The organism is Actinophytocola sp., from assembly GCF_050699915.1.
Lineage (GTDB): Bacteria > Actinomycetota > Actinomycetes > Mycobacteriales > Pseudonocardiaceae > Actinophytocola.
In genome coordinates this window covers 1-48,799 of sequence record NZ_JBOHGA010000021.1, presented here as the reverse complement: position 1 = coordinate 48,799, position 48,799 = coordinate 1, and the positions used below count along the sequence as shown (strand labels likewise).

At 72.4% G+C, this 48,799-nt stretch carries 47 protein-coding genes and 1 pseudogene; 17 read left to right on the top strand and 31 right to left on the bottom strand.

Annotation, left to right across the window (positions count from 1 at the left end; translation table 11 throughout):
• The 3 genes from ACRDSK_RS06460 to mraZ all read right to left on the bottom strand — a co-directional run.
• Nucleotides 1-242, bottom strand: a 242-nt coding sequence (locus ACRDSK_RS06460; protein ID WP_431439013.1) for a hypothetical protein, incomplete at its 3' end; no start/stop codon positions are given.
• On the bottom strand, nt 239-1,201 hold the full coding sequence (rsmH, locus tag ACRDSK_RS06455) for a 16S rRNA (cytosine(1402)-N(4))-methyltransferase RsmH (protein WP_431439012.1): 963 nt from the start codon (nt 1,199-1,201) through the stop codon (nt 239-241). The genes rsmH and ACRDSK_RS06460, both read right to left, overlap by 4 nt.
• A 207-nt stretch (nt 1,202-1,408) precedes the next feature.
• Nucleotides 1,409-1,840, bottom strand: coding sequence for a division/cell wall cluster transcriptional repressor MraZ (gene mraZ / locus ACRDSK_RS06450; RefSeq protein WP_431439011.1), 432 nt, complete (start codon nt 1,838-1,840; stop codon nt 1,409-1,411).
• Nucleotides 1,841-2,335: 495 nt separating this feature from the next.
• On the opposite strand from mraZ, the gene ACRDSK_RS06445 reads away from it, so the two are divergent.
• Genes ACRDSK_RS06445 through ACRDSK_RS06435 form a run of 3 tightly spaced genes read left to right on the top strand, consistent with a single transcriptional unit; the run spans nt 2,336 to nt 7,222 of the window.
• Nucleotides 2,336-3,433 carry an AAA family ATPase gene (locus ACRDSK_RS06445; protein ID WP_431439010.1) on the top strand — a complete coding sequence of 366 codons (1,098 nt, stop codon included), beginning with the start codon at nt 2,336-2,338 and terminating at the stop codon, nt 3,431-3,433.
• 19 nt (nt 3,434-3,452) lie between these two features.
• The gene (locus tag ACRDSK_RS06440; RefSeq protein WP_431439016.1) at nt 3,453-4,739 is read left to right on the top strand and encodes a DUF58 domain-containing protein; all 1,287 of its coding nucleotides are present in this window, start codon (nt 3,453-3,455) and stop codon (nt 4,737-4,739) included.
• Nucleotides 4,736-7,222 (top strand): transglutaminaseTgpA domain-containing protein, encoded by a 2,487-nt coding sequence (locus ACRDSK_RS06435; protein WP_431439009.1) that lies wholly within the window; start codon nt 4,736-4,738, stop codon nt 7,220-7,222. The genes ACRDSK_RS06440 and ACRDSK_RS06435 overlap by 4 nt, the downstream gene beginning before the upstream one ends.
• A gap of 229 nt (nt 7,223-7,451) precedes the next feature.
• On the opposite strand, the gene ACRDSK_RS06430 is transcribed toward ACRDSK_RS06435, so the two are convergent.
• The gene (locus ACRDSK_RS06430) at nt 7,452-8,984 is read right to left on the bottom strand and encodes an aldehyde dehydrogenase family protein (RefSeq protein WP_431439008.1); all 1,533 of its coding nucleotides are present in this window, start codon (nt 8,982-8,984) and stop codon (nt 7,452-7,454) included.
• A 183-nt stretch (nt 8,985-9,167) separates the two neighbouring features.
• Nucleotides 9,168-9,572, bottom strand: coding sequence for a DUF3040 domain-containing protein (locus ACRDSK_RS06425; RefSeq protein ID WP_431439007.1), 405 nt, complete (start codon nt 9,570-9,572; stop codon nt 9,168-9,170).
• 220 nt (nt 9,573-9,792) lie between these two features.
• Between ACRDSK_RS06425 and ACRDSK_RS06420 the strand changes: the two genes are divergently transcribed.
• Entirely contained in the window at nt 9,793-10,794 is a 1,002-nt protein-coding gene (locus ACRDSK_RS06420) for a PHP domain-containing protein (protein ID WP_431439006.1), read from the top strand.
• Nucleotides 10,791-11,552 carry an SIR2 family NAD-dependent protein deacylase gene (locus ACRDSK_RS06415; RefSeq protein ID WP_431439005.1) on the top strand — a complete coding sequence of 254 codons (762 nt, stop codon included), beginning with the start codon at nt 10,791-10,793 and terminating at the stop codon, nt 11,550-11,552. Before ACRDSK_RS06420 ends, ACRDSK_RS06415 begins: the two co-directional genes overlap by 4 nt.
• Here the strand turns inward: ACRDSK_RS06415 and ACRDSK_RS06410 are convergent.
• Nucleotides 11,539-11,931 carry a hypothetical protein gene (locus ACRDSK_RS06410; RefSeq protein WP_431439004.1) on the bottom strand — a complete coding sequence of 131 codons (393 nt, stop codon included), beginning with the start codon at nt 11,929-11,931 and terminating at the stop codon, nt 11,539-11,541. The genes ACRDSK_RS06415 and ACRDSK_RS06410 overlap by 14 nt on opposite strands.
• Before the next feature lie 99 nt (nt 11,932-12,030).
• On the opposite strand from ACRDSK_RS06410, the gene ACRDSK_RS06405 reads away from it, so the two are divergent.
• Nucleotides 12,031-12,999, top strand: coding sequence for a peptidoglycan-binding domain-containing protein (locus tag ACRDSK_RS06405; protein ID WP_431439003.1), 969 nt, complete (start codon nt 12,031-12,033; stop codon nt 12,997-12,999).
• Nucleotides 13,000-13,017: 18 nt separating this feature from the next.
• On the opposite strand, the gene ACRDSK_RS06400 is transcribed toward ACRDSK_RS06405, so the two are convergent.
• Complete coding sequence (locus ACRDSK_RS06400; protein WP_431439002.1) at nt 13,018-14,325, bottom strand: DNA polymerase IV; 1,308 nt, start codon at nt 14,323-14,325, stop codon at nt 13,018-13,020.
• A 68-nt stretch (nt 14,326-14,393) separates the two neighbouring features.
• Entirely contained in the window at nt 14,394-15,116 is a 723-nt protein-coding gene (locus ACRDSK_RS06395; protein ID WP_431439001.1) for a class I SAM-dependent methyltransferase, read from the bottom strand.
• Nucleotides 15,117-15,150: 34 nt separating this feature from the next.
• On the opposite strand from ACRDSK_RS06395, the gene ACRDSK_RS06390 reads away from it, so the two are divergent.
• Entirely contained in the window at nt 15,151-16,074 is a 924-nt protein-coding gene (locus ACRDSK_RS06390) for a ParA family protein (protein ID WP_431439000.1), read from the top strand.
• Nucleotides 16,075-16,157: 83 nt separating this feature from the next.
• On the opposite strand, the gene ACRDSK_RS06385 is transcribed toward ACRDSK_RS06390, so the two are convergent.
• Together ACRDSK_RS06385 and ACRDSK_RS06380 are read right to left on the bottom strand one after the other, a co-directional pair.
• Nucleotides 16,158-16,496 carry a hypothetical protein gene (locus tag ACRDSK_RS06385; RefSeq protein WP_431438999.1) on the bottom strand — a complete coding sequence of 113 codons (339 nt, stop codon included), beginning with the start codon at nt 16,494-16,496 and terminating at the stop codon, nt 16,158-16,160.
• Nucleotides 16,497-16,992: 496 nt separating this feature from the next.
• Nucleotides 16,993-17,877: a hypothetical protein gene (locus ACRDSK_RS06380; RefSeq protein WP_431438998.1), complete on the bottom strand. Its 885-nt coding sequence runs from the start codon at nt 17,875-17,877 to the stop codon at nt 16,993-16,995.
• Between the two features lie 42 nt (nt 17,878-17,919).
• Between ACRDSK_RS06380 and ACRDSK_RS06375 the strand changes: the two genes are divergently transcribed.
• Nucleotides 17,920-18,927, top strand: a complete 1,008-nt coding sequence (locus ACRDSK_RS06375) for a quinone-dependent dihydroorotate dehydrogenase (protein ID WP_431438997.1) — start codon at nt 17,920-17,922, stop codon at nt 18,925-18,927.
• Here the strand turns inward: ACRDSK_RS06375 and pspM are convergent.
• The 9 genes from pspM to ACRDSK_RS06330 all read right to left on the bottom strand — a co-directional run bounded on the left by pspM (nt 18,924) and on the right by ACRDSK_RS06330 (nt 26,697).
• Nucleotides 18,924-19,775: a phage shock envelope stress response protein PspM gene (gene pspM, locus ACRDSK_RS06370; protein WP_431438996.1), complete on the bottom strand. Its 852-nt coding sequence runs from the start codon at nt 19,773-19,775 to the stop codon at nt 18,924-18,926. The two genes, ACRDSK_RS06375 and pspM, sit on opposite strands and share 4 nt — an antisense overlap.
• Before the next feature lie 49 nt (nt 19,776-19,824).
• Nucleotides 19,825-20,676, bottom strand: coding sequence for a PspA/IM30 family protein (locus ACRDSK_RS06365; protein ID WP_431438995.1), 852 nt, complete (start codon nt 20,674-20,676; stop codon nt 19,825-19,827).
• Nucleotides 20,677-20,832: 156 nt separating this feature from the next.
• Entirely contained in the window at nt 20,833-21,507 is a 675-nt protein-coding gene (locus ACRDSK_RS06360) for a hypothetical protein (protein ID WP_431438994.1), read from the bottom strand.
• A 49-nt stretch (nt 21,508-21,556) separates the two neighbouring features.
• On the bottom strand, nt 21,557-22,021 hold the full coding sequence (locus tag ACRDSK_RS06355) for a helix-turn-helix domain-containing protein (RefSeq protein ID WP_431438993.1): 465 nt from the start codon (nt 22,019-22,021) through the stop codon (nt 21,557-21,559).
• Between the two features lie 178 nt (nt 22,022-22,199).
• Entirely contained in the window at nt 22,200-22,718 is a 519-nt protein-coding gene (locus tag ACRDSK_RS06350; RefSeq protein ID WP_431438992.1) for a CinA family protein, read from the bottom strand.
• Nucleotides 22,711-23,310, bottom strand: coding sequence for a CDP-diacylglycerol--glycerol-3-phosphate 3-phosphatidyltransferase (gene pgsA / locus ACRDSK_RS06345; protein WP_431438991.1), 600 nt, complete (start codon nt 23,308-23,310; stop codon nt 22,711-22,713). The genes ACRDSK_RS06350 and pgsA overlap by 8 nt, the downstream gene beginning before the upstream one ends.
• Nucleotides 23,307-24,731: a 30S ribosomal protein S12 methylthiotransferase RimO gene (gene rimO / locus ACRDSK_RS06340; protein WP_431438990.1), complete on the bottom strand. Its 1,425-nt coding sequence runs from the start codon at nt 24,729-24,731 to the stop codon at nt 23,307-23,309. Before rimO ends, pgsA begins: the two co-directional genes overlap by 4 nt.
• 39 nt (nt 24,732-24,770) lie before the next feature.
• The gene (locus tag ACRDSK_RS06335) at nt 24,771-25,661 is read right to left on the bottom strand and encodes an intradiol ring-cleavage dioxygenase (RefSeq protein WP_431438989.1); all 891 of its coding nucleotides are present in this window, start codon (nt 25,659-25,661) and stop codon (nt 24,771-24,773) included.
• A gap of 73 nt (nt 25,662-25,734) precedes the next feature.
• Nucleotides 25,735-26,697 (bottom strand): iron-containing alcohol dehydrogenase, encoded by a 963-nt coding sequence (locus ACRDSK_RS06330; RefSeq protein ID WP_431438988.1) that lies wholly within the window; start codon nt 26,695-26,697, stop codon nt 25,735-25,737.
• Nucleotides 26,698-26,753: 56 nt separating this feature from the next.
• Between ACRDSK_RS06330 and ACRDSK_RS06325 the strand changes: the two genes are divergently transcribed.
• From ACRDSK_RS06325 to ACRDSK_RS06315, 3 genes are all read left to right on the top strand, one after another.
• Entirely contained in the window at nt 26,754-27,257 is a 504-nt protein-coding gene (locus tag ACRDSK_RS06325) for an amino-acid N-acetyltransferase (RefSeq protein ID WP_431439015.1), read from the top strand.
• A gap of 104 nt (nt 27,258-27,361) precedes the next feature.
• On the top strand, nt 27,362-27,805 hold the full coding sequence (locus tag ACRDSK_RS06320; protein ID WP_431438987.1) for a phospholipase: 444 nt from the start codon (nt 27,362-27,364) through the stop codon (nt 27,803-27,805).
• A 74-nt stretch (nt 27,806-27,879) separates the two neighbouring features.
• Nucleotides 27,880-28,338, top strand: a complete 459-nt coding sequence (locus ACRDSK_RS06315) for a phospholipase (protein ID WP_431438986.1) — start codon at nt 27,880-27,882, stop codon at nt 28,336-28,338.
• Between the two features lie 6 nt (nt 28,339-28,344).
• Here ACRDSK_RS06315 and ACRDSK_RS06310 read toward each other — a convergent pair whose 3' ends face one another.
• Nucleotides 28,345-30,849 (bottom strand): DNA translocase FtsK 4TM domain-containing protein, encoded by a 2,505-nt coding sequence (locus tag ACRDSK_RS06310; RefSeq protein WP_431438985.1) that lies wholly within the window; start codon nt 30,847-30,849, stop codon nt 28,345-28,347.
• A gap of 123 nt (nt 30,850-30,972) precedes the next feature.
• Here ACRDSK_RS06310 and ACRDSK_RS06305 point away from each other — a divergent pair, with 123 nt between their 5' ends.
• A complete protein-coding gene (locus ACRDSK_RS06305; protein ID WP_431438984.1) occupies nt 30,973-31,797 on the top strand; it encodes a lysophospholipid acyltransferase family protein in 825 nt (274 codons plus the stop codon).
• Here the strand turns inward: ACRDSK_RS06305 and ACRDSK_RS06300 are convergent.
• The gene (locus ACRDSK_RS06300; RefSeq protein ID WP_431438983.1) at nt 31,776-32,276 is read right to left on the bottom strand and encodes an Lrp/AsnC family transcriptional regulator; all 501 of its coding nucleotides are present in this window, start codon (nt 32,274-32,276) and stop codon (nt 31,776-31,778) included. The genes ACRDSK_RS06305 and ACRDSK_RS06300 overlap by 22 nt on opposite strands.
• Nucleotides 32,277-32,362: 86 nt before the next feature.
• Here ACRDSK_RS06300 and ACRDSK_RS06295 point away from each other — a divergent pair, with 86 nt between their 5' ends.
• Complete coding sequence (locus ACRDSK_RS06295) at nt 32,363-33,340, top strand: EamA family transporter (protein WP_431438982.1); 978 nt, start codon at nt 32,363-32,365, stop codon at nt 33,338-33,340.
• A 194-nt stretch (nt 33,341-33,534) separates the two neighbouring features.
• On the opposite strand, the gene ACRDSK_RS06290 is transcribed toward ACRDSK_RS06295, so the two are convergent.
• The 5 genes from ACRDSK_RS06290 to ACRDSK_RS06270 form a co-directional block, all read right to left on the bottom strand.
• On the bottom strand, nt 33,535-35,202 hold the full coding sequence (locus ACRDSK_RS06290) for a ribonuclease J (RefSeq protein WP_431439014.1): 1,668 nt from the start codon (nt 35,200-35,202) through the stop codon (nt 33,535-33,537).
• A gap of 11 nt (nt 35,203-35,213) precedes the next feature.
• A complete protein-coding gene (gene dapA / locus ACRDSK_RS06285; RefSeq protein ID WP_431438981.1) occupies nt 35,214-36,227 on the bottom strand; it encodes a 4-hydroxy-tetrahydrodipicolinate synthase in 1,014 nt (337 codons plus the stop codon).
• A gap of 31 nt (nt 36,228-36,258) precedes the next feature.
• Complete coding sequence (locus ACRDSK_RS06280; RefSeq protein WP_431438980.1) at nt 36,259-37,764, bottom strand: protein kinase domain-containing protein; 1,506 nt, start codon at nt 37,762-37,764, stop codon at nt 36,259-36,261.
• Nucleotides 37,765-37,841: 77 nt separating this feature from the next.
• Nucleotides 37,842-38,468 carry a TIGR03085 family metal-binding protein gene (locus ACRDSK_RS06275; protein ID WP_431438979.1) on the bottom strand — a complete coding sequence of 209 codons (627 nt, stop codon included), beginning with the start codon at nt 38,466-38,468 and terminating at the stop codon, nt 37,842-37,844.
• Nucleotides 38,469-38,496: 28 nt separating this feature from the next.
• Entirely contained in the window at nt 38,497-40,011 is a 1,515-nt protein-coding gene (locus ACRDSK_RS06270) for a serine/threonine-protein kinase (protein WP_431438978.1), read from the bottom strand.
• A gap of 33 nt (nt 40,012-40,044) precedes the next feature.
• On the opposite strand from ACRDSK_RS06270, the gene ACRDSK_RS06265 reads away from it, so the two are divergent.
• Nucleotides 40,045-41,070, top strand: a complete 1,026-nt coding sequence (locus ACRDSK_RS06265) for a DNA polymerase IV (RefSeq protein WP_431438977.1) — start codon at nt 40,045-40,047, stop codon at nt 41,068-41,070.
• On the opposite strand, the gene ACRDSK_RS06260 is transcribed toward ACRDSK_RS06265, so the two are convergent.
• Both ACRDSK_RS06260 and thyX read right to left on the bottom strand, forming a co-directional pair.
• On the bottom strand, nt 41,067-41,462 hold the full coding sequence (locus ACRDSK_RS06260; RefSeq protein WP_431438976.1) for an ACT domain-containing protein: 396 nt from the start codon (nt 41,460-41,462) through the stop codon (nt 41,067-41,069). The genes ACRDSK_RS06265 and ACRDSK_RS06260 overlap by 4 nt on opposite strands.
• Before the next feature lie 81 nt (nt 41,463-41,543).
• The gene (gene thyX, locus ACRDSK_RS06255) at nt 41,544-42,296 is read right to left on the bottom strand and encodes an FAD-dependent thymidylate synthase (protein WP_431438975.1); all 753 of its coding nucleotides are present in this window, start codon (nt 42,294-42,296) and stop codon (nt 41,544-41,546) included.
• 120 nt (nt 42,297-42,416) lie between these two features.
• On the opposite strand from thyX, the gene ACRDSK_RS06250 reads away from it, so the two are divergent.
• Together ACRDSK_RS06250 and ACRDSK_RS06245 are read left to right on the top strand one after the other, a co-directional pair.
• Nucleotides 42,417-42,947, top strand: a complete 531-nt coding sequence (locus tag ACRDSK_RS06250; RefSeq protein ID WP_431438974.1) for a toxin-antitoxin system HicB family antitoxin — start codon at nt 42,417-42,419, stop codon at nt 42,945-42,947.
• 5 nt (nt 42,948-42,952) lie between these two features.
• A complete protein-coding gene (locus ACRDSK_RS06245; RefSeq protein WP_431438973.1) occupies nt 42,953-43,864 on the top strand; it encodes a DUF4097 family beta strand repeat-containing protein in 912 nt (303 codons plus the stop codon).
• A gap of 587 nt (nt 43,865-44,451) precedes the next feature.
• Here ACRDSK_RS06245 and ACRDSK_RS06240 read toward each other — a convergent pair.
• Genes ACRDSK_RS06240 through ACRDSK_RS06230 form a run of 3 tightly spaced genes read right to left on the bottom strand, consistent with a single transcriptional unit; the run spans nt 44,452 to nt 48,392 of the window.
• Entirely contained in the window at nt 44,452-45,678 is a 1,227-nt protein-coding gene (locus ACRDSK_RS06240) for a winged helix-turn-helix domain-containing protein (protein WP_431438972.1), read from the bottom strand.
• Nucleotides 45,675-46,631, bottom strand: a complete 957-nt coding sequence (locus ACRDSK_RS06235) for an EamA family transporter (RefSeq protein WP_431438971.1) — start codon at nt 46,629-46,631, stop codon at nt 45,675-45,677. Before ACRDSK_RS06235 ends, ACRDSK_RS06240 begins: the two co-directional genes overlap by 4 nt.
• A gap of 45 nt (nt 46,632-46,676) precedes the next feature.
• A complete protein-coding gene (locus ACRDSK_RS06230; protein ID WP_431438970.1) occupies nt 46,677-48,392 on the bottom strand; it encodes a protein kinase domain-containing protein in 1,716 nt (571 codons plus the stop codon).
• Between the two features lie 63 nt (nt 48,393-48,455).
• Here ACRDSK_RS06230 and ACRDSK_RS06225 point away from each other — a divergent pair.
• Nucleotides 48,456-48,799, top strand: a pseudogene (locus ACRDSK_RS06225) (GNAT family N-acetyltransferase); the annotation flags it as partial.

Here is a 48,799-nt window from a genome sequence, read left to right as displayed (position 1 = left end):
GCGCCGGAGTCGCCACGCCGACGGTCGCCGGCGGAAGCCGAGTGCCGGCTCTCGCCGGCGGCGCCCGTGCGGCGGCGGTCGGTGGCAGCCGAGCGGCGGTCGCCGGCCGAGTCCGCACGGCGGCGTTCGAAGACGATGCCGAAGCGGCGCAGCAGGCCGGTGGAACCGGATCGGCCGCGCTCGGACTCCGCGCCGCCGCGGGTGGCGGTGCGTGCCGGCTTGGCTCGGGTCGGTGCCGTCATGCTGCCGCCTCCTGAATGCGCTCCGCCGCGCGCAGGCGAACCGACGCCGCGCGCGAGTTGTGCTCCCGTTCCTGCTCGTCCGCCTGCTCCGCGCCCCGCGTCAGCAGGCGCAACTGCGGACCGTGCCCCGGCAGCTCGACCGGCACCCCGGGCGGCGTCCGCGACTTCGCGAGCTCCGCCAGCGACCGCTTGACCAGCCGGTCCTCCAGCGAGTGGTACGACTCGACGACGATCCGGCCGCCGACCCGCAAGGCCGCCAGCGCCGCGGGCATCGCCCGGCCCAACGCGGCGAGCTCGCCGTTGACCTCGATGCGCAGCGCCTGGAACGTCCGCTTGGCCGGATGCCCGCCGGTCCGCCGGCTGGCCGCCGGCACCGCGTCGTACAGCAGCTCGACCAGCCGCCCGCTGCGCGTGAACGGCTCCTTTGCCCGCGCCGCGACGACGGCGTCGGCGATCCGCCGCGCGAACCGCTCCTCGCCGTAGTCCCGCAGCACCCGGGCGAGGTCCGCCGCCGGGTAGGTGTTCAGCACCTCGGCCGCGGTCAGCTCCGCGGTCGGGTCCATCCGCATGTCCAGCGGCGCGTCCCGCGAGTAGGCGAAGCCCCGCTCGGCCACGTCGAGCTGCATGGAGGACACCCCGAGGTCCATCAGCACGCCGTCGACCGACCCCGTCGCACGGTGCCCCAGGTCGGCCAGCACGGACGGCAGCTCGTCGTAGACGGCGTGCACGAGGTGGACCCGGTCGCCGTGGCGGGCCAGCCGCTCGCCGGACCGGGCGAGTGCGTTCGGGTCGCGGTCGAGGCCGACCAGGGTCAGCGCGGGGTGCGCGGACAGCAGCGCGTCGGCGTGTCCGCCGAGTCCGAGAGTCGCGTCGACGAGTACCGCCGGGCGGTCGGACAGCGCCGGCTCGAACAGCGCGAGCACCCGTTCCAACAGCACCGGCACATGCGCGGTCGACATGGTCCACCCCCCTTCCGCGGTCTCGCCTCCCGTTGCGACGACAAGACGACAAGCCGACTCGGCGACATGCCGACAAGTCGACCGGACGGGTGCCGACAGGTCCCCGCCCGCTCGTCGTCCCTGGCACCGGGGAAGGTGCGCCAGGACCGAAAGCGAGCGGACCGAGGCCTCACGGCACCCGCCATCCCCACCTCGAGCCGCCCGGGGTCAGAACACCCCGGGCAGGACCTCCTCCGCGGCTTGGGAGTAGCTGTCCTCGTGCTCGTCCAGGTAGGTCTGCCACGCTTGCGCGTCCCAGATCTCCAGGCGGGTGATCGCACCGATGACCACGCACTCCTTGGTGAGCCCGGCATAACGCCGCAGCTCCGGTGCGATCGCGATCCGCCCCTGCCCATCCGGTCGCTGTTCGTCGGTTCCGGCGAACAGGTACCGCTGATAGGCGCGGACCGCCTCGTTCGTCAGGGGCGCCGCTGCCACCTTGCGTGCCATCTCCTCGAACTCCGCGCGTGGGAACACGTACAGGCAGTGGTCCTGGCCCTTGGTGACCATCAGCCCACCCGCGAGCGGATCTCGGAACTTGGCAGGCAGCGTGAGCCGCCCCTTGTCGTCCAACTTGGGGGTGTGCGTGCCGAGAAACATCGGTCACCCACCTCCCCACCGGCCCCTGTGAGCCAGTCATGAGGCCCCCTTGCGCCCCACTTGCGGCCACCGTACCCCACTTTTCACCACAGTCAACGTCGAATCGGCCGGATTGATCACGATGCACCTGCTGTTTCCGCAGGTGAACGGCCGTGGTGGTGGGTGGGGGATGGTGGTGGGACTCCCCCGACCGGGTGCCCGCCGAGGAACGACGAACTCCCGATCAACCCCGCGGGGAGCCGGCGCGTCCTGGGGAACATGACGGTCGAGGGTCCGCTGGGGGGCGAAGTGGGGACGCCCGTGGGGCACGCCGAGGAGACGCCGTGCTGGGCGGTGTGGAGGGCGGTGTGCGGCCGCTGTGCTCGCGAACGGAGCATTCACAAGATCCGCACCACGAACCCGCCGAAAGGCGTAGACAATGAGGGGACACACTTCTCAGCGGTTTGACACACTTCGTAGCAGTCTTGCGCCGGAGAAAGACCATCAGGAGGTCGCGTGACGTCCAGTACGCCGCCGTCGGCGCTGCCCGGAAACCACTACGCGGCAGCTCCCGGCGGAGAGCCATACGCAGGACAACCGACCGAGCCGGTCAACAACCACTACCGGTCCGCCTCCCCGCTCGACGAGCTCAACGCCACAGCCCAGCGCATCGCGGCCAACGTCGAGCGGGTGCTCGTCGGCAAGCCCGAGGTGGTGCGGATCGCGCTCGTGACGTTGCTCGCCGAGGGGCACCTCCTGGTCGAGGACGTGCCGGGCGTCGGCAAGACCTCGCTCGCGAAGGCCCTCGCCCGCTCCATCGACTGCACGGTCAGCCGCATCCAGTTCACGCCGGACCTGCTGCCCAGCGACGTGACCGGTGTGTCGATCTTCAACCGGCAGACCAACGACTTCGAGTTCCGGCCCGGCCCGGTGTTCGCCAACATCGTCGTCGGCGACGAGATCAACCGCGCCTCCCCCAAGACGCAGTCGGCGCTGCTCGAGTGCATGGAGGAGGAGCAGGTCACCGTCGACACGAACACCTACCAGCTCGAGGCGCCGTTCATGGTCATCGCGACCCAGAACCCCATCGAGATGGAGGGCACCTACGCGCTGCCGGAGGCTCAGCGGGACCGGTTCACCGCGCGCGTGTCGATCGGCTACCCCGACCCGGCCGCCGAGCTCGCGATGGTCGACGAGCACGCCGGGCACAACCCGCTCGCGGACCTGCAGCCGGTCTCGCACGCCGACCAGGTGCGCAAGCTGATCGAGACCGTGCGCGCGGTCAAGCTCTCTCCCGACGTGCGCCGCTACGCCGTCGAGCTCTCGTCGACCACCCGCCGGCTGCCCGAGATCCGCATCGGGGCCTCGCCGCGGTCGACCCTGCACCTGGTGCGCGCGGCCCGCGCGCAGGCGGCGCTGTCCGGCCGCGACTTCGTGGTGCCCGACGACATCCACGCGGTGGCCGTGCCGGTCCTCGCGCACCGGTTGGTGCTGACGCCCGAGGCGCAGGCCGGCCGCCGGTCGACCGCGGAGCTGATCCGCGCGCTCGTGCAGCGGGTACCGGTGCCGCAGGCGGCCCCGGACCCGAACGCGCACTGGACCCGGAACAGGTAGGCGGGTCGTGGCGCTGCCGGTGCGCGGGGCGCTGTCCGGGTTGACGACGCGTGGCCGGTGCCTGCTCGCCGCGGGAATGGCCGCCGCGCTGTGCTCGGTCATCCTCAACGAGCGGGACCTGCTTCGCGTGTCCGTGTTCGTGATCTCGCTGCCGCTGCTCGTCTGCTTCCTCACGGCGGTGGCCCGGGTCGGGCTGCACGCGCAGCGCCAGATCGTGCCGATCCGGGTGCCGGTCGGCGGGCGGGCGGAGGTCTCGCTGCACATTCGCAGCACAGGCCGGCTGCCCACCGGCGGCCTGCTGGTCTCCGACGGGGTGCCGTACTCGCTGGGCGGCAAGCCCCGGTTCGTCATCGAGCACCTGCCCCGGCACACCGGCACCCGGCTGCGGTACGCGGTGCAGCCGATGCTGCGGGGCATCCAGCAGCTGGGCCCGCTCAAGGCGACGATCACCGATCCGTTCGGGCTGGCCGAGTTCGAGCGCGAGCTCGCGCACACGTCCCGGCTGATCGTGGTGCCCCGAATCGTCAAGCTCAGTGGCGTGCCCGGCGGGTCCGGCCTGGGCTCCGGTGATGACGGTTCGGTGCGGCTGGCGGCCGGGCAGGGCGAGGACGACGCGATCGTGCGTCCGTACCGGCAGGGCGACGACCTGCGCAAGGTGCACTGGCGCTCGACCGCCAAGCGGGACGAGATGATGGTGCGGGTCGAGGAGCGCCCGTGGCGCGGCGGCACGACCGTGCTGCTGGACCATCGGGCGGGCGCGCACCGGGGCGCGGGCACGACGGCCTCGTTCGAGTGGGCGGTGTCCTTCGCCGCGAGCATCTGCCTGCACTTGCACCGCTACGGCCAGCGGATCCGGCTGGTGACCGAGAGCGGCCGGATGATCGTCAGCGACACCGGCGACGGCGCCCACAACGACAACGCGGTGCTCGACGCGCTCGCCGCGCTGCAGGCCACGCCGCAGCACGAGATCGGCGCGATGAACGACCCCGGCCACGGCCAGGAGCTGATCGCGATCCTCGGCGCCACGACGCCGGACTCGCTGAGCCAGCTCATCAGCCAGCGCGCCCGCGGCACCCGCAGCCTCGCCGTCCTGCTGGACACGGCGGCGTGGGGCACGAACGGGCCGGAAGGCGCGCCCGCGGACGGCGAGGAGACCGACATCGACGGGGCCAGCGCGCTGCTGCGCGGGACGGGCTGGGGCGTGACGGTGGCCCGCCCGAGCACCCCGATGACCGCCACCTGGGCCACCGTCTGCCGCACCGGCGGCAGCCGCAACGACGCGATGATCACCGGAGTTGGCCAGTGAGTGCTCCCACGATGCGCCCGCCCGGCCGGTCCGGACCGCCCGGCCAGCAGGGCCCGCCGCCTCCGCCGACCACCGGCAACGAGCTGACCTCCCAGCAGTGGTCGATGACCGTCACCCCCGTGGTGGCCGCGGTGACCACGCTGTGCGCGTCGCTCGCGCTCGCCGGGGTGATCGACGGGCTGCGCTTCTGGGGCTACGCCGGCGTGGCGGTCACCGTGATCACCGCGGTGGGCCTGGGCTTGCGCGCGGTGCGCACGCCGATCCTGGCGGTCGGCTTCGGCCAGATGTTCGCGTTGCTTTGCCTGCTGGTCGCGCTGTTCACCGACAGCGCGGTGCTCGGGCTGTTCCCCGGCCCCGACTCGGTCGCCGAGCTCGGGGGCGTCCTGCGCACCTCCATCGAGGTCGTGCAGACCGGCGTGCCACCGGTCGAGGCGTCACCGGCCGTGCTCTGCCTCGTGGTCGTCGCGATCGGGCTGGTCGCCGTGCTCGTCGACACGCTCGCGGTGTCGGCCGGCACCCCCGCCGCGTGCGGCCTGGTGCTGCTGTGCGTCTACGCGGTGCCGGCCTCCCTCGCCGACCAGATGCTGCCGTGGTGGGCGTTCGTGCTCGGCGCGATCTCCTTCGCGGCACTGCTGGCCGTCGACGGCGCGCACCGCCACCAGCAGTGGCGCAACCGGCCGACCGTGCAGGGCACCGGCGGCGGCGTCGGCTCGCCGGCCGCACTGGTGTCGGGCGCCGTGGCGATCGCGCTGTTCGCGGGCGGCACCGTGACGTTCATCGGCACCGTCGGCCAGCTGCCGGGCGGGCAGAACGGCGGCGGGCAGGGCGGCCTCGGCCTCAACCCGTTCACCCAGCTGCGCGGCATGCTCGACCAGGAGGGCAACGTCGAGCTGTTCCGGGTCCGCAACCTCGGCGACGAGGGCCGCTACCTGCGCGCGCTGACCCTCGGGGACTACAACGGCAACGGCGGCTGGGGCGGCGCCAACCGGCTGCCGAACGGCGTCCCCGCCGACCGGCCGCTGCCCCCGCCGTACGGGCAGGAGAACTTCGGTCCGTCGGCGGACACCGTCGAGATCGAGATCGAGCCGGTCAACTCCAGGGACCGCTGGGCGCCCGTGTTCGGCAACCCGCGACAGATGCGGGACCTGCCCGAGGGCATCCGCTACGACCCGGTCGGCGGCATGCTCTACGGCCAGGACGAGCTGACGCTGCCGACCTACGTCGAGGAGGCCGACCTCAGCCAGCCGACCGCCGAGCAGCTGCGCAACGCGCGGCCGGCGATCCCCGGCGACATCGACGAGCGGTACACCTTCGACGACAACATCAACCCGCGGGTGCGCCGGCTGGCCAACGAGCTGACCGCGGGCCGCGGCTCGACGTTCGACAAGGTCGAGGCGATCAAGGACTACTTCGACCCCGGCAACGGGTTCGTGTACGAGACCCAGACCGCGACCGGCAGCGACGAGGACGCCCTGACCGACTTCCTGTTCCGCAGCAAGACCGGTTTCTGCGAGCAGTACGCGTCGTCGATGGGGATCCTGCTGCGTGCGGCCGGCATCCCGTCCCGGGTGGCGATGGGCTACACGGCGGGCTTCGAGTCGGGCGACTACCGGTCGATCACCACGCAGAACGCGCACGCGTGGGTCGAGGTGTTCTTCCCCGGGCTCGGCTGGGTGCAGTGGGACCCGACGCCGCTGTCCGACGGCACGTCCTACTCCCCGCCCTACGCCTCCGAGAGCGGCTCCCGGGGCCCGGAGGACGACCCGGAGAACCAGCAGAGCCGCTCTCCGGCCCCGTCGGTGCCGGCCGGGCCGACGCAGAACCCGGAGGACCAGCGCGACGACCAGGCCGGCGCAGGCGCGAACGGCGGGGAGCAGGACAACGCGCCGAGCTGGCCGTGGCTGACCGTGTTCGCCCTGACCGCGTTGTCGATCGCGGCCACCGTGCTGGCGGCGGCCGGGCGGCGACGCCGGCTGACGGTGCCGCTCGCGGCCGCGGGCTGGACGCTGACGATCGTGTTCGCCGCCGCGATCGTGTCGTGGTGGCTGGCCGCGCTCGTGGTGGTGCTGCTGATCGCGGCGGCGCCCGGGCTGGTGCGTGAGCGCCAGCGGCTGTCCCGCCGGCACGAGGTGCACACGAACGGCCCGTCCGCGGCGACGTCGGCGTGGGCCGAGCTGCTCGCCGAGTCCACCGATCGGGGCGCGGAGGTCAACGACACGGAGACGGTCCGCGTCGCCGCCCGCCGCCTGGCCACCGAGCACGAGCTGGACGACGAGGGCAAGCAGGCGCTGCGCACGGTGGTCAGCGAGGTGGAGCGCTCCTGGTACGGCGGCAGCACACAGTCGGACCCGAGGCTCGGCAAGGCGTTCGACACGCTGATCACGGGCATGCGCCGCACGGACCCGCTGGGGTGGCGGGCTCGGCTCGTCCCCCGCTCGATCGTGCGCCGCCGGCGAGCCAAGGCACGACAGTCAGGTCGGTGAACCGGGCGCTGTCCTGTGTGGACGATGCTCGGGATCAGCGGTTGATGGTCTGGCTCTGGTTCAGCGGTTGGTGAGCTGCGGCTGGGGTGGGTGGTGTGGCTTGAAGTTGAGGAAGGTTCGCCTCATCAGCGGCGTGTCCCTTCGTGAGGAATACGCGAAAGTTGAACGCCTGGATCCGGTGGTCGGCCGCCCCCGGCGTACCTGGGAGGTCGGCCCGCCATGCCGCGGGTCAGACCGCCGGGTACCGGTTGTAGTCCGGGAAGTTGCCGTACAGCAGCTCGTCCGCCGGGCCCTGGGTGACCGCGTGCACCAGATGCACACCGCCGACGAAGGCGCCCTTCCACGAGCCGCCGCGGCCGCCGAACGGCTCCGCGCGGTCGCCCCGGGAGCGCGGCTTGTTCACGCCGACCTTGAACGCCTGCACGTGCTGGGCCAGCTGGTCGGCGAGCTCCGGGTCGTCACAGGCGAGGCTCGCCACCAGCGCGCCGTTGGACGCGTTCATCTGCGCCAGCAGCTCCGCCTGGGTGTCCACCACGACGATCGTGTCCACCGGGCCGAACGGCTCCTCGTGCATCAGCCGGCTGGCGCCGGGCGGGGCGAGCAGCGTGGTCGGCGCGACGTAGGCCGAGGTGTCCTGACCCGGCAGGAAGCGGCCCTGGTCGAGCGAACCGCGGTAGAGCGGTACCGCGCCGTGGTGCAGCGCCTCGTCGACCCGCATGCGCAGGTCCGTCGCCTTGGCCGAGGAGATCATCGGGCCGAAGTCCAGCACCGGGAGCTCGGGCTCGGCCTCGTCGGCCTCGACCGCGAGCGGGTGGCCGAACCGGATCGACTGGACCACGGGGAGGTAGGTGGCGAGGAAGGCGTCGACGAGGCCGCGCTGGACCACGAACCGCGGGTAGGCCGTGCAGCGCTGCTTCGCGTACTCGAAGCCCTTCTTCAGGTGCTTGGCGAGGCCGTCCCAGTCGGAGAACTCCCAGATGCCCCAGCAGTTCAGGCCCTCCTGCTCCAGCATGTGGCGCTTGCCGGTGTCGACGAGCTGGGCCGCGACCTTGCCGCCGTTGTCCCGGCCGCCGACGAACGCCAGCGCGCCGAGCTCCATCGAGCGGACCAGCGCGTCGGAGAGCTTCGAGCCGTCGCCGGAGAGCAGTGTGACCGGCAGGCCGGCGTCGTTCATCAGCGCGTGCGCGACGGTCAGGCAGACCGCGCCGCCCTGGGTCGGCGTCTTGGCGATCACCGCGTTGCCGGCGAGCAGCTGCACCAGCTCGGCGTGCACCAGTACCGACATCGGGTAGTTCCAGCTCGCGATGTTGCTCACCGGACCGGACAGCGGCGCCCGCTCGAACGGGCGGCCGGCCGCGTCGGTCGCGAGCATCTCGTCGATGTTGTCCAGGTACCACCGCACGCCGTCGAGCGCCCGGTCGACGTCGGCGCACGCGAGCTTCCACGGCTTGCCGATCTCCCAGGCGAGCAGCAGTGCGAGGTCGTCGCGGACCTCGGACATCGCCTCGACCGCGGCGAGCACCCGTGCCTTGCGGTCGGCCAGCGGCACCCGGGCCCACTCCTGGTGCTGCTGGTGGGCGGCCGTGACGGCCTTGAGAGCGGTCGGTTCATCCACTTTGGACAGCTGGCCGAGGCCGGTCTGGTCGACCGGGGTGATCATCGGGGAGCGTTCGCCCGCGTCCTGCCAGCGTCCTTCGTACAGGTTGCGCAGCCGGTCGCCGGAGAATCCGGCGGGAGCCACCTCGGCGACTCGCTCGGCCACTCGCGTCCATTGGGCGTGTTCAGGAATCCGCAGACTCACGGCAAACCTCCATCAAATGGATGACGGGTGCCGTTCCGATGTTGCCTCACGGGGACGTGGAAACAGTCGGGATGCGGTCGATGTCACGCGCGAGGAACCGACGGGCCGGCCAGGGCGCCCGACGGTCTGGGTGGAACCGGGGCCTTACGGTTCCTCGTCGAACCGCTTGCGGAAGCGGTCCTCCATTCGCTGGGAGAACGAGCTGCGGCGTGCCTTGGGCGATCCACCGCCCGCGGACTCCTCGGCGCCCTCCTCGCCCTCGCCGCCGCCTTGTCGCAAGGCGGAGAGCGTGAGCAACGCACCGAGGAACATGACCAGGAAGCCGAGCAAACTGACCACCGGGACGCCGCCAGGCTTCAGCGGCAGGATCACTCCCAGCACCAGAAGCGCGACACCCAGCACGAACAGTGCGATGCCCTGAAGGCGTCGACGCCGGGATGGACGCCGCAGGCGAGCGCCACGCACCGTGGATGCGAACTTGGGATCCTCGGCGTAGAGCGCACGCTCGATCTGGTCGAGCAGTCGCTGCTCGTGCTCGGAGAGTGGCATTCGTTCCTCCTCCGGCACAGCGGTCGCGAGCGCCGGGCGATCACGGTCTGACTTGGCCGCCGGACCCGGCGGGCGCCCCGCTCCGGGGGCGTCACCCTCCAGGATACGAGCCGCGAGCCTTCGCGACTACCCGATCCGGAATCATGGTCGTATGTGTCAGCTAAACCCGGCCAGAAGAGAGTGTGCCACTAGCCCGGTCGAGCGCGCGCAGGTGGGCTGAATGGATCCCGGTCGCGCGCTTCGCCAGATCGCCTTCCTGCTGGAACGCGGCGGCGAGCCCACCCACAAGGTGCAGGCGTTCCGTCGTGCCGCGGGCGTCGTGGCGGGCCTTCGCGAGGGTGAGCTGGACGGCCGGCTGCGGGCCGGCACGCTGACCGACCTGCCCGGCATCGGGCGCACCACGGCCGGCGTCATCTCCGAGTCCGCCCGCGGCGACACGCCGGCCTACCTGGCGCGGCTGCTCGAGCAGGGCATCGCGCCGGTCGCCGGCGGGGAGGCGCTGCGCGCGGAGCTGCGCGGCGACTGCCACACCCACTCGGAGTGGTCCGACGGCGGCAGCCCCATCCGCGAGATGGCCGAGACCGCCGTCCTCCTCGGCCACGACTGGATGGTGCTGACCGACCACTCGCCCCGGCTCACCGTCGCGAACGGGCTGTCCGCCGAGCGGCTGGCGCGCCAGCTCGACGTCGTCGCCGAGCTCAACCGCGAGCTCGCCCCGTTCCGGATCCTCACCGGCATCGAGGTCGACATCCTCGACGACGGCGCGCTGGACCAGACGCCCGAGCTGCTCGCCCGGCTGGACGTGGTCGTCGCGAGCGTGCACTCCAAGCTGCGGATGTCCAAGGCCGAGATGACCAAGCGGATGCTCGCGGCCGTCGAGAACCCGCACACGGACATCCTCGGCCACTGCACCGGCCGCAAGGTCCTGGGCCGCGGCCGCCCGGAGTCGGAGTTCGAGGCCACGGAGGTGTTCGCCGCCTGCCGCGACCTCGGCGTCGCCGTGGAGATCAACTGCCGGCCCGACCGGTTGGACCCGCCGCGCCGGCTGCTCGAGCTGGCCCTCGAGACCGGCTGCGTGTTCTCGATCGACAGCGACGCGCACGCCCCCGGCCAGCTGGACTGGCTGCCCTACGGCTGCGAGCGGGCCGAGGAGTGTGGCGTGCCGGCCGACCGGGTGATCAACACGAAGACGGTCGACGACCTGCTCGCGTGGGTCGGATGAGGGCGGCCGACGACGTCGCGGACGCGGTGGCCACGGTCGCCGCGGCGAGCAGGATCGCCGTGCTGTCCGGCGCCGGCATCTCGACCGAGTCGGGCATCCCCGACTTCCGCGGGCCCGACGGGCTCTGGACGCGCGACCCCGGCAGCGAGCGGATGTCGAACCTGCAGGCCTACCGGGACGATCCGGCGGTCCGGCTGCGCTCGTGGCGGGCGCGCCTGGCCCACCCGGCGTGGGAGGCACGGCCCAACGCCGCGCACCGCTCGCTCGTGGCGCTCGAGGAGGCCGGGCGGCTGCGCGCGATCCTCACCCAGAACATCGACGGGCTGCACCAGCGGGCGGGGTCCGGCCCGGACCTCGTGGTCGAGCTGCACGGCTCGATTTTCGACACGGTCTGCCTGTCCTGCGGCGACCGCCGGCCGATGCGGGCCGCGCTGGAGCGGGTCGAGGCGGGCGAGGCCGACCCGCCGTGCCTGGAGTGCGGCGGGATCCTCAAGTCGGCGACGATCTCGTTCGGCCAGGCGCTGGACGTCGAGGTGCTGGCGCGGGCCCGGGACGCGGCGGTGACCTGCGACCTGCTGCTCGTGGCCGGGAGCTCGCTCGCCGTGCAGCCGGCGGCCGGGCTGGTCGGGCTCGCCGCGCGGGCCGGTGCCACGGTCGTGATCTGCAACGGCTCGGAGACGCCCTACGACCGGCTGGCCGCCTTCGTGCTGCGCGACCAGCTGGGCACCCTGCTGCCGGTCTTGGTCACGGGATCGTGAGGCCGGCGGAGCGCAGGGCCTCCTCGACGCGCAGCCGCTCCATGTTCCGCTCGATGCCCTCGGGCAGCGCGTCGAGGTCGTGGCGGACCTCGACGGCCGCGCACGCCTGCCGGAGGAGCTCGTCGTAGGCGTCGCGGGTGGCGATGCGGCGGACCATCGGCGTGCCGTCGGGAGTCTGCACGAGCAGGCGGTGCACCCGGCGCAGGTCCGCGGCGAGCTGCTCGATGGGCAGGCCGGTCGGCACCGCTCGGCGGCGGCGGATGCGCTCGCCGAGGACGTCCACCATGCGCGGCATCCGGACCAACAACCAGAACACCAGCGCCGGGCCGAGCACCGCGAGCGCGAACAGCAACACGTTCGCCATCACAGAGTCCGCCATGTCCACCGATTCTAGCGCCCGAGCTGGGCGGATGAGCATTTGTGAATACCTAACGGAGATGGTTGCCTCAGCGGTGCTTGTTCACCATAGTGTGCTCCCATGGTCACTCTCCGCCGCGCTTCCCTGGCGCTCGCCGCTGCCCTCGCGGTGGCCGCCTCCCTGCTGCTGAGCCTGCCGGCGAGCGCCTTCCCCGGGGCCTTCTTCCCGACGCAGAACACCGGCAACCGGGGCGCGGACGTGCTTGCCCTGCAGCATCTCCTGGCCCACCACGGCAACTCGGCGCCGACCGACGGCGTGTTCGGCGCGTCGACCGACTCCGCGGTCCGGTCGTTCCAGAACGCCAACGGGCTCGGCGTCGACGGCATCGTCGGCCCGGCGACGTGGGGCAGGCTCGTGCCGCAGCTGTCGCAGGGCGCGTCGGGACCGGCCGTGCGAGCCCTGCAGGTGGAGCTGAACGCGAAGAGCCGGCTGTCGCTGGCGGTGGACGGCGCGTTCGACGCGGAGGTGGCGGACGCGGTGCGGTCGTTCCAGCAGCACGCCGGGATCGGGGTGGACGGCGTGGTCGGGCCGACGACGTGGCAGAACCTGGTGTGGCACTACGACTACCCGGACCTCGGGGCCAACATGTGCGACCAGGACCCGGACGGCAACGGCACGGCGAACTGGGCGACCGGCGCGTCGATCGGGCAGCTGGAGGCCGCGACGCGGGCGTTCACCGGCCACGGCAAGGTCCCGCTGGGCGACGCGGGCTTCGAGCACGGCGGCGACATCCCCGGGCACGGCAGCCACCACGTGGGCATGGACATCGACCTCTGGCCGATCCGCACGGACAGCGCCCAGTGCACGGCGGGCCGCATCACCTGGCAGTCCCCCACCTACGACCAGGCCGCCACCCGCGCCCTGGTCCGGTCCATCCGCGACACCGCGCCCGGCCACGTGAAGCTGGTCTTCTTCAACGACCCGGTGCTGATCGCCGAGGGTCTGACGACCGAGTTCCCCAACCACGACAACCACCTGCACGTCCGCTACTGCGAACGCGTCCACCCGAACGCCAGCTACGACTGCTGACGGCCGGCGGCGTGCGGCCTAGTGGACCGGGTGCTCACCGGTCTCGTCACGTGAGGCGGCACCCGAAGCGGCGGAGCCCAAGGCGCCGGACCTGTTGCGGCCCAGCAGGGTGGCCGGGCGGATGGCGGCGCGGCCGAAGCGGGCCCGGGCCTGGTCGGCGGCCTGGTCGGCGTCTCGCCAACCACGTGCGGGCGCGTCCAGGAACAGCTGCTCGGCGCCGTGGTCGCCCAGCTGCTCCATGCGCACGCCGATGAGCCGCACCGCGCCCGGCGGGGTCTGCTCATCGAGCAGCCGGCACGCGGTCCGGTAGATCTCCTGCGTGACGTCGGTGGCCACCGGCAGCGTGCGGGACCGCGTGATCGTCGTGAAGTCGGCGAACCGCACCTTGATCGACACGGTTCGGCCGCGCAGGCCGCGCCCGCGCAGCGCCGCCGCCGTCTTCTCCGACAAACGCAGCAGCTCCTCCCGGAGCACGCCGCGGTCGGTGTGGTCGACCTCGAACGTCTCCTCTGCGCCGACCGACTTCTCCACCGACTCCGGCTCCACCGCCCGGTGGTCGAGGCCGTTGGCCAGCGCGTGCAGGTGCTCGGCGACGGCGTTGCCGAGCGTGCGGCGCAGCCGCGGCAGCGGGGTGGCGGCTACGTCGCCGATCCGGTTGAGGCCCACCGCCGTCATCCGCTCGGCGGTCCGCTTGCCCACGCCCCACAGCGCGGACACCGGCAGCGGGTGCAGGAACTCGAGCGCCTCGTCGTGCGGCACGACCAGCATGCCGTCCGGCTTGCACAGTCCCGACGCGAGCTTCGCGACGAACTTGGTAGCCGCGACACCGACCGAGCAGGTGATCCCGTTCTCGGCGACGACGCGCGCGCGAACCTGCTCGGCGATCTCGCCCGGAGAGATACGCAGCCGCCGCAGCGCGCCGGCAACATCGAGGAACGCCTCGTCCAGGCTCAGCGGCTCGACCAGCGGCGTGACGTCCCGGAAGATCGCCATCACACCGGCCGAGACCTCCTGGTACAGCGGGAAGGTCGGCGGCAGGAACACCGCCTCGGGACAGAGCCGGCGAGCGTGCGCGGTCGGCATCGCGGAGCGGACGCCGAAGGTGCGGGCGATGTAGTTGGCCGAGCTGACCACACCCCGGCCGCCGGTGCCGCCGACCACGACCGGGCGCGCCACGAGCTCCGGCCGCTCGCGGATCTCGACCGAGGCGTAGAAGGCGTCCATGTCGACGTGCAGGACGGTGCAGCCGGTGTCGTCCGGCCACACGCCGTCGCGGGCCTTGTACCGGTCGACGAGCCCGCGCGGCAGGTCCCCACTGCGCCCCATGGCACGAGCTTGTCAGACGGCACCGACAAATCCGGCGCGCGGCGCGCGGTTACGGCTTGCGCGCGCGGTTACTGCCTGCGGCGCGCGACCGCGTGCAGCCGGGTCGCGATGTCCCGCAGCGGCGCGGTGCCGGCGAGGCGGCGCTCCAGCTCGGCGAGGGACTGCTCGGCGCCGGGATCCCGCAGCACCGCACCCGGGACGAGGTCGGTGAGCACGCCCTGCCCCTGCAGCCGCTCGACGACCAGGCCCGCGTCGGTGAGCAGGCGGGTCAGCCCGTCGGTGTCGAAGCGGCGCAGCAGCGGCTCGTCCGGCAGCCGGCCGGCCGGGTCCTCGGCGAGTGCCTGGGCCTCGGCGAGCCGGCCGGCGATCGCGAAGTGCAGCAAGGTCGCGGTGCGGTTGGCGACGACCACCGACACCGCCCCGCCCGGGGCGAGGGCCTCGGCCATGGCGGCCACCGTGTTCTTCGGGTCGTCCACGACCTCGAGGACCCCGTGCGCGACGACCAGGTCCGCGCTGCCCGCCGCGACGACCTGGCCGAGCGCGTCGCTGTCGGCCTGCAGCGGGGTGATCCGGTCGGCGACGCCGGCGTCGGCGGCGCGTCGGTGCAGCGTCGCGAGCGCGTTCGGGTTCGGCTCGATGACGGTCACCACACAGCCCGCGGCGGCCAGCGGCACGGCCAGCACGCCGCTACCACCGCCGACGTCGAGCACCCGGGGTGCGGCGTCGCCCCGCCTGCCGCGCGCGGCGGCCAACTCGGCGTCGAGCGCGAGGCGAACTGCATCCGGTCGCATGGAGGCACAGGGTAGGCCCCGTAGGGTGCACCCCGTGCAAACGGTGGCAGTGCTCAGCCTCAAGGGTGGTGTCGGCAAGACCACCATCGTGCTCGGCCTTGCCTCGGCAGCGCTGCGCCGTGGCGCACGCACGCTCGTGGTCGACCTCGACCCGCAGTGCAACGCCACGGCCACGCTCGACCCGGAAGACACCGCCGCCACGCTCGCCGACGTACTGGAGACCCCGAGACCCGCGGTGCTGCGGGCCGCCATCGCACGCAGCGGCTGGGGCGAGGAGGTCGACGTGCTCGTCGGCTCGGAGACCCTCGAGCTGCTCAACGACCAGGACGGGGACCTGCGGCGGCTGGAGAAGCTCAGCCGGGCGCTGACCGAGCTCGGCCCGCTGCTCGCCGACGGAGAGCTGCCCTACCAGCTGGTGCTGCTGGACTGCCCGCCCTCGCTGGGCCGGCTGACCCGCTCGGCGCTGATGGCCGCGCACGGCGCGCTGCTCGTCACCGAGCCGACGCTGTTCGCGGTGTCCGGCGCGCAGCGGGCGTTCGAGGCGGTGGAGAAGGCGCGGGAGGAGCACAACCCGGTCCTCTCGCCGCTCGGCGTCGTGGTCAACCGCGTGCGGCCGCAGTCCTACGAACACCAGTACCGGATCGCCGAGCTGCGCGAGCACTTCGGCCGGCTGGTGATGCCGGTGGCGCTGCCGGACCGGCTCGCGGTGCAGCAGGCGCAGGGCGCGTTCGTGCCGATCCACCAGTGGGGCACGCCGGGCGCCCGCGAGGTGTCGCTGGCGCTGAACCTGTTGCTGGCGCGGGTGTTGCGGACCAGCGGCCGCGGCCGGCACCGGACCGAGAGCTGGCCGGACAGCGACATGGACAGCGACACGGACACCGACGGCGACACGGACACCGACGCCGGCGTCGACGAGACCGACGGCGACACCGACGCGAACGTCGTCGCGGAGAACTGACGCGGACAACCGACACCGAGACTGACACCGAGAACCGACGCCGAGAACCGACGCCGAGAACCGACGCCGAGAACCGGCCTCGCTCAGCCGACGCAGATCAGCGACGAGCAGGTGGTCGTCGTCGGGGCCGCCGGGTCGTTCGTGGTGGTCGCGGGCGGTGGCGGCGGCTCTTCGGTCTCGGTGTCGACGGGGACGTCCGGACGGTCCCGGGTGGTCGTGGTGGTCGTCGTCGTGGTGGTCGTGGTCGTGGTGGTGGTGGAGCCCGACGTCGACGTGCCCGACGAGGCGGAGGTGGCCGGGGCGCCGGCGGGCCGCGGCTGCTGTCCCGGCGGCACCGGCTCGACGGCGGCCCGCTCCCCCGCCGACGGCCGCGGGCTCGGCTCCCCACCCAACAGGCCGACCGCGAAGAGGGCGGCCGTCACGGCGCAGATGGCGGCACCAAGCGCCACCCGTCCGTGTGCACTCTGCAGGGGGGACCCCATCGTGAGGATGGCCCTTCGGGTTCATCCGGCGACTGCCGGTAGGTCAGGGCGCGAATCTATCACCAGCCGATCGGGCTAGATCGACTCGGCAGAGTGACGGAGCGGTGGTTCGGCCAAGAGTTGAATCGCGCGAAAACCTTTGTCGCGTCGCGGCCGAAGCACGTAGTGTCGCGGGTACACGAGAGAGGAGGTGGTCCAACAGTGTATTCACTACGGACTCGTGAGGTGGCTGTCCGCTAAGGACCACCCGAACCGGAACGTGGATTGGCCGGCTGCGCAACACGGCTGACATCGGGCTCGACCCGGTGCCGTAGACGCGCGGTGTGGTCGGCGAATACCAGGCAGTCACCCGGCCCTCGGTGCTCTCAGGGGCGTAGTCCGACCCTGAGCCGGCGATCTTCGATCGCCGGAGCAGCCCGGGGGCCGTCTGCCGTCCTCAAGACAGTTCCTCGAGCGCCCGCTCCGCCTGCTGCACGAGCCGCCACGCCTGGCTGGCCCGGCGCTCGGCGTCCTTCACCGACCGGCTCGCCGAGCCGACCCGCCGGCGCGCCTCCTTCTCCCGGTTCTCCGCGGCGTCGAGCTCCTCGTAGACGCGCCGCACCTCCTCGGTCGCCTGGTCGGCCAACCGCTGCGCCTCGGTGAGGATGCGCTCCTCCTCGGCCCGGTCGGCCTCGGCCTCCTTGACCGTCGACCGCGCCCGCTCCAGCTCCTCGCGGGCCTTGGCGAGCTTCTCGTCGCGCGCGGCCCGCTCCTTGTCGGACAGGTCCTTGGACTTCTCCTTGGTGGCCTTCGCGGGCCGGGCCGGGCGGGCGACCGGCGCGCGGTCGCCGGAGGCCTCGGGCCACGCGGCGGCCGTGGCGGCGAGGTCCTTCGCCGATGTCAGCCGGCCCGCCAGCAGCACGCGCGCGATGTCCGCGTCGGCGATGGCGGTCGTGAAGATGTCCTCGAGCTCGCGCATGACCGACTCGGTGAGCGGCGACCCGTTGAGCTTGCCGGCCTGCTTGACCAGCAGGTTCACCAGCTGGGTTCGCTTCTGGGACAAGGACTTCAGGTCGGCGCCGGACAGGTTGGCATGCGCCTCGCGCAGCGCGTCGCCGAGATCGGCCACCTCGTCGACGTCCGAGCTCGCGTCCCGCGCGAGCTGGTTGGCGAGCCAGGCCGACGTCGTCGGCTTGGCCAGCTTGTCGATGGTCGCGGCGAGCTTGGCGTCGCCGGCCGTCTTCGCGGCCTTGGCGAGCTCCTTGCGGCGGGGCGTGAAGTCCTCCCGCGAGCCGGCGTAGAGCTCCTCGGCGGCGGAATCCAGGTCGACTGTCTCGGGCACACCACCATCTTGGCGCCTCGGCCGCGATGAAACGATGGACGGGTGGTCTACCAGCACGTTCTGCGTCGCGCGTTGTTCCGGTTCGACCCCGAGGTCGCCCACGAGCGGACGGTCGCGCTCGTGTCCCGGCTCGGCCGGGTGCGCCCGGCGACCCGCCCGTCGCGCCGGTTCTACGGGGCGTCGACGCCGCGGACGGTGTTCGGGGTGCGCTTCCCCGGGCTGGTCGGGCTCGCGGCTGGGATGGACAAGGACGGCGTGGCGGTCCGCGGCTGGCCGGCGTTGGGGTTCGGCTTCGTCGAGCTCGGCACGGTGACCTGGCACCCGCAGCCGGGCAACCCCCGGCCGCGGCTGTACCGACTGCCGGCGAGCGAGGCGGTGATCAACCGGATGGGGTTCAACAACCGCGGCGCCGCCGCCCTCGCCGAGCGGCTGCGGCTCCTGGGGCCGGCGCCCGTGCCGGTGGGGATCAGCGTCGGGAAGTCAAAGGTGGCCACCGATGCCGAGGCGGACTACGTCTCGTCGGTGCGAGTGCTGTGGCCGTACGCGGACTACTTCGCGGTGAATGTCAGCTCGCCGAACACTCCCGGCCTGCGTGGGCTGCAGGACCGGGCCGCGCTGGACGCGCTGCTCGCTGCGGTGGTGCCGGAGGCACACGGACGGCCGGTGCTGGTGAAGATCGCGCCGGACCTGTCGTTGCCGGCCATCGAGGACGTGCTGTCGGTGTGCCACGAGCGCGGCGTCGCGGGCGTGATCGCGACGAACACGACCCTTTCGCGGGCCGGACTGTCTTCTGTGGACAGTGCGGCGACCGAGGTCGGCGGGTTGTCCGGGCGGCCGCTGTTCGGCCGGGCGCTCGAGGTGGTGTCGTTCGTGGCGGCGCGGTCGGAGCTGCCGGTGGTCGGGGTGGGCGGCGTGGCTTCGGCCGACGACGCGGCCAGGATGTTCGACGCCGGCGCCGCGCTGGTCCAGCTGTACACCGGCTTCGTCTACCACGGGCCCGGCCTCGTCCGCCGGATCAACCGGCTGCCGGCCCGCGACCGGACCGGCTAGCCCGCCGCGTCGGAGAGCTCGCGCAGCGCCACCGCCAGGCCGGCCAGGTGGTCCGTCGCCTCGGTGAGCTCCTGCTTCGGGCCCGGGGCCGAGCTCGCGGCCACGACCCGGCCCGCCGCGGCGACCAGGCTCCGGTAGCCGTCCAGGCCCTCGTCGAGCTGCTCGCGCAGCCGGGCGATGCCCTCCACCAGCGGGCCTCGCTCCAGCGGCGGGGCGTGGTCCTTGGCCAACTCGACCGCCACCAGCTGGCCGGACACCGCGCGCAGGGCGGTCGCCGCCTCGGCGCTCGTGGTCTGCGCCTGCGCCACCGACTCGACCGGCACCGCGGCCGGCATGCTGGCCGTCCCGGACAGCTGGGCGAGCACCTGGGCCAGCGCCTTCTCCGCCTCCGCGAGCCGCTGCATCGGCTCCCGAGCGGCGGAACCCTTCGGCGGCAGGGCCGCCGGCGCGGCCGCCGCGGCGGCGGGCAGGCCCGGCGGCGGATGCCGGGTGTCGAACTCGCGCTGGGCGTTCTTCGACATCGCCAGCTTGAGGGTGGAACGGAACGTGATCACGGCCGTGACCATGGCGGCCGCGATCGCGCCGAACAGGGCCGACACGTCGCCCTCCGCCACCGCGCCGGTGAGCACGCCGACGATCAGCAGCCCGCACAGCATGGTGATCACCAGCCACGCCGTGAGCCAGCGCGACGCCCACGCCCGCTTGCGGGCCAGGCGCCGCCGCTGGCGCTCGATCCGTACCTGCTCGTCGCCGCGCCGCGTCCAGGCCTCCTGGACCTGCGCCACGACCTGGCTGTTGAGGTACCGGTTCGCCAGCTGGGTCAGCTGGTACAGCTCGCGCCCGCGCATCGCGCCGACACCTCCTCGGACGGCCTCGGTTCAGGGACAGCTGACGGGGTCAGTTGGTCTGCCCGTTCGCCTTCTGCTCCTGGGCCACGCGCTGCGCGATCTCGGCATCGACGTTCGACGTGGCGGCCGCCGGGCTGGCCTTGGCCGACGTGCCGCTGGTGACCTGCGGCGCGACCGAACCGCCGGCCATCGACGCCCGGATCTGCTCCAGCCGCGAGTGGCCGGCCATCTCCGTGGTCGAGGCCTGGACCTCCATCATCCGGCCCTGCACCGAGTTCGACGCGAGCTCCGCGGAGCCGAGGGCGGTGGTGTACCGCTTCTCGATCTTGTCGCGGACCTCCTCCAGCGACGGCGTGTTGCCCGGCGCGGCCAGCTCGCTCATCTGGTTGAGGCTCTTGGAGACCTGCTCCTGCATCTTCGCCTGCTCGAGCTGGCTCAGCAGCTTCGTGCGCTCGGCGAGCTTGTTCTGCAGCATCATCGCGTTGCGCTCGACCGCCTGCTTGGCCTGCGTGGCCGCCTGCAGCGCCTGGTCGTGCAGCGTCTTGAGGTCCTCGATGTCCTGCTCCGCCGTGACGAGCTGCGTCGCGAACGACTCCGCGGCCTGCTCGAACTGCGTGGCCTTCGCGTCGTCGCCCTTCGCCCGGGCCTCGTCGGCGAGCACCAGCGCCTGGCGCGCCGAGGACTGGAGCTTCTCCACGTTGCCGAGCTGGCGGTTGAGCTTCATCTCCAGCTGCCGCTGGTTGCCGATCACGGCGGCCGCCTGCTGGGACAGCGCCTGGTGTGCGCGCTGGGCCTCCTCGATGGCCTGCTGGATCTGTACCTTCGGATCGGCGTGCTCGTCGATCTTCGACGAGAAGGCCGCCATGAGGTACTTCCAGAACTTCACGAACGGGTTGGCCATCTCCTCCGCCTGCCTTCTCAGTGCTGGTCCGCTACTGGCTGCCACTCCGGCGCTTGCTCGGTATGGCAACGCCCCGTCATCGCTGTGGGTTCCATCGTGTCAGGTTCGTGGGCGTCCTCACCACTGGACCCGACCGAAATCAGGTACCAATCAGGGTTAGCCCTGACCAGTCGGTCCGATCTCAGGGTTGGTCACCCGACGCACCTCCACCAGGCCCTCCCGCAGGGCATCCAGCCTACCCGTGAGCTGCGCGGTCGCGTCGTCGTTCGAGGTGAGAGCGCTGGCGGTGCCCCCGATGAGCTCCGCGAGCTCGTCGCGGGCCTGCTCCAGCTCGGTGACCGTGGCCTGCATCTTCGCCAGCAGCGCGTCTCGCTGCTCGCGCTGTCGGTCGGCGGCCGCGATCCGCGCGGACACCGCCTCGTGCGACCGGGCCAGGTCCGCCTCGGCGGGCTTGCCGTCCGCCTCGGCGAGAGCGGTCGCGAGCGAGCGGCGCTCGTCCTCCAGGGACGGCACGGGGATGCGCGCCAGGGCGTGGTCCAGCTCGGCGACCTGGCTCGCGGTCAGCCGCAGCTCGGCGACGACCGAGGCGGCGTCGGCGGAGACTCCGTGCAGGGCGGCGTGCTCACCGAGCGTGGTGCCGAGCTCGCGCAACACCCGCTCGCCCCGGGAGACCCACACCTGTGCCGGACTGCCGAGCGCCGGCTGTCGCGCGCCCGGCGCCGCGTCCTCGACCACCTGCCGGCGGGTGCTGCGGATCATCAGCGGCACGCTCACCACCGCCGCGATGCCGATCACGACGAGGACGACGATGAGCACGGTGTCGATCAGCATGACCTCCGGGGTTCCTTGTCCGGCCCCGGAGTCTAGTCCGCGAGGAAGATCAGGCGGCGAACACCGCACCCATCGTGCGGCCGCCGATGGAGGCCTCCATGCGGTGGCTCAGCACGGGCTGGATGTGCAGGTCGGCCAGGTTGTCGCCGACCACGGCCGGGACCAGCCGGCCACCCTCGACGCCGTCCACCGACGCGCGCGGACCCTCGTTCGCGCCGTCCAGCGCCTCGGCCCGCTCCGGCCGCTCGGTCGGCTCCGGCACCGGGTTGTCCATCGAGTCCATGACGCCCATGTCGCTCGCCACGTGGTGCAGCAGCTGGGACAGCGGCAGCTCCAGGGCGTCGCAGATGGAGGCGAGCAGCTCGCTCGACGCCTCCTTGCGCCCGCGCTCGACCTCGGAGAGGTAGCCCAGGCTCACCCGCGCCGCGCGGGAGACCTCCCGGAGTGTGCGGCGCTGGTTGGTGCGGGCATGACGGAGCCGATCACCGATCGCCTCACGCAACAGCACGGCCATCGCGCGCCTCCCTCCACAAGATCGACCGCCCGGAGGGGCGGGTCGGGCACAGTGACAACGTTACCGAGATGGCACCACCCTCGGCAGCGACATCACCACGCGTCCGCCACAAGCGAACGACCGAGCGCGTCCCGGTGTTCCCGTACGGTAGCGCCCGAGTCTGGAGCGGCAGTCGAGCTCAGTCCGTCGCCGGCTCGTCGAACTGGGCCCTGAGCAGGTCGAACGCGCCACGCACGGCGCCCGCGCGGACCTGGTGGCGGTTGCCCTCGATGCCGACCGTGTGCACCGTCGTTCCGGCGGAACCGGATACCGCCAAGTGGACCACTCCCGGCTCCACGCCCTCCTGCGGGTCGGGTCCGGCGACCCCGGTGAGCCCGATCCCCCAGCTCGACCGGCAGGCGATGCGGGCGCCCTTGGCCAGTTGCTCGGCGATCAGCGGGTGCACCGGGCCGTGCTCGGCCAGTGCCGCCGCGTCCACCCCGGCGAGGTCGGTCTTGAGCGGCGTCGCGTAGACGACCACGCCGCCGCGCACCACCGCGCTCGAGCCGGGCACGCTGGTCAGCGCCGCGGCGACCAGCCCGCCGGTGAGCGACTCGGCGGTCGCGACGGTCTCCCCGCGCTCACGCAGCGTCGCGACGAGATCGGCCAGGACGTCCGCGTCGATGCCGAGCAGGTCGGCGAGCGGGTTCTTAGCCACGTGCTCGCAGTCGGATCGCGCGGATGACGTAGTCGACGCCGGTCACGATCGTCAACACCAGCGCGATGCCCATCGCCGTCCACTCGACCGGGTCGAACCAGCCCGGCAGCGGCAGCAGGAACATCCCGATCGCGACGATCTGGGCGAGCGTCTTCGCCTTCCCGCCGGGGCTGGCGGCGATCACGCCGTAGCGGATCACCCAGAACCGCAACAGCGTCACGCCGACCTCGCGGACGGCGATGGTGAGCGTGACCCACCACGGCAGCTCGCCGAGGATCGACAGGCCGAACAGCGCGGCGCCGGTCAGCGCCTTGTCCGCGATCGGGTCGATGACCTTGCCGAAGTCGGTGACCAGCCCGAACTTGCGGGCCAGCCGGCCGTCGACGTGGTCGGTGATCGACGCGACGGCGAACACGAGCGCGGCGGCGAGCCGCCAGCCGGTCGACTCGTCCGCGGCGAACAGTGTCAGCAGGAAGACCGGCACCAGCGCCAGCCGCGTGACGGTCAGGATGTTGGCGATGTTGACCAGCGGCACCCGTACCGCGGCCACGCCCACTTCGGGCGTCGCTCCGTCAGCTGGCGTCGCACTCATGACGAAGCCTCGGCGGACGAGACCGTCTCCACCGACGCGACGACCAGGTCCACACCCGCCGCGTCGACCACCTTGCCGCGAACCAGGTCGCCCACCATCAGCTCCGCCTCACCGGTGAGCAGGCATTCGCCGTCCACCTCTGGTCCCTGGTGCGCGGCACGCCCGGCGCACTCCCCGTCCTCGATCCGCTCGACGAGCACGAGCACCTCGTCGCCGATCCGGTCCTCCGCCCGCTGCGTGGTGAGCTGCTCGATGAGCTCGGTCACCCGCGCGACCCGCTCGGCGATCTCGGCCGGGTCGAGCTTGCCCGGCAGCTTCTCCGCCTCGGTCTTGTCCTCGTCGGAGTAGCCGAACACGCCAACCACGTCCAGGCGCGCCTCCGTGAGGAAGTGCTCCAGCTCGGCCAGCTCCTCCTCCGTCTCACCGGGGAAGCCGACGATCACGTTGCTGCGGATGCCGGCCCGCGGCGCGTAGGAGCGGATCTGCTCGACCAGCGCGAGGAACGACTCGGTGCCGCCGAAGCGGCGCATCCGGCGCAGCACGGTCGAGCTGGCGTGCTGGAAGGACATGTCGAAGTAGTCGGCCACGCCGTCGGTGCCGGCGATCGCCCGCACCAGGCCCGGCCGGGTCTCCGCGGGCTGCAGGTAGGACACCCGCACCCGGTCGACGCCCTCGACCGCGGCCAGTTGGGGCAGCAGCCGCTCCAGCGCGTCCGGGCCGCCGTGCTCGCGGCCGAGGTCCTTGCCGTAGGACGTGGAGTTCTCGCTGACCAGGAACAGCTCGCGGGCGCCCTGCCCGGCGAGCCACTCGGCCTCGGCCACGATCTCGGCGGGCGACCGCGAGACGAACGCGCCGCGGTAGGACGGGATCGCGCAGAACGAGCACCGCCGGTCGCAGCCGGACGCGATCTTCAGCGCGGCCACCGGCGAGTCGTCGAGGCGCTTGCGCAGCACCCGCGGACCCCAGCCGTGGCCGGGCACCGAGACGTCCGAAGCCGACCGCCGCACCGGGGTGATCGGCAGCAACGTGCGCCGGTCGACGGGCGTGTGGGACGCGAGCGGCCGGCCGGCGACCACGTCGTCCAGCCGCTCGCCCAGGTTCGGGTAGTGGTCGAAGCCGAGCACCGCGGCCGCCTCGGGCAGGCTCTCGGCAAGCTCGACGCCGTACCGCTCCGCCATGCAGCCGACCGCGACCACCTTCGCGCCGGTGCCGGCCGCCTCCAGCAGCGCGTCGACGGAGTCCTTCTTGGCCGACTCGACGAAGCCGCAGGTGTTCACCACGATCACGTCGGCGTCCGCGCCGTCGGTCAGCTCCCACCCGCCGTCGGCCAGCCGGCCGGCGAGCTCCTCGGAGTCGACCTCGTTGCGGGCACACCCGAGGGTGTGCAGGGCGGCACGGCGAGAATGTGGTGGTTCGGACACGGCTCTCAGGGTAACCGCCGCCCGCTGAGTCGCCGCCGGTTACTCCGGGTCCCACCCGGCGCTCCCGACACCGTCCCCGTTCCCGTTCCCGTCAAGGGCGAGGACGACGTCGAACCGCGCCGTGTGGAACGGCACCGCCAGCTCCCGTCCGTCCGGCGCGCGGCCGGGCTCGTGCCGGACGAAGTCGATGATCAGCGACCGCTTCACGCCGAACACCGCGTCGTCGTCCAGGTGCGCGCCGTCCGACGAGAACACGTGCGTCACCAGGGTCCGGTGGCCGGGCGCGACGACCATGAAGTGCACGTGGGCCGGGCGCATCGGGCCGCGGCCGCCCGCCGCGAGCAGCTCCCCCACCGGACCGTCGTCCGGGATCGGGTAGGCCTGCGGACGCACCGTCCAGAACGAGTACTCGCCCTCGGCGTCCGCGCGCAGCCGGCCACGACCGCGCGGGCCGTCGAGGTCGGTGTACTGGACGTCGTAGCGGCCGTCCTCGTCGGACTGCCAGATGTCCAGCACCGCGCCGGGAATCGGCTCACCGTCCGTGTTCGTCACGGATCCCTCGACGAAACACGGTGTGCCCGGGGCGCCGGCGGAGATGTCCTCGCCGAGCGCGAACTCCGGCGCGCCGTGGACGAAGAACGGGCCGAGCACGGTCGACTCGGTGGCGTTGCCGGCGGTCGGGTGGTTCACGTCGATCACCGCCATCGACACGCCGAGCACGTCGGACAGCAGGATGAACTCCTGGCGCCGCTCGTCGGACTTCTGCCCGGTGCGGGTGAGGAAGTCGATCGCCCCGGCCCACTCCAGCTCGGTGAGCCGCACGTCCGCGACGAAGGCGTGCAGGTGCCGCACCAGGCTCGTGGTGACCTCCCGGAACCGCGCGTTCTTCGCCTCCGCGAAGCTCGCAACGACCTCGTCCTCGAGACTCATGACTCCCCCTCGCAGGCTCGGTCGAGCCGCTCGCGGTCGCCCTGTGCTCGATGGTTCGCTCCGCAAGCTCCGCTCACAACGGCCACCTTCCCTCGTAAGCGGCCGCCAGGAGCGCGGCGGCGTCCGGTGCGCGGCGGCCCGCGTCCTCGATGTCGTTCTCCCGCATGCCGATCGAGCGCAGGCTCGTCGGCGCGCCGATCCGCTCGGCCAGTTCTCGCACGCCTTCCACGGTCCCCGCCGAGGTGTACGGCAGCAACACCGCGTGCGTCGGCGAGTGCGGCAGGCCGTAGGTGCCGCCGAGCAGGTGGCACAACTTGTGGTGGCGCCCCGAGCCGGCGACCGCGAACGCCGACGCCGCGAGGTAGGCGCCGTAGGTCACCTCGGTCCGGTCCCCGCCGTCGACCGCCTTCGGCAGGCCGTCGAACAGCACCCGCACGGCCTCGCGCGCGACGAGCGCGGTGACCGGGTCGGCGCCCAGGCCCGAGACGGCGTGCGCCAGCGCGTTCAGCCCGCTCGTCGCGGTGATCGCCGGCGGCAGCTCCGCGGTGAGCTCGGGGTCGTAGACGACCAGGCGCGGCAGCACGTCCATCGACCGGCCGGTGCGCTTCTCGCCGACCTCGGTGCGCCCCCACACGGGCGTCATCTCCGAGCCGGCGTACGTGGTCGGCACGGCGACGATCGGCACCCGCATCGTCAGCGCCACCGCCTTGGCGGTGCCGACCGCCGAGCCGCCGCCGACCGAGAGCAGACAGTCCACATGCGACCGGGTGGCCGCGTCCAGCGCCGCGCATGCCGCGTCGGCCGGCACGTGCTCGCGCACGCCGGTGAATACGTCCACGACCGGCAGCGGGGCGGCCAGCTCCCGGGCGAGCGGCTCGCCCCGCTCGGTCGCCAGCAGCAGCACCCGCGACACGCCGAGCGCCGCGACCTCGCTCGGCAGCGCGGAGCGGGCGGCACCGGGTCCGAAGACCACTCGGCCGTGCATCGCGGTCCTCGTGAACGTGCGCATCACACCATCCAGGCGCGGTTCGGTCATCCGGGCTCACCTTCGCCCCGGGGCGGTCGGAGTGTCAACGCCAGGGCTACCTTGGCCTGGTGGAACATGCCGTCGTGGTCCGCCGCGCCCGGATCGGCGACGTGCGGACGATCAAGTCGGTCATCGACACCTACGTGGGCAAGGTCCTGCTCGCCAAGGAGCTTGTCACGCTCTACGAGGACGTGCAGGAGTTCTGGGTGGCCGAGCTCGACGGCGAGCTCGTCGGCTGCGGCGCGCTGCACGTGCTGTGGGAGGACATCGCCGAGATCCGCACGATCGCCGTGCTGCCGCACGTGCTGCGGCTCGGGGTGGGCGGGCTGCTCGTCGAGCGGCTGATCGAGCTCGCCCGCGAGCTGGGGCTGGCCCGGCTGTTCGTGCTGACCTTCGAGACGGACTTCTTCGCGCGGTACGGCTTCGTCGAGATCGACGGGACCCCGGTGAGCCCGGAGGTCTACGACGAGATGCGCCGCTCGGCCGACGAAGGCGTCGCGGAGTTCCTCGACCTGCCCTACGTCAAGCCGAACACGCTCGGCAACGCGCGCATGCTGCTGGAGCTGTGAGTCCCTTTCGAGACCTGGATTCACTCCGTTAGTTGGTTACGGAACGGCGATCTTCCTGGCGTAATGAGTGTGTCCCTGCACACATTCACGAGGGAGACGACTCCGTGGCCACGAAAACCCTGCGTCGTGCCGCCCGGGCAACCATCGCCGCAGCCGGCGTCAGCGCCGCAGTCGTCGTCGGCACCATCACCGCCGACGCGTTCGCCGAAGACGCCCAGCAGCTCACCGACCAGTACATGTACAGCACCAGCCTCACGCAGTTCCAGCAGCTGCGCGCCGAGCAGCCGAACGGCGACGTGCTCGACTGGAGCTCCGACGGCTGCTCGAACTCACCGGACAACCCGTTCGGCTTCAACCTGGTGAAGGCCTGCTACCGGCACGACTTCGGCTACCGCAACTACAAGGACCAGGGCCGCTTCACCGAGGCCAACCGGCTGACGATCGACAACAAATTCAAGGACGACATGTACGAGGTGTGCGACGGCAACTGGGCGTGCAACCGGTTCGCCGACACCTACTACCTGGCGGTCCGGCAGTTCGGCGGCTGACCGGCGACTTCCCCCGTTAGGGAGCCGGTCTTCGCCCGTCGGTGTGTTTCCCGGCCACGGTCCCGGCTGGCGTAATGGTGGCTGTGTCGATCCCGCGGGCGATCCTCGTCGCCGTCCTCGCCAGCGCCACCCTCGTCGTCGGGACCGGGACGGCGGAGGCTTCTCCTGGCCCGGTCGAGCTCGGTCCCGTCCAGCTCGCCCGGACCACCGACCGGTACCTGCACAAGGCGAGCCTGGCCGCGTTCCAGTCCGCGCGGGCGCAGCGGCCGCACGCCCGCCAGCTGGACTGGAGCTCGGACGGCTGCTCGAACGCGCCGGACAACCCGTTGGGCTACAACCTGGTGCGGGCGTGCCACCGGCACGACTTCGGCTACCGCAACTACAAGCGCCAGGGCCGGTTCACCGAGGCGGACCGCCTGCGCATCGACAACCGGTTCAAGTCCGACATGTACGTGGTCTGCGCCGGCCGCTGGGCGTGCAACCGCTTCGCCGACGTCTACTACGCGGCAGTCCGCCGCTACGGCGGCGGCTGACCCCGGTCAGTCCTCGTCGTCGTCGTCGGGGGCCGGGCCGCCGCCGCGGATGAGGTACAGCACGGAGTCCAGCTCGTCCGGCTTGATCAGTACCTCGCGGGCCTTCGAGCCCTCCGACGGGCCCACCACGCCGCGGCTCTCCAGCAGGTCCATCAGCCGGCCGGCCTTCGCGAAGCCGACGCGCAGCTTGCGCTGCAGCATGGACGTCGAGCCGAACTGCGAGGTGACCACCAGCTCCGCGGCCTGCAGCAGCACATCGAGATCGTCCCCGATGTCCTCGTCGATCTCGCGCTTCTCGCTCGCCTTCGCCGCCGTGACGCCCTCGGTGTACTCCGGCTGTGCCTGCTCCTTCACCGACGACACGATCGCGTTGATCTCGTCGTCGGTGATGAACGCGCCCTGGACGCGCACCGGCTTCGACGCGCCCATCGGCAGGTACAGCCCGTCGCCCATGCCGATCAGCTTCTCCGCGCCCGGCTGGTCCAGGATGACCCGCGAGTCGGTCAGCGACGACGTCGCGAAGGCCAGCCGGGACGGCACGTTCGTCTTGATCAGACCGGTGACCACGTCGACCGACGGGCGCTGCGTCGCGAGCACCAGGTGGATGCCGGCCGCGCGGGCCTTCTGCGTGATCCGCACGATGGCGTCCTCGACGTCGCGCGGCGCGGTCATCATCAGGTCCGCGAGCTCGTCGACGATCGCGAGGATGTACGGGTAGGGCCGGTACTCGCGCTCGGACCCGGGCGGCGCGGTGATCTCGCCCGACCTGACCTTCTTGTTGAAGTCGTCGATGTGGCGCACCCGGTTGACCTGCATGTCCTGGTAGCGCTGCTCCATCTCCTCGACCAGCCAGGTCAGCGCGGCCGCGGCCTTCTTCGGCTGCGTGATGATCGGCGTGATCAGGTGCGGGATGCCCTCGTAGGGCGTCAGCTCGACCATCTTCGGGTCGATGAGGATCATCCGGACCTCGTCCGGGGTGGCCCGCGCGAGCAGCGACACCAGCATCGAGTTGACGAAGCTCGACTTGCCGGACCCGGTCGACCCCGCGCACAGCAGGTGCGGCATCTTCGCCAGGTTCGCGGTGACCATGTGGCCCTCGATGTCCTTGCCGAGGCCGATCACCATCGGGTGCGTGTCCTTGACCGCGGTGTTCGACCGCAGCACGTCGCCCAGCCGGACCATCTCGCGGTCGGAGTTCGGCACCTCGATGCCCACCGCCGACTTGCCGGGGATCGGCGCGAGCAGCCGCACGTTGTCGGTCGCCACGGCGTAGGCGATGTTCTTGGTCAGCGCGGTGATCTTCTCGACCTTCACGCCCGGGCCGAGCTCGACCTCGTAGCGGGTGACGGTCGGGCCACGAGTGAAGCCGGTGACCTGAGCGTCGACGGCGAACTGGTCCAGCACGCCGGTGATCGCCTCGATCATCGCGTCGTTGGCGCGGCTGCGGGCCTTGGGCGGGTCCCCGCCGGCGAGCAGGTTCGGGTCGGGCAGCGTGTAGTCGCCGTCGACGACGCGGGTCAGCGAGAGCTGGCCGGACTCCTTGGGCTGCGGGTTCTCCTTGACCTGCTCGGGCTTCGGCCGCTTGCGCGGCGGCGGAGCGGGCGGCTCGGGAGACGGCGGCACGTCGGCCACGCCGGTCTCGAGCGGCGGCTCGGCTGACGAGTCCGCGTCGGCCATCGAGGCCTGGCGACGCCGGGACGGGCGGCGCAGCTTGGTCTCGGCGGCCGGCTCCTCCTCCTGACCCGGCAGGTCGATGCCCTCCGCGTCCTCGTCCTCGGGCTCCATGCCCAGCTCGCGCAGCCGGGTCGGGATGTCGCGGAAGCGGGTGCCGGTGAACACCAGCACGCCGAAGCCGAGCACGAGGACGAGCAGCGGGATCGCCACCCAGGTGGTAACGCCCTTTGCGAGCATCCCGCCGGAGACGTAGCCGAGCGCGCCGCCGGCGTACATCCGGCCCTCGTTGTCCTCGGGCAGGTCGCTGAACAGGTGCAGGATGCCGAGAAACGCCATACAGAACAGCAACGTGCCGATGACCAGCCGCGGCCGCTTCTCCGGCTGCGGGTCCGAGCGCATCAGCGCGATCCCGATCACCAGCAGGACCATCGGCAGCGCCATCGCGGCCGCGCCGACGACCGAGCGGACGCCGAGCTCGAGGTAGTGCCCGACCGGGCCGGCCGCGTGCCACCAGATGCCGGCGCCGGCGATCATCCCGACGGCGATCAGCCCGAAGGCGAGCCCGTCGCGGCGGTGCGCCTGGTCGAGGTCCTTGGTCCGGCCCATGGTCCGGGCGATCCCGCCGACGCCCTTGGCCAGCAGGTTCCAGCTGCCACGCAGGCCACGGAAGACCGCACGGCCGAGACCGCCCTTGCGACGTGCGGGCGGGCGCCGCGCGGGCCGAGAAGCCGGCCGGGAAGCGGTGCGGGAACGGGAGGACGACTTGGTCGACCGGGTGCCACTACCGCCTCGGGTGCCGCCCTTGGAGGACTTGGAGGCTGTCGTCCGGTTCGCCATGCTCCACACGGTAGTCGGCTTTCACCACATCAGTCACTTCTGCCACACGGGCATCTTGCGTGACGAGGGCGCACGTCCGGCCCACCTGGTCGCCGGCCACCCGGTCCGTGCGATGCTCCGCTCATGGTCGCGCTGTTTCGCCGCCCCACCGAGTCGACACGCCGAGAGGACCGGCCCGAACGTGTCTCGCCGGCCTGGCGGGCGATGACCTTCGTGGACCGCGGGTTCGTCCGGATGGTCGGCAGAGTCGAGGTCACCGGCACGATCCCGCCCGAGATGCGCGGCCGCCCGGGACTGATCGCGGCCAACCACATCGGCATGTTCGACCCGTTCGTGCTCACCGCGGTGCTGCGGGAGAACGGGATCAACCCGCGGTTCCTGCTCACCGCCGGCCTGCTGGACGCACCGGTCGTCGGCTGGGGACTCAAGCAGGGCGGCAGCATCCGCGTGGACCGCGGCAAGACCAACGTGGTCGAGGCGTTCGACCGGGTGAAAACGGCGCTGCGATCGGCGTCCGGTCCGGTACTCGTCTACCCGGAGGGCCGGATCAGCCACGACCCCGGACTGTGGCCCGAACGCGGCAAGACCGGCGTCGCGCGGGTCGCGCTCGCCGCGAAGGTGCCGGTGATGACGATCAGCCAGTGGGGCGCGCACGAGGCGCTCTACTGGGGCAAGGACCGGGTCTCCAACTGGCGGGACCTCCTGCCGCTGCTGGGTTCCTGGCTGCGCGCGGTCCGCGACCGGCCGGTGTTCAAGGTCCACTTCGGACCGATCGTCGACCTGTCGGACCTGTCGGCGAGCACGCCGGGGGACGCGGTGCGCGCGCACAAGCGGATCATGCAGGCGATCACCGACCAGCTGGTGCCGCTGCGCGCCGACGAGCCGGACACGCCGCGCTTCCACGACCCGACCCGCCCGCTCGACAGCTACTCCCCCTGGCGGCCGTAGGGCCGCGGCCGGGTCGGGATCGCCGAGCCGGTGCGAACCGGGTTCAGCACGAACAACGTCATGTACCGCCGCACGTCCGCGGTGTCCTTGAACAGGTGCTCGGCCACCTGGTTGTGGTGGGCCATGCCCGAGGTCGTGAGCACGACGACGTAGTCCCACTCGCCCGACACGTCGTAGACCTGCTGGACCTCCGGCGCGGCGAGCAGCTTGTGCTCGTACGCGACGAGCAGGCGCTTGGCCGCGCGCTCCATGGCCACCAGGCACACGGCGATGATCAGGTCGGCGCTGAACCGCGAGTCGAGCACGGCCGCGGTCCGGGCGACCAGGCCGGTGTCCCGGTAGCGCCCGATCCGCCGCTGCACCGCGCTCGGCGACAGCCCGACGAGCTCGCCCAGCTCACGGAGCGTGCGACCGGCGTCGGCCTGCAGCTCGGCGAGCAGGTGGTGGTCGGTGTCGTCCAGGACGAGCTTCTTGGCCACGCAACGATATTGCGCGCACCTGGGAATGTTTTCAATCGCGACCACCGGCACATGCCGTAACGTCGAATGTTGTGACCACTCAAACCGTGACACAGGTTACTCGACCGGCACCGCTCCACGCCGGGCGCGGCACCCTGCTGATCGTGTTCGCGTCACTGTCCTTCGGCGCCTCCGGTCCGCTCGCCAAGCCGGCCATGGACGCCGGGCTGAGCCCCGAGGAGATGGTCAGCGCGCGGATCGGGCTGGCCGCGCTCGTGCTGCTCGCCGTGGTCGCGCTGTGGCGGCCGGCGCTGCTGCGAGTCCGGCGGTCGGACTGGCGGCTGCTGGTCGGCTACGGACTGGTCGGGGTGGCCGGCGTGCAGCTGTTCTACTTCGGCGCGGTGGCCCGGATCCCGATCGGTGTCGCGATGCTGCTGGAGTTCACCTCGCCGGTGCTGGTGGCGCTGTGGGTGCGGTTCGTGCGGCGCGTCGTGCTGCCGGCGCGGATGTGGGTGGGCACGGTGCTCGCGGTCGTCGGGCTCGCGATGGTGGCCCAGGTGTGGGACGGCCTGCGCCTCGACGCCATCGGGCTGTTGCTCGGCGCCGGCGCGGCCCTGTGTTCGGCGGCGTACTTCATCGTCGGCGAGCGCGGGGCGCGCCGGCTCGACCCGCTGGGCATGGTCACCTGGGGCATGGTCGTCGGCGCGGTGGCGATCTCCGTGCTGGCGCCGCCGTGGTCGCTGCCGTTCGAACTGTTCGGCGTGGGCGCGGACTTCGGCGGCCGGCAGGTGCCGGTGTGGCTGCTGCTGGTGGCGTGCGCGGTGGTGTCGACGGCGCTGGCGTACCTGCTGTCGATCAGCTCGCTGCGGGACCTGCCGGCCAACGTGGTGAGCGTCCTGGGGCTGCTGGAACCGGTGGTCGCGATGACGCTGGCCTGGCTGATGCTGGGCCAGTCGCTGACCGCGGTGCAGCTGGTGGGTGCCGGAGTACTGCTCTGCGGCGCGACCGTGGTGCAGCAGGCCGCCCGTGCTCCGGTCGTCGCGGACCTCCTGCCCGATGGGGAGCCGGTTCATCCGCTGAGATGACGGCGTGACGGGCGTCACAAATGGTGTCTCGGTGGCGATACAGGAACCAGCCCGCCCCGTGAGTAGGTGACCCGCCCATGAACCCCACCCGACGCGAACAGCGCAGGGCCCGCCGCGCCCTGCTGCGCCAGATCCTCTCGGTCGGCGCCGCCGTCATCGTCGCCGTCCTGTCCCGCGGCTGAGCGGCGGTACCGCTAGACCGGGATGACCGTCGGCACGATCATCGGGCGGCGCCGGTAGGTGTCGGCCACCCAGCGGCCCACCACGCGGCGCACCGACTGCGCGATGCGGTGCGTGTCGGTGATGCCCTCCGACTCCGTGTGCGACAGCTCCTTCTCCACCAGCGCCACGACCTCGTCCAGCGCCTTCGGGTCGTCGGAGAACCCGCGGCCCGAGATCGTCGGCGGGCCGAGGGCGCGACCGGTCGTGGAGTCGACCGCGACGATGATCGCGATGAAGCCGCCCTCGCCGAGGATCAGCCGGTCCGACAGCGTCGACTCGCCGACGTCGCCCACCGACAGGCCGTCCACGTACACGTGGCCGACCTCGACCCGGCCGCTGATCCGCGCCCGGCCGTCGACCAGGTCCACCACCACGCCGTCCTCGGCCAGCACCACGTTCCGCGTCGGCACCCCGGTCGCGGTCGCCAGCGCCGCGTTCGCCCGCAGGTGCCGCCACTCGCCGTGCACCGGCATCACGTTCGACGGCCGCACCGCGTTGTAGAGGAACAGCAGCTCGCCCGCCGACGCGTGGCCGGACACGTGCACCTTGGCGTTGCCCTGGTGCACGACGGCGGCGCCGAGCCGGGTGAGCCCGTTGACGACCCCGAACACCGCGGTCTCGTTGCCCGGGATCATCGAGCTCGCCAGCACCACGGTGTCTCCGGGGCGGACGCTGATCTGCCGATGCTCGCCGCGTGCCATCCGGGACAACGCGGACAGCGGCTCGCCCTGCGACCCGGTCGACACGAACAGCACCTTGCGCTCGGGCATCTCCATCGCCTCGTCGATGTCGACGAGCAGACCGTCGGGCACCCGCAGCAGGCCGAGCTCGGCGGCGATCCCCATGTTGCGCACCATCGACCGGCCGACCATCGCGATCCGCCGGCCGTGCCGCAGCGCCACGTCGAGTACCTGCTGCACCCGGTGCACGTGGCTCGCGAAGCACGCCACGATCACCCGCTGCTCGGCACGCGCGATGACGTTGTCCAGTACCGGGCCGATCTCCCGCTCGGCCATCACGAAGCCGGGCACCTCGGCGTTCGTCGAGTCGACCAGGAACAGGTCCACGCCCTCGTCGCCGAGGCGGGAGAAGCCCGCGATGTCGGTGAGCCGCCCGTCCAGCGGCAGCTGGTCGAGCTTGATGTCGCCGGTGTGCAGCACGAGCCCGGCCGGCGTGCGGATGGCCACCGCGAGCGCGTCCGGGATGGAGTGGTTGACCGCGAAGAACTCGCAGTCGAACTCGCCGAACGAGCGACGGCCGCCCTCGGTCACCTCGATCAGGGTCGGGTTCAGCCGGTGCTCCCGGCACTTCGCGGCGACCAGCGCGAGGGTGAACCGCGAGCCGACCACCGGCACGTCGGGCCGCTGCCGCAGCAGGAAGGGCACCGCGCCGATGTGGTCCTCGTGGCCGTGGGTCAGCACGATCGCGTCGATGTCGTGCAGCCGCGGCTCGATGGCCCGGAAGTCCGGCAGGATCAGGTCCACGCCGGGCTGCTGGTCCTCGGGGAACAGCACCCCGCAGTCCACGATGAGCAGCCTGCCGGCGTACTCGAAGACCGTCATGTTCCGGCCGATCTCGCCGATGCCGCCGAGAGCGACCACCCTTAGCCCGCCGTCGGCAAGCGCGCCCGGCGGCTCCATCTGCCCGTACGTCACCGATGGACCTGCCCGGCACTGGTGTGGGTGGTGGTGGCGACGTACGCCGCGGCGGCGTCGGCCTGGGCCACCCGCGCGGCGGCCACGTTGGACGGTGGGGCGTCGGCCAGCGGCACCCCGGCGTCTCCGAGGTCCGCGGCGATCGCGGCGACCTGCTCGGCCGACGCGGGTGGCAGCGGCAGCCTCGGCTCGCCGGCGTCGTGCCCGCGCATCCGCAGCGCGGCCTTCACGAAGATCACGCCACCGACCCGGCCCATCGCCCGGCAGACCGGCAGCAGTCCACGGTGGACGGTGCGGGCGGTACTCACGTCGCCGCTGTCGTAGGTCTCCAGCAGCCGCCGCAGCCGGCCGGCCACCACGTGCCCGATGACGCTGACGAAGCCGACGCCGCCGACCGACAGCCACGGCAGGTTCAGCGCGTCGTCGCCGGAGTAGTAGGCGAGGTCGGTGCTCGCGATGACCTCGCTGCCGGCGAACAGGTCGCCCTTGGCGTCCTTCACGGCCTGGATCCGCGGATGCTCGGCGAGCCGGCGCAGCGTGTCGACCTCGATCGGCACGACCGAGCGGGGCGGGATGTCGTAGAGCATGTTCGGCAGCCCGGTCGCGTCCGCGACCGCGGTGAAATGCGCCAGCAGCCCGGCCTGCGGCGGCCGCGAGTAGTACGGGGTGACCACGAGGAGCCCGTGCGCGCCGGCCTGCTCGGCCTCGCGGGCGAGGTGCACCGAGTGGGCGGTGTCGTAGGTGCCGACCGACGCCACGACGCTGGCGCGGTCGCCCACCGCGTCGACGACCGCGCGGACCAGCTCGCTCTTCTCCGAGTCGCTGGTGGTGGGCGACTCGCCGGTGGTCCCGTTGACCACCAGCCCGTCGTTGCCCAGGTCAACCAGGTGGGTGGCGAGCCGCCCAGCCGCGTCCAGATCCAGCTTCCCGCTGGCATCGAAGGGGCTCACCATCGCGGTGAGCACCTGACCGAAAGGCCGTCCTGGTCTCGCGGTGGGGCACGTGTTCATGGCCGAGACGCTACCCCGTGACCCAAAGCGGCTACTCACTCGACGCGATGTAGGACTCCGTCAGCTGCTCGCCGTCGGCCCGGTAGAGGACGCAGGTGACCGACCGGTCGTCGTCCCAGCCGTCCGCGGTCGGGATCACCGCCCGGTAGCGCACCTCGCCCTTGTCGCCGGCCAGCCAGTTCGACTCGAACACCAGCGTGCACAGCCGCTCGGTGTACGCGGTCAGCTCGGCGGGGTCCGGGTACTCCGGGGACGGGAACTCCTCGTACTCCTCGGGCGCCCGCAGCTGGGTTTCCGTGTGGAAGAACTGCAGGTCGTGCGGCTCGGCACACTCCACCTGGGCGCTCGCGGTGATCCGCTGGCCCTTGGTGAGCCGGCCGTTGAAGCACTGGCCCTCGGGGTAGCCGTTCCAGGTCAGCTCCGGCAGCGTGCCGCCCTTGCCGTAGGTGATCGCCGTGTCCATGTTGGCCGGGCGGTCGGACTCGGGCTCGGGCTGGACGGCGTCGTGGACGAAGAAGCCGCCGAGGAACAGGCCCGCCGCCGCGACGACGGCGGCCACGACGACCGACACCGTGCGCAGCGGGGACCGCCCCGGGCGGGCGGGGCTCGCCGGGTAGGGAAGCCAGCTCGTCGGCATCGGCGGCGCGGACGCGACGGTGGTCGCGGTGAGGCCGCCGGGCGGGGTGCGGGTCGCCTGGGCGAGCAGGCCGCGGACCTGGTCGGCCGATAGCCGGGCCTGGGGCGTGCTGTTGAGCAGGCCCATGATCACCGAGGCGAGCGGGCCCTGGCAGCGCGTCAGGTACGGCACCTCGTTGACGATCGCGTGCATGGTCGCCGCGGTCGACGAGCGTTCGAACGGCGAGTAGCCCTCGACCGCGTAGAACAGTACGGCGGCGAGCGCCCACAGGTCCGAGCCCGCGTCCGCCTCGGCTCCCTTGATCCGCTCCGGCGCCATGTAGGTCGGCGAGCCGACGAGGATCCCGCTCGTGGTGAGTCTGGGATCGTCGGTGGACTGCGCGATGCCGAAGTCGGTCAGCTTCACCCGTCCGTTGGGCAACACCATGATGTTGCTGGGCTTCACGTCCCGGTGCACCACGCCCGCCGCGTGCGCGGCCTCCAGCGCGGACAGCAGCTGCTCGGCCAGCCGCGCCACGGCGTCCTGCGGCAACGCGCCCCGCTCGCGCACGATCGCGGTCAGCGTGGGCGCCTGGATCAGCTCCATCACGATGTAGGTGCTGCCGGACTCCTGCAGCACGTCGTACACCGTGACCACGCCCGGGTCGTTCAGCCGGCCCGCGGTGCGCGCCTCGCGCAGCACGCGCTCTTCGAGGATCTTGCGCTCGTCGTCGGGCACGCCGGCCGGCAGGTGCAGCTCCTTGATGGCCACTCGGCGGCCGATCATCCGGTCCTCGGCGAGCCAGACGATGCCCATGCCGCCGCGGCCGATCTCCGAGCCGAGCTCGTAGCGGTTCGCGAGCACGCGCGAGCCGGGTACGTTCGCGGGCACGGTCCGCTGCTGTGTCGGGTCCTGCGTCACCTCGACCTCCTCCGGTCCCGGTGGTGTCTCAGACCGGGCTGAAGGATGTCAGGTTCCGTGCGAGCGCCGAACAGCGGTCACAAACTTCGTTGCAGTCCCTTCACCACCGCGATCGAGGACTGCTCGCCCTCGAACTCGACGTGGACCGCGTCGCGACCGAACGCGAACAGCAGCAGGTCCACCGGCGGGCCGGAGAGGATCACCGTGTTCGGCCCGCGCTTCGCGACGACCTCCTTGCCGTCCGGCCGGCGCAGGACCAGGCCGACCGGGCACCGGCGCAGCGTCAACCGTCCCGCTCGGCTCACCCCGACCCAGGCGGCCGCGTCCCGCGCGCGGTCGGGGTCGCGCGGCTGCCAGCCCGGCTGCCCGCGCCGGACGTCCTCGTGGTGGACGAGCATCTCGACGCTGTTGACGAGCCGGTCCACCAGGGGAATCCGGGTCGGCGAGAGCGCCGGCGGCCCGGAGCGGAAGAGGTCGACGAGCTCGGCCCAGGGCCGGCGGGCATAGGCGTCCTGGACGCGCTTGGTGTAGCCGGCGAGCGGTGCGAGCAGGATGCCCGGCGAGGCGTCCGGCCGGCGTTCGCGCACCACCAGGTGGGCGGTGATGTCACGGGTCTGCCAGCCCTCGCACAGCGTGGGCTCGTCGGGACCCAGTTCGACGAGGAGGTCGCTCAACGCGGCACGCTCGTCGGTGGAAACAGCCATGCCGCCGACAGTACTCAGTGGCTGGGTTTCACGACGTCGCGAACTGCTGGCTGTCCAGCTGTTTGTTGGGGTCCCGGTTCGTGATCACGCAGTAGACCGAGCGGTCGCCGCCGTCGCTGGAGTCGTTGTCGGCCTGCTCGTCCCACGACTGCTTGGTCGGGTAGAGCGTCGCGAAGGACAACGTGTCGCGGTCCGCGCCGTCCAGCATGCTGGTGCGGAAGACCATCGCGCACAGCCCCTCGCCATAGGTCCGCATGTACGACTCGCCGGGGTAGTCGCTCGCGGCGGTGTCGAAGTCGTCCGAGTCGTACACCTCGAAGTCGTGCGGGCTCGCGCAGTCGGAGTTGCTGCCGGACGGGTAGCTCCGGCCCGCGCGCAGCTGGGCGGCCGAGCAGTGGCCGGAGCTCAGGGCGAACTCCTCGACCGTCCCGCCGCCCGGGCCGTAGCTCATCGTGGCGCCCTTGGCGTCGTCGACCGGCTGCTCGCCGGCCAGCAGCGCCCGGCCGCCGAACCAGCCACCGGCCGCACCGCCGAGGAGGACCGCCACCAGCGCCGCGATCAGCAAACCTGTGCGGCGGGGCCGGTTCTGGCTCGTGTTCATGTGGGTGGGCGGCGCGCCCGGAAGCATCGCGGTGCCGCCGTTGTAGCCGGCGGGCACGGTCTGGGTCCCCATCGCCGGCGTGTTCGTCGCCTGGGCGAGCAGGCCGCGGACCTGCATGGCGGAGAGCCGGGCCTGGGGCGTGCTGTTGAGCAGGCCCATGATCACCGAGGCGAGCGGGCCCTGGCAGCGGGTGAGGTAGGGAACCTCGTTGAGGATCGCGTGCATGGTCGCCGCGGTGGAGGTCCGCTCGTAGGGCGAGTGGCCCTCGACGGCGTAGAACAGCGAGGCGGCGAGCGCCCACAGGTCCGAGCCGGCGTCGGCCTCGACGCCGCGGAGGCGTTCGGGGGCGATATAGCTGGGCGAGCCGACGAGGACGCCGCTGGTGGTCAGCCGAGGGTCGTCGGTGGACTGCGCGATGCCGAAGTCGGTCAGCTTCACCCGCCCGTTGGGCAACACCATGATGTTGCTGGGCTTCACGTCCCGGTGCACCACACCCGCCGCGTGCGCGGCCTCCAGCCCGGACAGCAGCTGCTCGGCGAGGCGGGCGACGGCCTCCTGCGGCAGCGCCCCCTGCCGGTTGACGATCGCCGACAGCGTCGGGGCCTGGATCAGCTCCATCACGATGAACGTGTTGCCCGACTCCTGCACCACGTCGTACACGGTGACCACCGCCGGGTCGTTGAGCCGGCCGGCCGTGCGCGCCTCGCGCAGCACCCGCTGCTCGAGGACCTTGCGCTCGTCCGGCGGCACCCCGTCGGGCAGGTGCAGCTCCTTGATCGCCACGCGGCGGCCGATCGTGCTGTCCTCGGCGAGCCACACGATGCCCATGCCGCCGCGGCCGATCTCCTCCAGCACGACGTAGCGCCCGGCGATCACGCGCTGCGCGGGACCGGTCTGCTGGGTCGTCTGCTGGGTCGGCTGTGGGTGTTCCGGCTGGGTCACGCGCGGAATGCTAACGCGCGTCACACTGTCGTCATGGCGGCTTGGATACTCCACGTCGACCTCGACCAGTTCATCGCGGCGGTCGAGGTGCTGCGGCGGCCCGAGCTGCGCGGCAAGCCGGTGATCGTCGGCGGCAACGGCGACCCGACGCGCCGCTCGGTCGTGGCGACGGCGTCGTACGAGGCGCGGGAGTTCGGCGTCGGGTCCGGGATGCCCATGCGGCTGGCCGCCCGCAAGTGTCCCGACGCGGTGTTCCTGCCGCACGACGCGCCGGCGTACGAGGCGGTGTCGGCGGACGTGATGGCGGTGCTGCGCTCGTTCGACGCGGTAGTCGAGGTGCTGGGCTGGGACGAGGCGTTCCTCGGTATGTCCACAGAGGACCCGTGGGCCGTGGCGCGGGAGATCCAGCGGGTGGTGCGGGAGCGGACTTCGCTGTCGTGCTCGGTCGGCATCGGGGACAACACGCTGCGGGCCAAGCTCGCGACCGGGTTCGCCAAGCCGGCCGGCGTGTACGAGCTGACCCGGGACAACTGGGTGGCGGTGATGGCCGACCGGCCGACCGAGGCGCTGTGGGGCATCGGCCGCAAGACGGCGCGGAAGCTGTCCGAGCTGGGTTACCTGACGGTGGCCGACCTGGCGCGGGCCGACCCGGAGGTGCTGGCGGCGCGGCTGGGTCCGACGATCGGGCCGTGGCTGCGGACGGTCGCGCTGGGCGCCGGGTCCACGACGGTGCGGAGCACGCCGTGGACGGCGCGGTCGCGGAGCCGGGAGACGACGTTCCAGGAGGACCTGGTCGCGCCGGACGAGGTCGCCGCCCAGGTCTCGGAGCTGGCCCGGCGGGTGGCGCAGGACGTGCTGACCGAGGGTCGTCCGGCGGCGCGGGTGGCGGTGAAGGTGCGGTTCGCGCCGTTCTTCACCCACACCCGGAGCATGACGCTGGCGGCGCCGACCAGCGACGCGGCCGCCATCGAGGACGCGGCGCTCACCGTGCTGGCCCGCTTCGCCGCCAACCGGCCGATCCGCCTGCTCGGCGTGCGGGCGGAGTTCCCGGCCGACTAGAGCGGGCCGACCTCGTGGCCGGCCTCGCGCAGGGCCCGGACCGCGCGCTCGAGGTCGTCGGCCTTCACCAGCACGTGGTCGGTGTCGTAGGTGGAGACGGCGAACAGGCTGACGCCGGCCGCGGCGAGCTCGCCGGAGAGGGCGGCCATGATGCCGGTGAGCGCGAACTCCAGGGGCCCGCGCACGGACAGCAGCCGCCAGCCGTCATCCCGGGCGTCGGACTCGGGCGCCACCCGGGTCGGGCAGACCACGGTGACGCCGTCGGGCCCGCTGATCACCGACACCACGGTGACGCCACCGACGGTGAACAGGTGCGGCTCGGGCGCGGTGCCCGGGGGCAGGCGCAGGATCGAGTAGTCGCCGCCCCTGACGTCGACAACGAGACGTTTCACGACGCCCCCTCGCAGGCTCGGTGCCGCCGTTCACGGTCGCCCTGTGTTGAATTGCTCGCTCCGCAAGCTCCGCTCACAGGATCAGCCCTCGGTGACGAACGGGCTGGAGGCGACCTCGGAGCCGTCCGGCAGCGTGGAGATCACGAAGTCGTCGAACACGTTGGCGGCCGTCTTCTGCAGCTGGCGCAGGCATTCCACGGCCAGCTCGCGGATCTCTACGTCGGCGTGTTCGCTCGCCCGCATCGCGATGAAGTGGCGCCAGGCGCGGTAGTTGCCCGTGACGACGATGCGCGTCTCGGTGGCGTTGGGCAGCACGGCGCGGGCGGCCTGCCGGGCCTGCTTGCGGCGCAGGGTCGCGTTGGGCACGTCGGCGAAGCGCTCCTCGAGACCCTGGAGCAGCTCGGTGTAGGCGGCGACGCTCGCCTCGGCGGCGCGCTGGAACTTCTCGTGCAGCACCGGGTCGGCGGCGATGACGTCGGGCTCGACCATCGCGGCGTTGCGCTCGGGCACGTAGCGCTGGGAGAGCTGGCTGTAGGAGAAGTGCCGGTGCCGGATGAGCTCGTGGGTCAGGCTGCGCGAGATGCCGGTGATGTAGAAGCTGACCGTGCCGTGCTCGAGGACCGAGAGGTGGCCGACCTCGAGGATGTGGCGCAGGTAGCCGGCGTTGGTGGCGGTCACCGGGTTGGGCTTCTTCCACGACTGGTAGCAGGCCCGGCCGGCGAACTCGGCGAGCGCCTCACCGCCGTCCGCGTCGGTGGACCACGGCACGTCCGCCGGCGGGAAGAACTCCGTCTTGGCGACGAGCTGGACCTTCGGGGACACGGTCTCGGTCATGCTGCGCATGCTAACCGCCGCGACGCCGCCGACCGGCCGCGCCGCGCGCGTATTCTGGTGATGTCACCGTGACAGTGCCTGACGCTTGACTGATGTCAGATCTGACGTCATAGTGACATCATGGATCTCACACCTTACGTCGCCGCGATGCGGGAGGACCTCTCCACGGCCGCCTCCGCCGGTGACGACAACACTCGGCGCGCCGCCGCGGTGTTGGCCGCCGCGCTGGAGCCCGCCGCGCGGCTGGCGATCATGAACGCCTTGTCCGACATCGCCGCGGAGGTCACCGCCTCGCTGGAGGACCACGTCGTGGAGGTGCGGCTCGACGGCCGCGACGTCCAGGTGGTCGTCACCCGCACCGGGCCCGCGAACGAGCCGCCGCGCGGGGAGGAGATGCCGCCGCCGGACGAGGGTGGCGACATGAGCCGCATGACGCTGCGGCTGTTCGAGCAGCTCAAGAGCAAGGCCGAGCAGGCGGCGGCCGCGCAGGGGGTCTCGCTGAACACGTTCGTGCAGCAGGCCGTCCAGGGGGCGCTACACGGGCGCGGCAAGGGTCGTAAGGACGGGGGCCGGTACGGCTGGACCGAGTGGGCGCAGGAGCACAAGGGCGGCGGCTCGTCGTCCCGGGTGCACGGCTGGTACGAGGGATGAGCGCGATGACCGAGGGTGTCGAGGACCTGGTCCGGCAGCAGAGCTTCGAGCACGAGGGGTCGGTGGAGATCGACATCGCCACCGGGCCGGGGCAGATCGACGTGCGGCTCGTGGACGAGCCCGGGGTGCACGTCGAGGTGCGGCACGATCCGAGCGGCGCGAGCCCGTTCGCGGTCGGCATGTCGAACCTGATGAGTTGGATCAACTCGCAGTTCGGCCAGACCGGCTCGACCTCGGAGGAGGAGACGCCGTCGAGCCCGGCCGCAGAGGCGGTGCGGCAGACCAGGGTCGACTTCACGGACGGCCGGCTGGTCGTGCGGACGCCGAAGGACATGCAGCTGCGCAACGTGGCGGTCGCCGTGTCGGTGCAGGCGCCGGTGGGCAGCCACGTGATGGCGAAGTCCGGCTCGGGTGACCTCAACGTGAGCGGCTCCGCCGGCCGGCTCGAGCTGCACACCGGCTCGGGGCGGGTGAGCGCCGACCAGTCCACCGCCGGCGCGAAGGTGGACACGGGCTCCGGCGTGGTGCGGCTCGGCCCGATGGCGGCGGGCGTGCGAGCGAAGACGGGCAGTGGTGATGTCGAGGTCAGCGCGGTCGGCGGCGTGAGCACGGTGGTCACCGGCAGCGGTGATGTCTGGCTGGGCGCGGTGTCGGCCGACGTCCTAGCGCGAACGGGCAGCGGCAACGTGACGATCGCCAACGCGTCAGCCGGGCAGCTGGAACTGCACACCGGCTCAGGCGAGATCCGAGTAGGCATCCGAGAGGGCAACCCGGCGGAGATCGACCTGTCCTCCGGCTCGGGCGAGGCGCGCAGTGAGCTGGACCTGGCGTCTTCTCCGCCGTCGTCGGCGCCGTCGCTGCGGGTGCGGGGGCGGACCGGGTCGGGCTCGGCCCTGGTCACGACCGCGGTGGAGTGACTTCTTGAAATAGGGGGTGGAGGAGGCCGGGTGGCTGCGCAGCTCCGCGCAGGCCCGGCCTCTTCGCCGGCGCGGCCACGGCAGAACCACCGGCACCGCTTGGCCACCTGGCCGCCGGCGCGCCGTGCCGATCGCTTCGCCGCCGGCCGCGACAGCCGCACCGGTGCCCGGCCGCTACCGCCCAGGGCCCATCGACCGGGGGCTTACTGCCACTCAGCTCTCAGCCGCTGCTGGCCCGGCCCGCCGACCGACCCGCTGCCGCGCCGACCACAGACGTCGCCCCTTTGGCCGCTGTCGCCAGCCCGGCGCCCAGCCGCCGGCGGAAGTGCTGTCATCACACCGCCATCGACATCGACCAGCAAACCGGTCGCATCTGGCCCCTGGGCCGCTGTCGCTGCCGGCCGCCTGACACTTCTGCCATCCGGCCACCGCCCCGCCGAACGCTGCATCATCCCGGTCCCCGGCCCCTCCCCCTTGCCGGCAACCCCTTGCCGTCGCCAGCCGCCGGGCGGACGTGCCGCCACCCGGTCCCCGGCCCTTCACCCCGCCGGCACCCCTCGGCCGTCGCCGGCCCGCCGCCCGGCCGGTCAGGTGAGGACGGCTCGTAGGGCGGGGGCCAGGGTGCCGCGGTCTTCGACCACTACCTTGTCCAGTTCCAGCCAGTCGGCCATCACCTGTAGCTCCGCGGCCAGTTCGGCGGCCACTCGGGGGGCGTGGGCCGTCGGTTCGGCGAAGGCGCCTCTTACTCGGAGGGTGCCTGCTTGGCGGTCGGTCTTCAGGTCCACTCGGGCTACCAGCTCGCCGTCCAGTAGGAACGGGAACACGTAGTAGCCGTACACGCGTTTCGGTTCGGGGACGTAGATCTCTATGCGGTAGTGGAAGCCGAAGATGCGCTCGGTGCGAGCCCGTTCCCAGATCAGGGGGTCGAACGGGCACAGCAGCGCCCGGCCCGTCACCCGGCGCGGCTGGCGGGCGTCGACGTGGCGGTACGCCGGGTGCGTCCAGCCTCGCACCGAGACCTCCTCCAGCAGACCCTCCTCGACCAGCTCCGCCACCGCCTGCCTGCTTCGCTCCGGCGGTCGGACTCGGTAGTAGTCGCGCAGGTCCGGCTCCGTGGCGATGCCGTGCGCGGTCGCGGCTCGCAGGGTCAGCTCTCGGATCGCGTCCTCTGTGGACATCTCCGGGGCGCCGTGCACCTCGGGCGGGAGCACGCGCTCCGGCAGGTCGTACAGGCGTTGGAAGCCCCGGCGCGCACCGGTTGTCAGCTCCCCCACCGCGAACAGGTACTCGCACGCGTGCTTGACCGACGACCGGTTCCACCAACCACCGCCGGCCCGTCGGCCCACGTGACCGAGCTCGGCCTCCAGCGGCCCGGCGCCGATCGGCCCGAGATCCTTCACCGCCGCCAGCACGTCGTCGAACAAGCCCGGCGAGCTCTTCAGCAGCTCGGCGTAGTGCTCCCCATACCGCTGCTCGTAGTAACGCATGCGCCACCGGAACAGCGGCCAGTCGTCGACCGGCAGCAGGCTCGCCTCGTGCGCCCAGTACTCCACGAGCAACCGCGGCCGGCGCGCGCGGTGCTCCCACGCGGCGTCGTCCACCAGCGCGGCCGGGTACGCGCCGAGCCGGCTGAACAGCGGCATGTAGTGCGCCCGCACCGCCACGTTCACCGAGTCGAGCTGGATCAACCGCACCCGGTCGAGTACGCGCCGCAGGTGCCGGCGGGTGATCTCGCCGGCCGGGCGGGCGTCCGCGAAACCCTGTGCTGCCAAGGCGATCCGGCGCGCCGCGTCCGGGCCGAGGGTGGGGGTCATCGAGGAGTTCCTTCCGGGAAGGCGTTTCGGCCGGGGCGGCTCTCCGCCCGGATGACAAGAACCACGGCGCACACGACGACCACGCCGCCCGCCAGCTGGACCAGGCCGAAGTCCTCGCCGGCCAGCAGAATGCCCAGCAGCACGGCGATCACCGGGTTCACGTACGCGTAGGTGGCCACAGTGGACACCGGCAGCCGGCCGAGGGCGTAGACGTACGCGCTGAACGCCAGCGCGCCGAACAGCACGAGGTACCCCCAGCTGAGCCACGACGCGGTGCTCACCTCCGCGAGGTCCAGCCGCTCGCCGGCCACCATACTGCCCACAGTCAGCACCGCTCCGCCGATCAGCATGCCCACCGCCGAGAACGTGACCGGGTTCGGCGGCACCGGCAGCCGCGAGCCCGCGACCGTGCCGGACGCCCAGCCGAGCGCGGCCAGCAGCACCAGCCACGGGCCCCACCACGCGGACCCGTGCGCGCCCGCGACCGGACCGCCGAGCAGCAGCACGGCCAGCCCGGCCACCCCGACGAGCACGCCCAGCAGCGTGACCGACGGCGGCCGCTGGCCGGTCAGCCGGCGCAGCACCACCACGTACAACGGCACGCTCGCGATCAGCAGCGCGGCCACCCCGGAGGCCACGTGCTGCTCGGCGACCACGACCAGCCCGTTGCCCCAGGCCGGCAGCAGCACGCCGACCAGGGCGGCGGTGCCGAACTGCCGCCAGGTCATCCGGAACCCGGCCAGACCCGCGAACAGCAGCACCGCCACGCTTAACAGGACCCCGGAGGCGAGAAACCGGCCGCCGCCGGACAGCAGCGGCGGCATGGTCTCCACGCTGAACCGGATGGCCAGGTACGTGGAACCCCACACGACGTACACGACGCCGAGCGCGGTCCAGGCGAGCCAGCCGGCGCGGGCACCGGTCAGGGGCGGGTCGAGGGCGGTGTTGCTCACGTCCGACACGATGACACGAACCACTGACAAAAAATCAGCGGTTACTCAACGCGGTCGGAACATCGATCCGGTGATGCCCTCGACACCCGGGAGCGTGGCGACGCAGCGATAGATGTCACGGCCCCGCGCGCGGTCCTCCGGGGTCGGCGGCAGCACCTCGATCGACCAGTCCGTCTCGCCGTACTTCGACGCGTCGCCGTGCCGGGAGTCCAGCAAGGTCGACACCGAGCACACCTTTCGCACGGACGGGTCCTCGGCGAGCGCGTCCTGGTAGGGGTCGACGACCGCCGGCGGCACCGCCGCGATGGCGAACGTCTCGAAGACGTGGCCCTCGTCGCAGGGCAGCTCGCGGACGCTCGACAGCTGCCCCTGGATGAGCAGGATGCCGCTCCAGCACTGCGCCCGCTTGGTGCACCGCGCGCCGGCGCCGGCGACCTCGGCCGCCGGGCAGCCGTCGGTGACGGTCGGCACGCCGTACTTGATCGTGTCGTCAGCGCCCTGCGAGGTGTCGCCGGAACGCCCGCCGGAGCCGGAACCGCCGGGGTCGCGATCCGAGTCGGTGCCCCGAATGACGAAGTACACGCCCGCCAGCAGCGCGAACGCCGCGACCAACGCCACGGCGGCCAGGATCAGCGGGCGCCGTGACCGGCGCGACCCGGTCGGGACCGACTCACCGCTGCGCGGGTGCGAAGGCGGCGGACCGGACGGCCGCCCATGCGGCGGTGTCGAAGGCCGCTGCGGTAAACCCCAAGGCGGACTCTGCGGCGGGCCGGGATGCGACCGCGGCGCACCGGGATGCCCGGATGGCGGAGTGGCCGGAGCATGCGGCGGACGTGACGAGGACAGCGGAGGCGAGGACAGCGACGGTGGCGACGGAGCAGGTGGCCGCGGCCGTGCCGGGCGAGGAGTCGCGATCGTGGTGATCGTGTGGGTGACGGCGTGTCGCGGGCCGGCGAAGTCGCCCATCGTCAGGCCGTTCAGGTCCGCCGCCAGCGCGGCGGCCTCCGGGTAGCGGTGGTCCGGGTTCTTCGCGAGGCCCCGGCGCAGGATTGACATCAGCTCCGGCGCCACGTCGGGCACGTCGTCGATGGGACTGTCGTGGCGGCGCATGATCTCCGGCAGGCTCAGGTCGCCCTCGGCCGGAAACCGCGGCGGATGGCCGGTGAGCAGCGTGTACAGCGTCGCGGTCAGCGCGTAGACGTCGGACTGGACCGTCGGCGGGTGCAGGTGGAACGCCTCGGGCGCGGCGTAGGCCGGGGTCAGCGCGGCGAGCGTGACCGACGAGTCGCGGCCGGCCTCCACAACCGCGGCGAGGCCGAAGTCCGCCAGCGCGACCGTGCCGTACCGCTTGACCAGGATGTTCCCCGGCTTGATGTCGCGGTGGAGTACGCCGAGGTCGTGCGCGGCGCCGAGCGCGTCGGCGATCTTCTGGCCGACCTCGACGACCTCGCGCATGGACATCCGTCCGCGGTCGGCGAGCGAGCCGCCCGGGCAGAGCTCCATCACCAGGTACGGCCGGGAGTCGGGCAGCACGCCCGCGTCGTAGAGCTCCACCACGTGCGGGTGCCCGGACAGCCGCCCGGCGGCGCGCACCTCGCGGAGGAACCGGCGCTGGTCGCGGTCGTCGAGGATCAGCCTGGTGTCGACCTTGATCGCGACCTCGCGGTCGATGGTGACCTGGCGCGCGCGGTACACGACGCCGAACCCGCCCCGCCCCAACGGGTCGATGATCTCGTAGCCGGGGACGGAGACCGCGTTCACGAGTGCAGAGAGTACGTCGCGGCCGCACCGCCTCGCAGGAGGATGGGCCGGTAGGTTGCCGGCATGGCCGATGCCTCCGTCCGTCCCGCCGAGCCCGCCGACGCCGCGGAGATCGCGAGGATCCAGCTCGACACCTGGCGCGCCGCCTACGCCGACCTGTTGCCCGCCGCGATCCTCGACGAGCTCGACGCCGGCGAGGCCGAGCTGACCTGGCGGCAGACCGTCGAACAGGGCCCGGCGCAGGTGTTCGTGGCCGCCGAGGGTGACTGGCTCGTCGGCTTCTGTGCGGCCGGGCCGGCGCCGGAGGACGAGACCGCCGGCGCGGACGGCTCGCCGGCCAAGGACTCGGCGACGGTCGCGCTGGTCAGCTCGCTGCTGGTGGAGCCGCGTTGGGGCCGCCGCGGGCA

Excerpts from the sequence above, each read along its gene's own strand:
- rsmH (WP_431439012.1), bottom strand. The coding sequence starts at position 1,201 with ATGTCGACCGCGCATGTGCCGGTGCTGTTGGAACGGGTGCTCGCGCTG.
- mraZ (WP_431439011.1), bottom strand. The coding sequence starts at position 1,840 with ATGTTTCTCGGCACGCACACCCCCAAGTTGGACGACAAGGGGCGGCTC.
- ACRDSK_RS06425 (WP_431439007.1), bottom strand. The coding sequence starts at position 9,572 with ATGCCACTCTCCGAGCACGAGCAGCGACTGCTCGACCAGATCGAGCGT.
- ACRDSK_RS06420 (WP_431439006.1), top strand. The coding sequence starts at position 9,793 with ATGGATCCCGGTCGCGCGCTTCGCCAGATCGCCTTCCTGCTGGAACGC.
- ACRDSK_RS06415 (WP_431439005.1), top strand. The coding sequence starts at position 10,791 with ATGAGGGCGGCCGACGACGTCGCGGACGCGGTGGCCACGGTCGCCGCG.
- ACRDSK_RS06410 (WP_431439004.1), bottom strand. The coding sequence starts at position 11,931 with ATGGCGGACTCTGTGATGGCGAACGTGTTGCTGTTCGCGCTCGCGGTG.
- ACRDSK_RS06405 (WP_431439003.1), top strand. The coding sequence starts at position 12,031 with ATGGTCACTCTCCGCCGCGCTTCCCTGGCGCTCGCCGCTGCCCTCGCG.
- ACRDSK_RS06400 (WP_431439002.1), bottom strand. The coding sequence starts at position 14,325 with ATGGGGCGCAGTGGGGACCTGCCGCGCGGGCTCGTCGACCGGTACAAG.
- ACRDSK_RS06395 (WP_431439001.1), bottom strand. The coding sequence starts at position 15,116 with ATGCGACCGGATGCAGTTCGCCTCGCGCTCGACGCCGAGTTGGCCGCC.
- pspM (WP_431438996.1), bottom strand. The coding sequence starts at position 19,775 with ATGCGCGGGCGCGAGCTGTACCAGCTGACCCAGCTGGCGAACCGGTAC.
- ACRDSK_RS06365 (WP_431438995.1), bottom strand. The coding sequence starts at position 20,676 with ATGGCCAACCCGTTCGTGAAGTTCTGGAAGTACCTCATGGCGGCCTTC.
- ACRDSK_RS06360 (WP_431438994.1), bottom strand. The coding sequence starts at position 21,507 with ATGCTGATCGACACCGTGCTCATCGTCGTCCTCGTCGTGATCGGCATC.
- ACRDSK_RS06355 (WP_431438993.1), bottom strand. The coding sequence starts at position 22,021 with ATGGCCGTGCTGTTGCGTGAGGCGATCGGTGATCGGCTCCGTCATGCC.
- pgsA (WP_431438991.1), bottom strand. The coding sequence starts at position 23,310 with ATGAGTGCGACGCCAGCTGACGGAGCGACGCCCGAAGTGGGCGTGGCC.
- ACRDSK_RS06335 (WP_431438989.1), bottom strand. The coding sequence starts at position 25,661 with ATGAGTCTCGAGGACGAGGTCGTTGCGAGCTTCGCGGAGGCGAAGAAC.
- ACRDSK_RS06330 (WP_431438988.1), bottom strand. The coding sequence starts at position 26,697 with ATGACCGAACCGCGCCTGGATGGTGTGATGCGCACGTTCACGAGGACC.
- ACRDSK_RS06315 (WP_431438986.1), top strand. The coding sequence starts at position 27,880 with ATGGTGGCTGTGTCGATCCCGCGGGCGATCCTCGTCGCCGTCCTCGCC.
- ACRDSK_RS06310 (WP_431438985.1), bottom strand. The coding sequence starts at position 30,849 with ATGGCGAACCGGACGACAGCCTCCAAGTCCTCCAAGGGCGGCACCCGA.
- ACRDSK_RS06305 (WP_431438984.1), top strand. The coding sequence starts at position 30,973 with ATGGTCGCGCTGTTTCGCCGCCCCACCGAGTCGACACGCCGAGAGGAC.
- ACRDSK_RS06290 (WP_431439014.1), bottom strand. The coding sequence starts at position 35,202 with ATGGAGCCGCCGGGCGCGCTTGCCGACGGCGGGCTAAGGGTGGTCGCT.
- dapA (WP_431438981.1), bottom strand. The coding sequence starts at position 36,227 with ATGAACACGTGCCCCACCGCGAGACCAGGACGGCCTTTCGGTCAGGTG.
- ACRDSK_RS06275 (WP_431438979.1), bottom strand. The coding sequence starts at position 38,468 with ATGGCTGTTTCCACCGACGAGCGTGCCGCGTTGAGCGACCTCCTCGTC.
- ACRDSK_RS06265 (WP_431438977.1), top strand. The coding sequence starts at position 40,045 with ATGGCGGCTTGGATACTCCACGTCGACCTCGACCAGTTCATCGCGGCG.
- thyX (WP_431438975.1), bottom strand. The coding sequence starts at position 42,296 with ATGACCGAGACCGTGTCCCCGAAGGTCCAGCTCGTCGCCAAGACGGAG.
- ACRDSK_RS06250 (WP_431438974.1), top strand. The coding sequence starts at position 42,417 with ATGGATCTCACACCTTACGTCGCCGCGATGCGGGAGGACCTCTCCACG.
- ACRDSK_RS06245 (WP_431438973.1), top strand. The coding sequence starts at position 42,953 with ATGACCGAGGGTGTCGAGGACCTGGTCCGGCAGCAGAGCTTCGAGCAC.
- ACRDSK_RS06240 (WP_431438972.1), bottom strand. The coding sequence starts at position 45,678 with ATGACCCCCACCCTCGGCCCGGACGCGGCGCGCCGGATCGCCTTGGCA.